General features: G+C 72.2%; 51 protein-coding genes, 1 tRNA gene and 1 pseudogene. 26 read left to right on the forward strand and 27 right to left on the reverse strand.

Annotated features, from left to right (window positions below; genetic code table 11):
* Both UW392_RS35985 and UW392_RS35990 read right to left on the reverse strand, forming a co-directional pair.
* Window positions 1–1640 (reverse strand): annotated as a pseudogene (locus UW392_RS35985) (hypothetical protein); the annotation flags it as partial.
* Between the two features lie 8 nt (window positions 1641–1648).
* The gene (locus UW392_RS35990) at window positions 1649–2713 is read right to left on the reverse strand and encodes an SMI1/KNR4 family protein (protein ID WP_320779413.1); all 1065 of its coding nucleotides are present in this window, start codon (window positions 2711–2713) and stop codon (window positions 1649–1651) included.
* Between the two features lie 318 nt (window positions 2714–3031).
* Here UW392_RS35990 and UW392_RS35995 point away from each other — a divergent pair, with 318 nt between their 5' ends.
* On the forward strand, window positions 3032–3562 hold the full coding sequence (locus UW392_RS35995) for a YwqJ-related putative deaminase (RefSeq protein ID WP_320779414.1): 531 nt from the start codon (window positions 3032–3034) through the stop codon (window positions 3560–3562).
* A gap of 113 nt (window positions 3563–3675) precedes the next feature.
* Window positions 3676–4170: an SUKH-3 domain-containing protein gene (locus UW392_RS36000; protein ID WP_320779415.1), complete on the forward strand. Its 495-nt coding sequence runs from the start codon at window positions 3676–3678 to the stop codon at window positions 4168–4170.
* An 18-nt stretch (window positions 4171–4188) separates the two neighbouring features.
* On the opposite strand, the gene UW392_RS36005 is transcribed toward UW392_RS36000, so the two are convergent.
* Window positions 4189–5496, reverse strand: a complete 1308-nt coding sequence (locus tag UW392_RS36005) for a sensor histidine kinase (protein WP_320779416.1) — start codon at window positions 5494–5496, stop codon at window positions 4189–4191.
* Window positions 5497–5663: 167 nt separating this feature from the next.
* Here UW392_RS36005 and UW392_RS36010 point away from each other — a divergent pair, with 167 nt between their 5' ends.
* From UW392_RS36010 to UW392_RS36040, 7 genes are all read left to right on the forward strand, one after another.
* Window positions 5664–6530, forward strand: coding sequence for a hypothetical protein (locus UW392_RS36010; RefSeq protein ID WP_320779417.1), 867 nt, complete (start codon window positions 5664–5666; stop codon window positions 6528–6530).
* 14 nt (window positions 6531–6544) lie between these two features.
* Window positions 6545–6621, forward strand: a tRNA-Gln gene (locus UW392_RS36015).
* Between the two features lie 132 nt (window positions 6622–6753).
* Entirely contained in the window at window positions 6754–8202 is a 1449-nt protein-coding gene (gene glmU / locus UW392_RS36020) for a bifunctional UDP-N-acetylglucosamine diphosphorylase/glucosamine-1-phosphate N-acetyltransferase GlmU (RefSeq protein WP_320779418.1), read from the forward strand.
* A 111-nt stretch (window positions 8203–8313) separates the two neighbouring features.
* Window positions 8314–9288, forward strand: a complete 975-nt coding sequence (locus UW392_RS36025; RefSeq protein ID WP_320779419.1) for a ribose-phosphate diphosphokinase — start codon at window positions 8314–8316, stop codon at window positions 9286–9288.
* A gap of 184 nt (window positions 9289–9472) precedes the next feature.
* A complete protein-coding gene (locus tag UW392_RS36030) occupies window positions 9473–10063 on the forward strand; it encodes a 50S ribosomal protein L25/general stress protein Ctc (protein ID WP_320779420.1) in 591 nt (196 codons plus the stop codon).
* 74 nt (window positions 10064–10137) lie between these two features.
* Window positions 10138–10749, forward strand: a complete 612-nt coding sequence (gene pth, locus UW392_RS36035; RefSeq protein ID WP_414496803.1) for an aminoacyl-tRNA hydrolase — start codon at window positions 10138–10140, stop codon at window positions 10747–10749.
* A 42-nt stretch (window positions 10750–10791) separates the two neighbouring features.
* Window positions 10792–11265, forward strand: a complete 474-nt coding sequence (locus tag UW392_RS36040; protein WP_414496805.1) for a hypothetical protein — start codon at window positions 10792–10794, stop codon at window positions 11263–11265.
* 64 nt (window positions 11266–11329) lie between these two features.
* Here the strand turns inward: UW392_RS36040 and ppc are convergent, their stop codons facing one another.
* A complete protein-coding gene (ppc, locus tag UW392_RS36045; protein WP_320779422.1) occupies window positions 11330–14071 on the reverse strand; it encodes a phosphoenolpyruvate carboxylase in 2742 nt (913 codons plus the stop codon).
* A 293-nt stretch (window positions 14072–14364) separates the two neighbouring features.
* On the opposite strand from ppc, the gene UW392_RS36050 reads away from it, so the two are divergent.
* Genes UW392_RS36050 through UW392_RS36060 form a run of 3 tightly spaced genes read left to right on the forward strand, consistent with a single transcriptional unit; the run spans window position 14365 to window position 17242 of the window.
* Entirely contained in the window at window positions 14365–15375 is a 1011-nt protein-coding gene (locus UW392_RS36050) for an acyl-CoA desaturase (protein WP_320779423.1), read from the forward strand.
* Entirely contained in the window at window positions 15372–16049 is a 678-nt protein-coding gene (locus UW392_RS36055) for a TetR/AcrR family transcriptional regulator (protein WP_320779424.1), read from the forward strand. Before UW392_RS36050 ends, UW392_RS36055 begins: the two co-directional genes overlap by 4 nt.
* A 17-nt stretch (window positions 16050–16066) precedes the next feature.
* Window positions 16067–17242 carry a CaiB/BaiF CoA-transferase family protein gene (locus UW392_RS36060; RefSeq protein ID WP_320779425.1) on the forward strand — a complete coding sequence of 392 codons (1176 nt, stop codon included), beginning with the start codon at window positions 16067–16069 and terminating at the stop codon, window positions 17240–17242.
* 121 nt (window positions 17243–17363) lie between these two features.
* On the opposite strand, the gene UW392_RS36065 is transcribed toward UW392_RS36060, so the two are convergent.
* Window positions 17364–17732, reverse strand: a complete 369-nt coding sequence (locus UW392_RS36065) for a VOC family protein (RefSeq protein ID WP_320779426.1) — start codon at window positions 17730–17732, stop codon at window positions 17364–17366.
* Window positions 17729–18550 (reverse strand): trans-aconitate 2-methyltransferase, encoded by an 822-nt coding sequence (locus tag UW392_RS36070; protein WP_320779427.1) that lies wholly within the window; start codon window positions 18548–18550, stop codon window positions 17729–17731. Before UW392_RS36070 ends, UW392_RS36065 begins: the two co-directional genes overlap by 4 nt.
* A gap of 135 nt (window positions 18551–18685) precedes the next feature.
* Here UW392_RS36070 and tamR point away from each other — a divergent pair, with 135 nt between their 5' ends.
* A complete protein-coding gene (gene tamR, locus UW392_RS36075) occupies window positions 18686–19183 on the forward strand; it encodes a MarR family transcriptional regulator TamR (RefSeq protein ID WP_030844890.1) in 498 nt (165 codons plus the stop codon).
* A gap of 12 nt (window positions 19184–19195) precedes the next feature.
* On the opposite strand, the gene UW392_RS36080 is transcribed toward tamR, so the two are convergent.
* Complete coding sequence (locus UW392_RS36080) at window positions 19196–19969, reverse strand: response regulator transcription factor (protein WP_320779428.1); 774 nt, start codon at window positions 19967–19969, stop codon at window positions 19196–19198.
* 309 nt (window positions 19970–20278) lie between these two features.
* On the opposite strand from UW392_RS36080, the gene UW392_RS36085 reads away from it, so the two are divergent.
* Window positions 20279–20734, forward strand: coding sequence for a GNAT family N-acetyltransferase (locus tag UW392_RS36085; RefSeq protein WP_320779429.1), 456 nt, complete (start codon window positions 20279–20281; stop codon window positions 20732–20734).
* A gap of 14 nt (window positions 20735–20748) precedes the next feature.
* Here UW392_RS36085 and galK read toward each other — a convergent pair whose 3' ends face one another.
* The 3 genes from galK to galT are packed head-to-tail and all read right to left on the reverse strand — an operon-like array spanning window position 20749 to window position 23955.
* Entirely contained in the window at window positions 20749–21906 is a 1158-nt protein-coding gene (gene galK / locus UW392_RS36090; RefSeq protein WP_320779430.1) for a galactokinase, read from the reverse strand.
* A gap of 28 nt (window positions 21907–21934) precedes the next feature.
* On the reverse strand, window positions 21935–22897 hold the full coding sequence (gene galE, locus UW392_RS36095; protein WP_320779431.1) for a UDP-glucose 4-epimerase GalE: 963 nt from the start codon (window positions 22895–22897) through the stop codon (window positions 21935–21937).
* Entirely contained in the window at window positions 22894–23955 is a 1062-nt protein-coding gene (galT, locus tag UW392_RS36100; protein WP_320779432.1) for a galactose-1-phosphate uridylyltransferase, read from the reverse strand. Before galT ends, galE begins: the two co-directional genes overlap by 4 nt.
* A gap of 183 nt (window positions 23956–24138) precedes the next feature.
* Between galT and UW392_RS36105 the strand changes: the two genes are divergently transcribed.
* Together UW392_RS36105 and UW392_RS36110 are read left to right on the forward strand one after the other, a co-directional pair.
* On the forward strand, window positions 24139–25818 hold the full coding sequence (locus UW392_RS36105; RefSeq protein WP_320779433.1) for a sodium:solute symporter family protein: 1680 nt from the start codon (window positions 24139–24141) through the stop codon (window positions 25816–25818).
* Window positions 25819–25839: 21 nt separating this feature from the next.
* Window positions 25840–26127 carry a hypothetical protein gene (locus UW392_RS36110; RefSeq protein WP_320779434.1) on the forward strand — a complete coding sequence of 96 codons (288 nt, stop codon included), beginning with the start codon at window positions 25840–25842 and terminating at the stop codon, window positions 26125–26127.
* Between the two features lie 218 nt (window positions 26128–26345).
* Here UW392_RS36110 and UW392_RS36115 read toward each other — a convergent pair whose 3' ends face one another.
* The 8 genes from UW392_RS36115 to rsmI form a co-directional block, all read right to left on the reverse strand.
* Window positions 26346–27020 (reverse strand): helix-turn-helix transcriptional regulator, encoded by a 675-nt coding sequence (locus UW392_RS36115; protein WP_320779462.1) that lies wholly within the window; start codon window positions 27018–27020, stop codon window positions 26346–26348.
* A 160-nt stretch (window positions 27021–27180) separates the two neighbouring features.
* Complete coding sequence (locus UW392_RS36120; RefSeq protein ID WP_320779435.1) at window positions 27181–28989, reverse strand: ABC-F family ATP-binding cassette domain-containing protein; 1809 nt, start codon at window positions 28987–28989, stop codon at window positions 27181–27183.
* Between the two features lie 108 nt (window positions 28990–29097).
* Window positions 29098–29991, reverse strand: coding sequence for a 4-(cytidine 5'-diphospho)-2-C-methyl-D-erythritol kinase (locus UW392_RS36125; RefSeq protein ID WP_320779436.1), 894 nt, complete (start codon window positions 29989–29991; stop codon window positions 29098–29100).
* Between the two features lie 97 nt (window positions 29992–30088).
* Complete coding sequence (gene rsmA, locus UW392_RS36130; protein WP_320779437.1) at window positions 30089–30952, reverse strand: 16S rRNA (adenine(1518)-N(6)/adenine(1519)-N(6))-dimethyltransferase RsmA; 864 nt, start codon at window positions 30950–30952, stop codon at window positions 30089–30091.
* Between the two features lie 79 nt (window positions 30953–31031).
* On the reverse strand, window positions 31032–32294 hold the full coding sequence (locus tag UW392_RS36135; protein WP_414496813.1) for a ubiquitin-like domain-containing protein: 1263 nt from the start codon (window positions 32292–32294) through the stop codon (window positions 31032–31034).
* A gap of 36 nt (window positions 32295–32330) precedes the next feature.
* Complete coding sequence (locus tag UW392_RS36140) at window positions 32331–33206, reverse strand: TatD family hydrolase (protein ID WP_320779439.1); 876 nt, start codon at window positions 33204–33206, stop codon at window positions 32331–32333.
* A gap of 34 nt (window positions 33207–33240) precedes the next feature.
* The gene (locus UW392_RS36145; RefSeq protein WP_320779440.1) at window positions 33241–33603 is read right to left on the reverse strand and encodes a hypothetical protein; all 363 of its coding nucleotides are present in this window, start codon (window positions 33601–33603) and stop codon (window positions 33241–33243) included.
* Between the two features lie 223 nt (window positions 33604–33826).
* Complete coding sequence (gene rsmI / locus UW392_RS36150; RefSeq protein WP_320779441.1) at window positions 33827–34684, reverse strand: 16S rRNA (cytidine(1402)-2'-O)-methyltransferase; 858 nt, start codon at window positions 34682–34684, stop codon at window positions 33827–33829.
* Window positions 34685–34745: 61 nt separating this feature from the next.
* On the opposite strand from rsmI, the gene UW392_RS36155 reads away from it, so the two are divergent.
* The gene (locus UW392_RS36155; protein WP_320779442.1) at window positions 34746–36497 is read left to right on the forward strand and encodes a dolichyl-phosphate-mannose--protein mannosyltransferase; all 1752 of its coding nucleotides are present in this window, start codon (window positions 34746–34748) and stop codon (window positions 36495–36497) included.
* A 19-nt stretch (window positions 36498–36516) separates the two neighbouring features.
* Here the strand turns inward: UW392_RS36155 and UW392_RS36160 are convergent, their stop codons facing one another.
* Window positions 36517–36756 (reverse strand): hypothetical protein, encoded by a 240-nt coding sequence (locus tag UW392_RS36160; RefSeq protein WP_320779443.1) that lies wholly within the window; start codon window positions 36754–36756, stop codon window positions 36517–36519.
* 120 nt (window positions 36757–36876) lie between these two features.
* Here UW392_RS36160 and UW392_RS36165 point away from each other — a divergent pair, with 120 nt between their 5' ends.
* Together UW392_RS36165 and UW392_RS36170 are read left to right on the forward strand one after the other, a co-directional pair.
* Window positions 36877–38490, forward strand: coding sequence for a penicillin-binding transpeptidase domain-containing protein (locus tag UW392_RS36165; RefSeq protein ID WP_320779444.1), 1614 nt, complete (start codon window positions 36877–36879; stop codon window positions 38488–38490).
* A gap of 88 nt (window positions 38491–38578) precedes the next feature.
* On the forward strand, window positions 38579–40252 hold the full coding sequence (locus tag UW392_RS36170) for a penicillin-binding transpeptidase domain-containing protein (RefSeq protein ID WP_320779445.1): 1674 nt from the start codon (window positions 38579–38581) through the stop codon (window positions 40250–40252).
* On the opposite strand, the gene UW392_RS36175 is transcribed toward UW392_RS36170, so the two are convergent.
* The gene (locus tag UW392_RS36175; protein ID WP_320779446.1) at window positions 40147–40593 is read right to left on the reverse strand and encodes an SsgA family sporulation/cell division regulator; all 447 of its coding nucleotides are present in this window, start codon (window positions 40591–40593) and stop codon (window positions 40147–40149) included. The genes UW392_RS36170 and UW392_RS36175 overlap by 106 nt on opposite strands.
* Before the next feature lie 184 nt (window positions 40594–40777).
* Here UW392_RS36175 and UW392_RS36180 point away from each other — a divergent pair, with 184 nt between their 5' ends.
* From UW392_RS36180 to UW392_RS36195, 4 genes are all read left to right on the forward strand, one after another.
* Window positions 40778–41842 (forward strand): energy-coupling factor ABC transporter permease, encoded by a 1065-nt coding sequence (locus UW392_RS36180; RefSeq protein WP_320779447.1) that lies wholly within the window; start codon window positions 40778–40780, stop codon window positions 41840–41842.
* Window position 41843: 1 nt separating this feature from the next.
* Window positions 41844–42605 (forward strand): cobalt ECF transporter T component CbiQ, encoded by a 762-nt coding sequence (gene cbiQ, locus UW392_RS36185; RefSeq protein WP_320779448.1) that lies wholly within the window; start codon window positions 41844–41846, stop codon window positions 42603–42605.
* The gene (locus tag UW392_RS36190) at window positions 42602–43366 is read left to right on the forward strand and encodes an ABC transporter ATP-binding protein (RefSeq protein WP_320779449.1); all 765 of its coding nucleotides are present in this window, start codon (window positions 42602–42604) and stop codon (window positions 43364–43366) included. Before cbiQ ends, UW392_RS36190 begins: the two co-directional genes overlap by 4 nt.
* A 106-nt stretch (window positions 43367–43472) precedes the next feature.
* Entirely contained in the window at window positions 43473–44648 is a 1176-nt protein-coding gene (locus tag UW392_RS36195; protein ID WP_320779463.1) for a serine hydrolase domain-containing protein, read from the forward strand.
* Between the two features lie 28 nt (window positions 44649–44676).
* Here the strand turns inward: UW392_RS36195 and UW392_RS36200 are convergent, their stop codons facing one another.
* From UW392_RS36200 to UW392_RS36210, 3 genes are all read right to left on the reverse strand, one after another.
* Window positions 44677–45183 carry a YbaK/EbsC family protein gene (locus UW392_RS36200; protein WP_320779450.1) on the reverse strand — a complete coding sequence of 169 codons (507 nt, stop codon included), beginning with the start codon at window positions 45181–45183 and terminating at the stop codon, window positions 44677–44679.
* A gap of 129 nt (window positions 45184–45312) precedes the next feature.
* Window positions 45313–47520 (reverse strand): MMPL family transporter, encoded by a 2208-nt coding sequence (locus UW392_RS36205; RefSeq protein WP_320779451.1) that lies wholly within the window; start codon window positions 47518–47520, stop codon window positions 45313–45315.
* A 106-nt stretch (window positions 47521–47626) separates the two neighbouring features.
* Window positions 47627–48226, reverse strand: coding sequence for a TetR/AcrR family transcriptional regulator (locus UW392_RS36210; RefSeq protein ID WP_320779452.1), 600 nt, complete (start codon window positions 48224–48226; stop codon window positions 47627–47629).
* 186 nt (window positions 48227–48412) lie between these two features.
* On the opposite strand from UW392_RS36210, the gene UW392_RS36215 reads away from it, so the two are divergent.
* A complete protein-coding gene (locus UW392_RS36215) occupies window positions 48413–51784 on the forward strand; it encodes a S41 family peptidase (RefSeq protein WP_320779453.1) in 3372 nt (1123 codons plus the stop codon).
* Between the two features lie 81 nt (window positions 51785–51865).
* Here UW392_RS36215 and UW392_RS36220 read toward each other — a convergent pair whose 3' ends face one another.
* The 3 genes from UW392_RS36220 to UW392_RS36230 all read right to left on the reverse strand — a co-directional run bounded on the left by UW392_RS36220 (window position 51866) and on the right by UW392_RS36230 (window position 54553).
* Window positions 51866–52048, reverse strand: coding sequence for a hypothetical protein (locus UW392_RS36220; protein WP_320779454.1), 183 nt, complete (start codon window positions 52046–52048; stop codon window positions 51866–51868).
* Window positions 52049–52145: 97 nt separating this feature from the next.
* Window positions 52146–53036 carry an SDR family oxidoreductase gene (locus UW392_RS36225; RefSeq protein ID WP_320779455.1) on the reverse strand — a complete coding sequence of 297 codons (891 nt, stop codon included), beginning with the start codon at window positions 53034–53036 and terminating at the stop codon, window positions 52146–52148.
* On the reverse strand, window positions 53033–54553 hold the full coding sequence (locus UW392_RS36230; protein ID WP_320779456.1) for an NAD(P)/FAD-dependent oxidoreductase: 1521 nt from the start codon (window positions 54551–54553) through the stop codon (window positions 53033–53035). Before UW392_RS36230 ends, UW392_RS36225 begins: the two co-directional genes overlap by 4 nt.
* 132 nt (window positions 54554–54685) lie before the next feature.
* Here UW392_RS36230 and UW392_RS36235 point away from each other — a divergent pair, with 132 nt between their 5' ends.
* Window positions 54686–55330 (forward strand): MerR family transcriptional regulator, encoded by a 645-nt coding sequence (locus tag UW392_RS36235; protein ID WP_320779457.1) that lies wholly within the window; start codon window positions 54686–54688, stop codon window positions 55328–55330.
* A 1-nt stretch (window position 55331) separates the two neighbouring features.
* On the opposite strand, the gene UW392_RS36240 is transcribed toward UW392_RS36235, so the two are convergent.
* A complete protein-coding gene (locus UW392_RS36240) occupies window positions 55332–56135 on the reverse strand; it encodes an exodeoxyribonuclease III (protein WP_320779458.1) in 804 nt (267 codons plus the stop codon).
* Window positions 56136–56203: 68 nt separating this feature from the next.
* Between UW392_RS36240 and UW392_RS36245 the strand changes: the two genes are divergently transcribed.
* Window positions 56204–56680, forward strand: a complete 477-nt coding sequence (locus UW392_RS36245; RefSeq protein ID WP_320779459.1) for a GNAT family N-acetyltransferase — start codon at window positions 56204–56206, stop codon at window positions 56678–56680.
* The last annotated feature ends 98 nt before the right edge of the window (window positions 56681–56778 follow it).

Raw genomic sequence — 56778 nt, forward strand, 5'->3', positions numbered from 1 at the left:
GCCGCCGGGGCACCCGGCGTACCGGGCGGCCCGGGAGGCGGCGGCGTGCCGCCCGGCCGGCCCGGGTCGGCGGCCAGCATCGTGGCGGCGTGGTGGATGCCGCCCGGGGGCGTTCCGGGAGGAGTACCGGGGGTGCCGGGGGCACCGGGCGGGTGGGGGACACCGGGGCCCTGCGGGGCGTTCGGGCCCTGGGGACCGTTCGGGCCCTGCGGACCGCTGGCGCCCTGTGGGGCGTTCGGGCCCTGCGGAGCGTTCGGGCCCTGCGGACCGCTGGCGCCCTGCGGACCGTTCGGGCCCTGCGGGGCGCCCGGCATCTGCGGAGCGCCTGGCATCTGCGGGATGCCCGGCGTCCCCGGAACCCCCGGCGCCCCCGGAACGCCCGGCATCTGAGGGGCCCCACCAGGGGCGTTCCCGGCACCGGGGCCGTTCGGGATGCCAGGTCCCTGTGGTGCGGCAGACGGCTGCGAGGCCCCGGGAGCCGGAGCCGGCGGAACACCGGGCGCCTGCGGCGCGCCGAACGGCGGCTGCGGCGCACCCGGCACGTCCGGTCCGCCGTGCGGCGAAGCCAACTGCGTCGGCATGTACGCACCCGGCCCACCCGGCGTCCCCGGCGCACCCGGCGCATGCGGAACCCCCGCGCCCCCGGCGCCCCGCGGCCCCATCGCCTTGCCCGTCGACGCGCCGGCGATGTCGTTCACACTCGGCGCCCCCGGCGGCACGGGCGGCGGCATCGGCGTACCCCCGTCGTGCCGCACACCGTCCCGCGCGCTCACGACCGGACCCGGCGCCGTCTCCGGCAGCCCGCGGCCCCGCGTCAGGCGAGCCGTCCCCGCCTCGTCGTCGATCGCCCCGGAGGGCGCGTCCTCGTCATCGTCGCTCAGCTGCGACGCGAACACCGTCTGCGGCAGCGGAACGGAGCGGTCGTCCCCACCGTCCGCGTTGGTGTCCGTACCGGCCCAGGGCGTCGCCCCCGGCGGTACGTCCGGTCCCCCGGCGGCCGGCCACGCCGTACCGCTCCCGGAGCCCGCACCCGAGGCCGAAGCGGCACCCACACCCGACGTCGGAGCCGCACCCGACGACGGAGCCGGCCCCGAAGACGCACCGGGCGCCGACGACGACGCCGACGACGAGGCCGGCGAAGGCACCGGCGGCGGCGACGGCGACGGCGACGCACCGCCACCCCCCGCACCCGCCCCCGCGGGGCCCGCGGCACCCGCCGGCCCGGCGGCCCCCTCCGCCCCGGCGGGCCCCCCGGCCCGCCCCTCCCGCATGCCCAGCTTGTCCGCCGCCTCCTGCAACCACTCCGGTGGGGTCAGCAGGAACGACGTCTGGTTGAGGTCCATCCGGGCCGCGGGCACCGGCCCAGCGGCCGCGTCGGACGGACGGCCGTACTCCTCCTCGTAGCGGCGGATCACCTCGCCCACCGGCAGCGAGGGCCACAGCGACGCCTCCCCGCTGTCCCGGGCGATCACCAGCCGCTGCCGGCCGCCGCCGGAGACCGGGCCGTCCGTCCGGTCCTCGGCCCAGACCACGAACCCGAGGCCGAACTCCCGTACCCGCACCTCGCGGTGCTGGTACGCCGGCACGTCACCGTTGACCCATTCCTCGGCGCGCTCCTGCGCCTGCGCGAACGTCACCATCGTTCAGCTCACTCCCCAGACGCGGACGCGGACGCGGACGACGCGGACCCGGACGACGCGGACGCGGCGGCGACCGGCACCGCACGCGCGAACCCGCCGTCCACCATCAGGTTCGCCACGGTCTCCAACTCGGGCGGCGACCCCGCGAGCCGCGCCAGGAACGCGTCGAAGTCCTCGCCGCACGGCAGCAGCAGCCGCTCCGCCCGCTCCGCCGGCGACCACCCCGGATCGGCGTCCCGCGCGTCGTCGTACGCGCAGAACCACACCGACCCGATCCGCTCGCCCTTCACCTTCACGGCCAGCAGACCGCCCTGGACGAACGCGACGCCCAGATAGTCCTTCGTCAGGTGGTCCCGCAGACACTTGTTGACGTAGACCAGGTCGTTGACGGCCGCCTCGTCGCGGACCGTGAAGAACGGCTGGTCCACCAGCAGCCCCAACTCCGCGTCCAGCGCCGTCCCCACCGGCGCACAGCCGCCCGCCGCCTTCAGGAACGACCGGTACGCGCCCGGCAGCCGGTACCCGAGGTCCTCCTCCGCCCCCAGCACCTGCTGCTCCGAGACCGCCACCCCCGACTTCGGCAGCCCGAAGTGCGCGGGGCGCGTCTCCTGCAACGGCCGCGTCCCCCGCTTGGCCTGGTCCACCGCAGCCGTCGCGACCCCGCCGTGGTGCCGCAGCAACGCCTTCACCTCGACCGGGACCAGTTCGAGCCGCCGCGAGCCGACCACGTGGTGCCACGTCCAGCCGTGCGGCGTCGCCACCGCCGGGACCGTGTCCCACAGTTCGTGCCCCGACGCCGACAACGCCGCGTTCGCCGACACGTAGTCCGTCAGCCGCAGTTCGTCCACCCCGAAACCGCCCGGGGGCTCCGCGACCTCCGCCGCCGCCCGCGCGTACGGCGCGAAGTCCGGATAGCCGCCGCCGTCCACCCGTACCCCTCCCGGGTGACGGGCCGCCCGCACCGGATCCGGGAAGTGCACGACCTGCCCGGCGTAGGCCGCGTTCGGCGGCACGGCCCGTCCCCCGGCCTGGCGGCCGGGAGGTACCCCCAGCCCGAGCCGACCTGTCGTCATGGCGGTTGCCCCCTGAGGCGTATGTCCGTTGTCCGTGCGGACGTTGTCTGCGACTGTCTGAATCCGTCACGGTCCGGACCGTCGGCCCTTCGGATCCGTCCGGATCACCGCATCACAAGCGGTGCCGACAGCCTATGCGGTACGACGAGACCGGTCACCGGCGCCGGTGGGCCACCGCTCCGCTTCCGTGACCAGCCGTCACCCGGCGATGACAGACCGCCCATACCCGGGCGTGTCACCACGCCCCAGCTTCCGCAGCGGCCCCGCCGTTTGGCAGTCTGTGACCTCCGGGGGGAGGCTCAGGAGGGGATGACGATCATGAGTGCGACACAGACGGGACACCGGACGGGCAGGTCCGACGACCCCCGTACCGGCGACCCGCGCATCGGCTGGAGCAGCGCCGAGACCTCCCACGCGCCCCTGCTCCTGCACCGCCGGGACGGCATACTCCCGACCGTCGCCGCCGCGCTCTCCGTCCGCGGCACCACCCTCACCGGCACCGCCGCCCGCGGCGACACGCCACCCGCCCTCCACCCGCTGGTGCAGGACTTCCTCGACACCCTCACCAGCGGCCAGCGCGACCGCTTCACGGGCCGCTGCGCCGAGACCATCCTCATCTCGCGGCACCTCACCACCGCCGACGCGGCCCGCAGCAAACGTGCCGCCCGCAGACCCATGACCAACGGCGAGGCCCGCAAGGCCCTCAAACACGCCAAGCTCACCGCCCGCCGCATCCGTGAGGACGGCGACCCCCTGCACGGCACGTTCGCCGCGCCGTGCCGCACCTGCACCGCCCTCAGCGCCCACTTCGGCGTCCGCGTCGTCGACTCCACGTCGACCACCGACTGACCCGACCGCACCACCACGGGACCTGGACACAGCATCCACACCCACGGCCCCCGACGCACCACCGATGCCTCACCGACGCACCACCGACGGAACCGGACGACGAACGAAGGCCGATGCACGCCGACCGCACCTCCACCACCCGCTTCCCCGTACCCGTCGACGCCGCCCTGCGCGAAGCCGGCTGGCAGCCCGGACGCTGGGACATCAGGCAGGCCGAGATCTGGGCCGACGCCCTGCGCGACCACGTCTCGCCGGCGGGCCACCGCCACACCGTCTTCCCCGCCGCCGTCGAGGCCTGGGCGGAATTCGGCGGACTGAGCCTCACCCCCGCCGGACCCGGCCGGCAGATCGCCCCCGCCGCCCTCCACCTCGACCCCCTGCACGGGCTCCACCTCGCCCGCACCCTCGGCGACCTCGGCCGCGCCCTCGACACCGACGTCTGCCCGCTCGGCACCGAGACCGACACCCAGGCGCTCCTCGCCATCGACACCCACGGCCGGGTCTACGCCCTCGACCACACCGGCGACTGGTACCTCGGCCCCGACCTCGACCACGCCCTCGGCGCACTCGTCCTCGGCACCGAGCCCACCCGCCTCAGCACGGTCTGACCGAGCGGACCCTCGGCCTCAGGACGCGGGAATCACCGCCGACACCCGGAAACCCCCCGCGTCCGTAGGCCCCGACACGAAGACCCCGCCGAGCGCCGACACCCGCTCCTTCATCCCCACCAGACCGTTGCCCCCCGACGGCAGCCCCGCCGCCGACGCCGACGCCGGCTCCGGCGGCGGATCGTTCTCCACCTGCATCGCGATCTCCGACACCCGATGCGCCAGCCGTACGTACGTCTTCGCCCCCGATGCGTGCTTGTGGGCGTTGGTCAACGCCTCCTGCACCACCCGGAACGCCGTCTGCTCCACCGCCGCCGCGTACGACCGCGCCTCACCCTGCACCGACAGGTCCACGACCATCCCCGCCGCCGCCGACTGCCCCACCAGCTCGTCCAGCTCCGCCAGCGAGGGCCCCTCCCCGTCGGCCTCGGCCGCCCTGGACGCCGCCGCCGCGGCCGCCGCGCCCACCGCCGCCAGCGGCACCCCGGCCCGCTCCCTCGACACCTCTCCCCCGCTGCGCAGCACCCCGAGCATCTCCCGCAGCTCGGTCAGCGCCTGCCGGCCCATGTCCCCCACCAGCGCGGCGTTCCGAACCGCCTTCTCCGGGTCCTTCCGCGCCACCGCCTGCAACGCCGCCGCGTGCACCACCATCAGACTCACCCGGTGCGCGACGACGTCGTGCATCTCCCGCGCGATCCGCGTCCGCTCCTCGTTGCGCGCCCACTCGGCCCGCTCCTCCGCCCGCTCCGCGAGCAGTTGCAGCTCCCGCTCCAGGTCGTCGGCGCGCTCCCGCAGACTCTCCATCAGCCGGCGCCGGGCGCCGACGTACAGCCCCAGCAGCACGGGCGGCGCGGTCAGGCCCAGCGAGGTCGTGACGGCCGCGAACGGTACGAACCAGTCCCCGATCCCCAGCTCGCCCCGCGCCATGTCCTGCCGCACCCGCACGAACGTCACGATCAACGTCCCCAGCAGCGACATCCCCGCCAGCGAACCGATGATCCGCCGCGGCAGCTCGCACGCCGCCAGCGTGTACAGACCGACGATCCCCATCAGGAAGCCCATCTGCGCCGGCGTGATGGCGATCGCCACCAGCACCACCGCGATCGGCCACTTCCGCCGCACCAGCAGCACGGCACCGGTCAGGAACCCGAACAGCACCCCCGCCGGCACCGGGATCCCGGCGTCCCACGCGAACGGCACGCCCTCCACGGCGCACTCGACCGCGGACACGGCCGCGAGGCTCACGTCGAGCACGGCACCGCGCCGCCGCTCCCACCACCAAGGCCCGCCGCGGGCCGTCACATGGTCTTCCCCCGTCGTGGTCATGCCTCCAGCCTACGGGCGCGGGCCCGCGCATTTCCGGGGAGTTTTGATGGATTCGGGTCCACCACGGAGGGTGACAGTACCGTAGCGATACGACGCGATATCCCTCGAACTGATGAAGCGATCACCGCGCACGCCGGAACCAGACATTCCCCCCGGACCCTGGCTTCATGACCACGCACCCAGCCGGCAAGTACACCGACTTCGAGGGGCTCCGGGAGAGGGCGGTGGCCCTGCGACGCGCAGGCCTCAGCCGACGCCAGATCCGCGACCGCCTGCACATCGACAACAACGACATCCTCAACCGCCTCCTGGAGGGCGAGCCGCCCCCGGAATGGACCAAGCGCCCGAACGCGAGGGACGACCTCCGCGACAGGGCCCGCGAACTCCGGCTCCAGGGCTGGACGTACGACCGGATCCAGGTGGAGCTGGGGTGCAGCAAGGGCTCGATCTCCTTGTGGGTACGGGACCTCCCCAAACCGGAACGCCGGGCGCGGAGCCGAGAGGAAGCCTCGGCGATCGCCAGCAGAGGCTGGGAGGCGAAACTGCGGCTGCGGGAGGAGGAGCGGCAGCGGACGAAGCAGTCGGCCGCCGAAGAGGTGGGGCGCCTGTCCGACCGTGACCTGTTCCTGGTCGGCGTGGGCCTCTACTGGGCCGAGGGAGCCAAGAGCAAGCCGCACGACCGACGCGAGCGCGTCACGTTCGTCAACAGCGACCCGAACATGATCACAGCGTTCCTGGCTTGGCTGAAGTTGCTGGACGTCGCTCCCGAAAGGCTGCGCTTCGCGGTACAGATCCACGAGACAGCGGACGCGGCGGCGGCCGAGCGCTTCTGGGCGGACCACGTCGGCATCGAGACACCCCAGCTCCTGAAGACGACCCTCAAGAAGCACAACCTCCGCACCAACCGGAAGAACACGGGCGCCGGCTACTACGGATGCCTCCGGGTCGATGTGCTCAACGGGGCTGAGCTGTACCGCCGTATCGAGGGCTGGTGGAGCGGAATCGTGGCCCACGCACAACAGCGTCTCCGGTAAGGTCTGAAGCGCGATCCCCCGTGGTGTAACCAGGCAGCACACCAAGTTTTGGTCTTGGCAGGTCAAGGTTCGAATCCTTGCGGGGGAGCCACAGCGCACACGACCCACGTCCGGGCCCTGACCGTCGATCGACAGCACCGTCAGGGCCCGCGCCCATGTCCCCCACAAATCCCCCCGGTATCCTGCGGTTGTCCACCCCCACCTCACAGCCGAAGGGCATCCCGTGAGCGCCAACCGCCCGGCAGCCGTCGTCGTTCTCGCAGCGGGTGAGGGCACCCGTATGAAGTCGGCCACCCCCAAGGTCCTGCACGACCTCTGTGGCCGCTCCCTGGTGGGTCATGTCCTCGCCGCCGCCGGTGAACTGGCCCCCGAGAACCTGGTCGTCGTCGTGGGGCACGCCCGCGAGCAGGTCACCGCGCACCTCGCCGACGTCGCCCCCACCGCGCGCACCGCCGTGCAGGAGCGGCAGAACGGCACCGGGCACGCCGTGCGGATGGGCCTGGAGACGCTGGGCGGCGGGGTCGACGGGACCGTCGTCGTCGTGTGCGGGGACACTCCCCTGCTCACCGCCGGCACGCTCACGGCCCTCGCCGCCGCCCACTCCGCCGACGGCAACGCCGTCACCGTGCTGACCGCCGAGGTACCCGACGCGACGGGTTACGGGCGCATCGTGCGGGACGCGGCCACCGGTGCCGTCACCGCGATCGTCGAGCACAAGGACGCCGACGACGCGCAGCGGGCGATCCGGGAGATCAACTCCGGGGTGTTCGCGTTCGACGGGCAGTTGCTGGCCGACGCGCTGGGGAAGGTGCGTACGGACAACAGTCAGGGTGAGGAGTACCTGACGGACGTCCTCGGGATCCTGCGTGAGGCCGGGCACCGGGTCGGTGCCTGTGTCGCCGGTGACCACCGGGAGATCGCCGGGATCAACAACCGCGTCCAGCTCGCCGAGGCGCGCCGCGTCCTCAACGACCGGTTGCTGACGGAGGCCATGCTGGCCGGGGTGACGATCGTCGACCCGGCCTCGACGTGGGTCGACGCGACCGTCACCTTCGAGCGGGACGTCCTCGTGCATCCCGGGACCCAGCTGCACGGGACGACGCACCTCTCGGAGGGGGCCGAGGTCGGGCCGAACTCGCGGCTGACCGACACCCGGGTCGGGGCCGGCGCCCGCGTCGACAACACGGTCAGCAGCGGTGCCGAGATCGGCGACGGGGCGACCGTGGGTCCGTTCGCCTACCTCCGGCCCGGTACGCGGCTCGGCGCGAAGGGCAAGATCGGTACCTACGTCGAGACGAAGAACGCCTCGATCGGCGAGGGCACGAAGGTGCCGCACCTGTCGTACGTCGGTGACGCCACGATCGGAGAGCACACGAACATCGGCGCGGCGAGCGTGTTCGTCAACTACGACGGGCAGGACAAACATCACACGACGGTCGGCTCACACTGCCGTACGGGTTCGGACAACATGTTTGTGGCTCCTGTCACGGTCGGGGACGGTGCCTACACGGCCGCCGGTTCGGTGATCACCAAGGATGTGCCGCCCGGTTCGCTGGCCGTGGCCCGGGGCCAGCAGCGGAATATCGAGGGCTGGGTGGCGCGTAAGCGTCCCGGGAGCGCGGCCGCGCGGGCGGCCGAGGAGGCGTCGCGGGAGCAGGGCGCCGGAGACTGACCGGAAACGGGTGCGTCGAAGACGTCGTACCGTGATAAGTGCACATCCGCACCCTTACCAGCTGGGACATCCGCTCCGCTCCGGCTGAGACACCTCTGAGGAGACAGTGCTGTGACCGGGATCAAGACGACCGGCGAGAAGAAGATGATGTTCTTCTCCGGCCGCGCACACCCCGAACTTGCCGAGGAGATCGCCCACCAGCTGGGTATCGGGGTCGTCCCGACGAAGGCATTCGACTTCGCCAACGGTGAGATCTATGTGCGGTATCAGGAGTCGGCGCGTGGTGCGGACTGTTTCCTGATCCAGAGCCACACGGCTCCGATCAACAAGTGGGTCATGGAGCAGTTGATCATGATCGACGCGCTGAAGCGCGCGTCGGCCCGCTCCATCACCGTCATCGTGCCCTTCTACGGTTACGCGCGGCAGGACAAGAAGCACCGGGGCCGTGAACCGATCTCGGCGCGTCTGATCGCGGACCTGATGAAGACGGCCGGCGCGGACCGCATCCTGGCGGTTGATCTGCACACCGATCAGATCCAGGGCTTCTTCGACGGTCCGGTGGACCACCTGTTCGCGCTGCCGCTCCTCGCGGACTACGTGGGCGCGAAGGTGGACCGGGACAAGCTGACGGTGGTGTCCCCGGACGCGGGCCGGGTGCGGGTCGCGGACCGCTGGTGCGACCGGCTGGGCGCGCCGCTGGCGATCGTGCACAAGCGTCGTGACAAGGACATCGCGAACCAGGTCACGGTGCACGAGGTCGTGGGTGATGTGGAGGGCCGTATCTGCGTCCTGGTCGACGACATGATCGACACGGGTGGCACGATCTGTGCGGCGGCGGACGCGCTGTTCGCGCACGGTGCGGAGGACGTCATCGTGACGGCGACGCACGGTGTGCTGTCGGGTCCGGCGGCGGACCGGCTGAAGAACTCGAAGGTGAGTGAGTTCGTGCTGACGAACACGCTGCCGACGCCGGGTGAGCTGGAGCTGGACAAGATCACGGTGCTGTCGATCGCGCCGACGATCGCGCGCGCGGTGCGTGAGGTGTTCGAGGACGGTTCGGTGACGAGCCTCTTCGACGAGCAGTAGAGGCACAGCTGTAGATCGTTTTGGGTGCGGCCTCCCTCGCCGAGTAGACTGCTGAAGTTGCTCGGCGAGGGAGGCCGTACTCGTGTGTTCACGGGTCGGCTGTCCGTTATCGACGCGCTCTTCGTAGCAGGCCGTTCGTGGCCGGGTGACCACGTCCGTATCTAGCTTTCTACGAGGAGTGATCATGTCCGAGGTGAAGATCGCCGCCGAGACGCGTTCCGAGTTCGGCAAGGGTGCCGCGCGTCGTATCCGTCGTGAGAACAAGGTCCCGGGTGTCCTGTACGGGCACGGTTCGGACCCGCTGCACCTCACGCTTCCGGGTCACGAGCTGCTGATGGCGCTGCGTACGCCGAACGTGCTGATCGCGCTGGACATCGACGGCAAGACCAATGAGCTGGCGATTCCGAAGTCCGTGCAGCGTGACCCGCTGAAGGGCTTCCTGGAACACGTCGACCTGCAGCTGGTGCAGCGGGGCGAGACGGTCAGCGTCGAGATCTTCGTGCACACCGAGGGTGAGCTGGCGCCGGGCGGCAACCTGCTGGAGCACGTGCTGAACGCGCTGCCGGTCGAGGCCGAGGCCACGCACATCCCGGAGTCGGTCACCGTCTCCGTGGAGGGCCTGGAGGCCGGTGCCTCCGTCCTGGCCAAGGACATCACGCTGCCGTCGGGCACGAAGCTGGCGGTCGACGGGGACACCGTCGTGCTGCAGGTCCTGGCCGCGCAGGCCGAGGAGGCTTCGGCCGAGGGTGAGGGCGACGAGGCCGCCGAGGCCTGATCCTCGCGGTTCGTTTTCGTTTCGTCAGCCGCCGCTCCCGTCCGGGGGCGGCGGCTGGCGCGTATCGAGGAGACGTGGACGTGACGACCGTGACGACGGGTTCCGACGGGCCCTGGCTGATCGCCGGTCTCGGCAATCCGGGGCCGGACTACGCCGGTAACCGGCACAACATCGGTTCCATGGTGGCCGATCTGCTGGCGGAGCGGATGGGCGGGCGCTTCAAGCGGCACGGCAAGGCTCAGGCGCAGGTCGTGGAGGGGCGGTTCGGGCCGCCGGGGCCCGCCGGGCGGCGGGTGGTGCTGGCCAAGCCGATGTCGTACATGAATCTGTCGGGTGGTCCGGTGACCGGGCTGCGGGACTTCTACAAGGTGCCGACGGCGCGGGTGGTGGCGGTCCACGACGAGCTGGACATCGACTACGGGACGCTGCGGCTGAAGCTGGGCGGCGGGGACAACGGCCACAACGGGCTGAAGTCGATGACGAAGGCGATGGGTCCCGAGTACCACCGGGTGCGGTGCGGGATCGGCCGGCCGCCGGGGCGGATGCAGGTCGCGGACTTCGTGCTGAAGGACTTCTCGTCGTCCGAGCGCAAGGAGCTGGACTGGTTCGTGGACCGGGCGGCGGACGCGGTGGAGGCGCTGGTGCTGGAGGGTCTGGAGCGGGCGCAGAGCACGTACAACTCCTGACTTGTCCCTCATGTGAGTTGACCGGGTGCGCAGGTATGGCCAATGATCCCGGCCATGTCTTCTGCGGTGGTGTCTTTCGGCCGGGTCGCGGCGATGGGCACGGTCACCGTGCTGATCCTGATCGCCGGGGTGTGGGCGTCGTGGGGTACGGCGCAGCACGTGATGCTGACGAAGGGCCGGGAGCGCGGCACGGTCGAGGTGACGCGGTGCGCGGACGGGGTGTGCAGCGGTCCGTACGCGCCGGTGTCGGCGGGGTCCGAGGCGCGTGACCGGGTGGAGCTGCTGGACTCGGTCGCCGTGGCGAAGGGCGAGACGTACGCGGTGGTGCTGAAGCCCGGGGACGGCGAGGCGGTGCGGTCCGGTCCCGGCGGGGTGCTGTACGCGTGGGTGCCGCTGGGCGGTGCGCTGCTGCTGGCGTCGGTGGTGGTGGCCGGGGGGCTGCGGCGGACGCGGGCGGCGTGGGTGCTGGCGGGGGCCGGGGTGGCGCTGCTGACGGCGGCGTTCGTGACGGTGTGAGACGTACGCGTACGACGATGCCCCCGTGCCGGGTCGCCGGCACGGGGGCGTTCGCGTTCGTGGGTCAGCCGGTGTTGCGCAGGCCCGCGGCGACACCGTTGACGGTGAGCAGCAGGGCGCGGGCGAGCAGCGGGTCGGGCTCGGTGCCGTTCGTGGCGGCGTCGCGCTGGCGCTTGAGCAGGGCGACCTGGAGGTAGGAGATCGGGTCGAGGTAGGCGTCGCGGATGGCGAAGGTCTGCTTGAGGACGGGCTGGGCGTCCAGCAGCTCCCCCTCGCCGGTGATCTTGAGGATTTCGGCGACGGTGAGGTCGTGTTCGGCGCGGATGGCGTCGAAGACGTGCTTCAGCTCGTCGGGGACGAGGGTGTCGACGTAGTGCTGGGCGATGCGCAGGTCGGTCTTGGCGAGGGTCATCTCGACGTTGGAGATGAAGTTCCGGAAGAAGTGCCACTGCTGGTGCATCTCGTCCAGGACGGTGTCGAGGCCGGCCTCGCGCAGCGCCTTGAGCCCGGAGCCGACGCCGAACCAGCCGGGGACGATCTGCCGGGACTGGGTCCAGCCGAAGACCCAGGGGATGGCGCGGAGTCCGTCGAGCGAGACGCCCGAGCCGGGGCGGCGGGAGGGCCGCGAGCCCAGGTGCAGGTCGGCGAGCTGGTCGACCGGGGTGGAGGCGAGGAAGTAGGTCGGCAGGTCGGGGTCCTCGACCAGCTTGCGGTACGCGGTGTGGGCGGCGTCGGAGACGACGTCCATGGCGGCGTCCCAGCGGGCGAGGGCCTCGTCGGACTGGCGGGGCGCGGTGTGCAGGGCGGACGCCTGGAGGGTGGCCGCGACGGTCAGCTCCAGGTTCTCCCGGGCGAGCGACGGCACGAGGTACTTGTCGGAGATGACCTCGCCCTGCTCGGTGACCTTGATCTCGCCCTCCAGGGTGCCCCAGGGCTGGGCGAGGATCGCGTCGTGGGAGGGGCCGCCGCCGCGGCCGACGGTGCCGCCGCGGCCGTGGAAGAGGCGGAGGCGGACGCCGTAGCGGTGGGCGACGTCGCGCAGGCGGCGCTGGGCGCGGTGGATCTCCCACTGGGAGGTGGTGATGCCGCCGAACTTGGAGGAGTCGGAGTAGCCGAGCATGACCTCCTGGACGTCGCCGCGCAGGGCGACGAGCCGCCGGTAGGAGGGGTCGGAGAGCAGGTCTTCGAGGATCGTGTCCGCGGCCTTCAGCTCGTCCGTGGTCTCCAGGAGCGGCACGATGCCGATCTTGGCCCAGCCGGCGTGGAGGTCGAGGAGGCCGGCCTCGCGGGCGAGGACGGCGGCGGCGAAGACGTCGTCGGCGCCCTGGCACATCGAGATGATGTAGGACTCGATGACCTCGGGGCCGAAGATCTCCAGGGCGCGGCGGACGGTCTGGAAGACGCCGAGGGTCTTCTCGCCGGCGGCGTCGACGGGCGCGGGCGTCGGGGCCAGCGGCCGGCGGCTGCGCAGTTCCTTGGCGAGGAGCTTGGTGCGGTACTCGCGGGGCATGTCGGCGTAGCGCCAGGACTCCTCGCCGAGCCGGTCGAAGAGCTGGCCGAGGGCGTGGTGGTGGGCGTCGGCGTGTTCGCGGACGTCCATGGTGGCGAGCTGGAGGCCGAAGGCGGCCAGGGTGCGGATGACGCGGGCGAGCCGGCCGTCGGCGAAGAGGCCGCCGCGGTGGGCGCGCAGGGAGGTCTGCAGCAGGCGGAGGTCGTCGAGGAGTTCGGCGGTGCCGAGGTAGTCGTGGCCGTCCTGGTGCGGGGTGTTCCTGGCCAGCCGGGTCTTGGTGTTCTCCAGCTTCTGCCGGATGGCGGTGGCCTTGAGCCGGTAGGGCTCCTCGGCGTTGAGCCGCTTGTAGCGGGGGCTGATCTCGGGGAGCCGGTCGAGGTCGGCCGTCAGGGAGTCCAGCAGTTCCTGGGTGGCGCCGGTGTAGCGGATGGAGTTGGAGAGGAAGCCGCGCAGCTCGTCGATCATCTCCAGGGCGTCGTTGATGCCGTGTTCGTGCTGGAGGATGAGGACGTCCCAGGTCACCTGGGGGGTGACGTTGGGGTTGCCGTCGCGGTCGCCGCCGATCCAGGTGCCGAAGGTGAGGGGGCGGGTGTCGTCGGGGAGCTTGACGCCGACCCGCTCCAGCTCGGCGGTGAGGTCCTCCAGGACGTCGCCGACGGCGCCCATGTGGAGTTCGTCGAGGTAGTAGATGGCGTTGCGGGCCTCGTCGGCGGGTTCGGGGCGGACGACGCGGAGTTCGTCGGTCTGCCACACGAGGTCGATGTTCTCGGCGAGGCGGGTGTCGATGCGGCGCCGGTCGGCCTCGATGACGGGGGTGTCGAGGAGGGCGGCGATGCGGCGGAGCTTGTTGAGGACGGAGCGGCGGGCGGCTTCGGTGGGGTGCGCGGTGAAGACGGGGCGCACGTTGAGGTTGCGGACCGTCTGCTCGACGTGCTCGGGGTCGGCGTCCTTGAGGCGGTCGGCGGTGCGGGCGATCAGGCCGCCCTCGTCGTTGCGGCGGGCGCGCAGCTCGCGGCCGCGGTGCACCTGTTCGGTGACGTTGGCGAGGTGGAAGTAGGTGGAGAAGGCGCGGACCAGCTTGGCGGCGGTCTGCAGTTCGGTGCCGCGCAGCAGTTCCGCGGCGGCCTCGCCATCCTCGCGCGTGAGGCGGCGTACCTTTTCGACTAGCTCCAGCAGCTCGGGCCCCTCCTGCCGCACGAGCGTCTCTCCGAGGAGGTCGCCGAGGCGGCGGATGTCGGCCCGTAGCTCGCTGCTGGTCTTCGCCGTGGGCACAGTCTGGTCGTCGGCACTGCTCACAGGTGCGGCTCCTTGCAGTGTTGAAGCTCGTCTGGGAGGGGACCCGGACGGCGTCTCGCGCGGCGGGTGCCGCTTACGGGGCCGGACGTCCGGGAAAGAGTCAGAGCGGACCGCGCTGTCCGACCGACTCCCAGGATAGGTGTCCACCGGGACGCGCAGGCTCACGGGCTCTTGCTGCGTGGCTACGCGCTGCCATACTTACGTTGCCGTAGGTTACGGAACCGTAGGAACGACCGCGCGGTATCCGCGGCCCGGCACCCCTCTTCCTACCCTCGACCCCACAGGGGACGCGCATGACCACGAGTTCCGATGTGATTCCCGAAACCCCGAAGGTCCCGGAGGACGCGTCCGCGCCCTCGGCGACGCTGGGCGGCGAGCAGAAGCGTTCGATCGAGCAGATCACCCTGCTGGCGTTCATCGCGGTCCCGTTCCTGGCGCTGGTGGCGGCGGTGCCGCTGGTGTGGGGGTGGGGCGTGAGCTGGCTGGATCTGGGCCTGCTCGTCTTCTTCTACTTCCTCGGGTGCCACGGCATCACCATCGGGTTCCACCGTCACTTCACCCACGGGTCCTTCAAGGCGAAGCGGCCGCTCAAGATCGCGCTGGCGATCGCGGGTTCGATGGCGGTCGAGGGACCGCTGGTGCGCTGGGTCGCCGATCACCGCAAACACCACAAGTTCTCCGACGCGGAGGGCGACCCGCATTCGCCGTGGCGGTACGGGGAGACGGTTCCGGCCCTGATGAGGGGCTTGTGGTGGGCGCACATCGGATGGATGTTCGACGAGGAGCAGACCTCGCAGGAGAAGTACGCACCGGATCTGATCAAGGACCCGGCGCTGCGTGCGGTCTCGCGCCAGTTCGTGCTGTGGACGGCGACCTCGCTGGCGCTGCCGGCGCTGATCGGCGGTCTGGTGACGATGTCCTGGTGGGGCGCGTTCACCGCGTTCTTCTGGGGGTCACTCGTACGGGTGGCGTTGCTGCACCACGTCACGTGGTCGATCAACTCGATCTGTCACGCGGTCGGCAAGCGGCCGTTCAAGTCCCGGGACCGTTCGGGCAACGTGTGGTGGCTGGCGGTGCTGTCCTGCGGCGAGTCCTGGCACAACCTGCACCACGCCGACCCGACGTCGGCGCGGCACGGTGTGGAGCGCGGCCAGATCGATTCCTCGGCGCGTTTCATCCGGATCTTCGAGCGATTCGGCTGGGCCTATGACGTGCGGTGGCCGTCACGCTCACGTATCGATTCCCGCCGTGCCACGGACGAGAAAGGCTCCCGCCGCCGGAAGGAGACGGTCGAGGCGGCATGATTGACGCCGTGGCGACCGACTCCAGCAGCACCCCAGGCAACGAGAAACCGCGCCGCGCGCGCCGCACCCGGATGACCGGTGCCGAGCGCCGCCAACAGCTGCTGGAGATCGGTCGCACCCTCTTCGCGGCGAAGGGTTTCGAGGGGACGTCGGTGGAGGAGATCGCGGCCAAGGCAGGCGTCTCGAAACCGGTGGTGTACGAGCACTTCGGCGGTAAAGAGGGGCTCTACGCGGTGGTCGTGGACCGTGAGATGCGGCGGCTCCTCGACATGGTGACGTCGTCCCTGACGGCGGGGCATCCCCGGGAGCTGTGCGAGCAGGCGGCCTTCGCGCTCCTCGACTACATCGAGGAGTACACGGACGGTTTCCGCATCCTGGTGCGGGACTCGCCCATCCCGCAGTCGACGGGGTCCTTCGCGTCGCTGATCTCGGACATCGCGACGCAGGTGGAGGACATCCTGGGCCGCGAGTTCAAGAACCGGGGGTTCGACTCCAAGCTGGCGCCGCTGTACGCGCAGGCGCTGGTGGGGATGGTCGCGCTGACCGGGCAGTGGTGGCTGGACGTGCGGCGGCCGAAGAAGGCGGAGGTCGCCGCGCATCTGGTGAATCTCGCGTGGCACGGTCTTGACGGGCTTGAGCAGAAGCCCCGGCTCATAGGGCATCGGAAGAGTTGATCTTTTAAAGGGGGGGCATGCGTCCGCTGCTCGGTGTCACCGTCGTCTCGCTCGAACAGGCGATAGCCGGGCCCTACGCCAGCCGTCAGCTCGCCGATCTCGGGGCGCGGGTCATCAAGGTGGAGCGGCCCGGGGCGGGGGACTTCGCCCGGTCCTACGACAGCCGGGTGCGGGGCCTGAGTTCACACTTCGTGTGGGCCAACCGCAACAAGGAGTCCCTGACCCTGGACATCAAGGACCCGCGCGGCAGGGACGTGCTGCTGCGGCTGATCGCGGGCGCGGACGTCTTCCTCCAGAACCTCGCACCGGGTGCCGCCGCGCGGGCCGGGCTCGGCGCCGAGGAGCTGCGGGCACGCCACCCGAGGCTGATCGTGTGCGACATCTCCGGGTACGGCGCGCCGGGCCCGTACGAGGGCCGCAAGGCGTACGACCTGCTGGTGCAGTCGGAGGCGGGGCTGCTGTCCGTGACCGGCACGCCGGAGGCCGTGGCCAAGGCGGGGATCGCGGTGTCGGACATCGCCGCCGGGATGTACGCCTACAGCTCGGTCCTCGGCGCGCTGCTGGAGCGCGGCCGGACCGGTGCGGGCACGCACCTGGACGTGTCGATGCTGGAGGCGACGGTGGAGTGGATGGGGTTCCCGCTGTACTACGCGCACGACGGTGCCGGGCCGCCGCCGCGGGCCGGGGCGGCGCACGCGACGATCTTTCCCTACGGTCCGTTCGCGGCGGGCGACGGCAAGGTGGTGCTGATGGCGGTCCAGAACGAGCGGGAGTGGCGGGCGTTCTGCGCGACGTTCCTCGGCCGTCCGGAGCTGGCCTGGCACCCGCGGTTCGCGACCAACGCGGACCGCGACGCCCACCGGGAGGAGCTGGGCGGGCTGATCGCGGCGCGGTTCGCGGAGCTGACCGGTGACGCGGCGGTGGAGCTGCTCAGCGCGGTGCCGGTCGCGGGCGCGCGGGTGAACACCCTGGCCGAGGTGTGGGAGCATCCGCAGCTCGCGGCGCGCGGGCGCTGGCACGAGGTGGCCACCCCGGCCGGTCCGGTACGTGCGCCGGCGCCGCCCGGTCCGACCGGCGGGGCGCCGCGGATGGACCCGGTGCCCGCGCTGGGCGAGCACACCCGGGCGATCCTCGGTGAGCTGGGGCTGTCCGGGGACGAGGTCGAGACGCTGATCGCGGACGGGGTCGCCTGACCGCGTCCGCCGTGGGGTCCGGCCGCCTGAGCGCGTCCGCCGTGGAGTCCGGTCCTCTCAGTCGGACGCCGTGGGGTCCGGTCGTCTAAGTCGGACGCGGTGGGCTGGAGGAACTCGCCTCTCAGTCGGACGCCGTGAGCTGGAGGAACTCCAGGCGGTTGCCGACGGGGTCCTCCGTGTGGAAGCGGCGGTGGCCGGGCCGGCCGGTGTCCCAGATGACGGGTGCGCCGCAGGCGGTCAGGCGGGCGGCGCAGGTCTGGACGTCCGTCACGCGGAGCCCGGGGTGGGCCTTGCGGGCAGGGCGGAACCCCGCCTCGACGCCGAGGTGGAGTTCGACGGTCCCGGACCGGAACCAGCAGCCGCCGCGCGCGGCGAGGGCGGGCGGTCTGTGGATCTCGGTCATGCCGAGGACGCCGGCGTAGAAGGCGCGCAGCCGTTCCTCGGCGCCGGGCGGTGCGGCGAGCTGGACGTGGTCGAGGGCGATGATCACGCCGGTCCGTCCTTCCGGGCGACCGCGAAGACCCGGCGGAACGGGAACGGGGTGCCGTGCGGGCCCCGCGGGTACGCGGCGCGCAGCACGGTGCGGTACTCCTCGACGAACGCGTCCCGGGCCTCCGGGTCGTCGTCGAGGGCGGCGAGCACGGGCCGCAGTCCGGTGCCGCGCACCCAGTCCAGGACCGGGTCGGCGCCGGTCAGCAGATGGACGTAGGTCGTCTCCCAGACGTCGGCGGCGCAGCCGAGGCCGGCGAGGCGGGCGAGGTAGTCGCCGGGGGTGTGGACGGCCTCGGCGTGGCGCAGGGTGCCGGCGAGGCGGCCGCGCCAGCGGGGGGAGGCGGCCAGTTCGCGCATGAGGCGGTGGCTGGGGGCGTCGAAGTTGCCGGGGACCTGGAAGGCGAGGGTGCCGCCGGGGGCGAGGGCGTCGGTCCAGCGGGCGAAGAGGCCGGTGTGGCCGGGCACCCACTGGAGGGTGGCGTTGCTGATGATCAGGTCGTGCGGGGCGTCGGGTTCCCAGGTGCGGACGTCGGCGGGGGCGAAGTCGAGCCGGCCGCCGGCCGGGGTGGGTCCGGCGTGGTCGAGGGCTCGCTGAAGCATCTCGGGCGAGCTGTCGTAGCCGGTGACGTGGGCCGTGGGCCAGCGGGCGGTGAGCAGCGCGGTGACGTTGCCGGGGCCGCAGCCGAGGTCGGCGACGCGCGGCGGGTCGCCGGGGAGGCCGGGGACGCGGGCGAGGAGGTCGGCGAAGGGGCGGGCGCGGTGGCCGGCGTGGCGCAGGTACTGGGCGGGGTCCCAGGCGGGGGCGGTCGCGGGCATCGGTCCTCCGGTGGGAAGGTGACGCGTGGACGGGTACCCAGCCTCACCCCCATTCTTCTTGACGTCAAGATAGTTGACATCGAGATGATGAACATCAAGAGACTTCACGTCGACACAACCCTTACACTGATCGTCATGGAGGACGAGGTCGATCGACTGGTCGCAGCGTGGCGCCGGGAGCGCCCGGACCTCGACGTGGAACCGCTGGAGGTACTCAGCCGGGTGAGCAGGCTGGCCCGGCACCTGGACCGCGCGCGCCGGCTCGCCTTCTCCGAGCACCAGCTGGAGCCCTGGGAGTTCGACGTGCTCACCGCGCTGCGCCGCGCGGGCACCCCGTACCAGCTCTCCCCCGGTCAGCTGCTCACCCAGACCCTGGTCACGTCCGGCACGATGACCAACCGCATCGACCGCCTGGCCAAGAAGGGCCTGGTGGAGCGGTTGCCCGACCCCAGCGACCGGCGCGGCGTGCTGGTCCGGCTCACGGACGAGGGCCGGGACCGCGCCGACCAGGCCCTGGCCGGACTGCTGGACCAGGAGCGGGCCATCCTCGCGGAGCTGTCCCGGGCGCAGCGCGGTGAACTGGCGGGACTGCTGCGCCAGCTCACCGCCCCGTTCGACAACATCCCCGGCTGAACGGCCGGCGCTCTAGGCGCTGTTCGTCTCCTCCGTCCCCATCCGTCCGCCCGGCCCGAGATCGACCGGGCCGACCCCCGCCCGGCGGGCGAGGGCGACGGCGGCGAGGGTGGAGTGCACGCCGAGCTTGCCCAGGACGTTCTGCATGTGGGTGCGGACGGTGTGCGGGGAGAGGAACAGCCGCTCGGCGACGGCCTTGCGGCCCAGCCCGGCAACCATGCACCGCAGCACCTCCCGCTCGCGCGGCGTCAGCGACTCCACGAGGCGCTCGCTCTCGGTGCGGTGCTTGCGGGCCGCGGTCAGCTCCCGCAGCACCCCGGTGAGCAGGGCGGGCGGCAGGTGCGTCTCGTCGCGCAGCACACCCCGTATGACGGTGAGCAGCCGCGACAGCGAGCAGTCCTTCGCCACCCAGCCGGACGCCCCGGCCTGGAGGGCGAGCGCCGCGCGCTGCGGGTCGTCCTTCTCGGCGAGGACGACGGTCCGTACGCCGGGCTGCGCCGACCGTACGCCCGTGACCAGTGAGATCCCGTCGACGAGCCGCTCCTCGTTGCCGTCGCGTACGGACACGGCGGGCCGCGCCCCGGGCATGGAGCTGCCGAGGTCGGCGTCGACGAGGAGCACGTCGAACCGCCGCCCCTCGGACGCCGCCCGTTCCAGGCAGCGCAGCGCGGCCGGGCCGCTGCCCGCCGCGGAGACGTCGACGTCGGGCTCGGCCGCCAGAGCCGCGGCGAGCGACTCGGCGAAGATGCGGTGGTCGTCGACGACCAGGACTCGGATGCGAACCACGTGACCCCCTTCCCCGCGCTCCTTGAGGAGCAGGGGATACAAATGTCAAAGGACGACATCAGCGCGGGTACGACGCCCGAAAGCCGTATCCGCCTGTGCCTGATGACGCTGCGTCCGACGCCATGGCCCGGAACCGGCCGTCACCGCCGCGCGACCGCCGCCGCGCAGAGATGACTGCCCCGCCCCGGGCGTCGTACCCGACTGTCTCGCCCCCTGATCGGCACCGGCCCCCACCGGTGCTGTTCATCAGGGTACGGGCGAGGGCCGGGAGCGGAAGGTTATTTGCAGAACTGGCGGTCCGGCACGTTTATGGTGTGCCGCATGTTCCGTCTTGAGACAGAAGTCGACAAGGCCCGGCGCGGCATCCTGCACAGTCGTCTGCGGGAGACGAACACGGCGGCCTCGCCCGTTCTGCGCTCACTGCGCGGAACCGCTCACGATCGCGAAGACCCGCTGCACGTCTGGGTCATGGACGAGCGCGGCGAGCTGGCCGGCGGCCTCGTCGGGCACACCTGGGCGGCGTGGCTGCACGTCACGTACCTGTGGGTGGACGGCCGCCACCGGGGCCGGGGTCTCGGCTCGCGCCTGCTGACCGAGGCGGAGGACATCGCGGCCCGCGCCCGGGGCTGCCGGGCGGGCCGGGTGGAGACGTGGGACTTCCAGGCGCCGGGGTTCTACCGGCGCCACGGGTACGAGGTGGTGTGCGTGATCCCCGACTATCCGCCGGGGATCACGGAGTACACCTTGATCAAACAATTGTCCTGAAGACGACCGCCCCGTCAGCGCAGCCGCCGCGCCCCCGCCGAGGGAACCGCCTCGAAGGTGCGCGGGGCGGTGAACCCGGCCGCGGCGAACGCGGCCTCCACCGCCTTGGTCACCGGCTCCACGTCCTCGGCCTCGACCAGGACGATCGCCGAGCCGCCGAAGCCGCCGCCGGTCATCCGGGCGCCGAGCGCGTCGTTGTCCGAGGCGGTCTCGACGACGAGGTCCAGCTCGGGGCAGGAGACCTTGAAGTCGTCGCGGAGCGAGGCGTGCCCCGCGTAGAGCACCGGCCCGATCGCCCGGGGGTCGCCCTCCTCCAGCAGCGTCACGACCCGCTCGACCCGTTCGTCCTCGGTGACGACGTGCCGGACCAGGCGCCGGATCTCCTCGTCGTCGATCCGCGCCAGGGACGCGTCGAGATCCTCGTAGGCGATGTCCCGCAGGGCGTCCACGCCGAGCAGGGCGGCGCCCCGCTCGCAGCCGGCGCGGCGCTTGCCGTACTCGCCCTCGCTGTGCGAGTGCTTGACCTGGGTGTCGACGACGAGGAGCCGCAGCCCCTCGGCCGCCAGGTCGAAGGGGATCTGCCGCTGGGCGAGGTCCCGGGTGTCGAGGAAGAGGGCGTGCCCCTCCTCGCAGCAGGCCGACGCGGTCTGGTCCATGATGCCGACGGGGGCACCCACGTAGACGTTCTCCGCGCGCTGGCACAGGCGCGCCAGCTGCCAGCCGCGCAGCCCGAGCCCGAACAGGTCGTTCAGGGCGAGGGCGACGACGACCTCCAGGGCCGCCGACGAGGACAGGCCGGCGCCCGCCGGGACCGTCGACGCCAGGTGGATGTCGGCGCCGGTGATCTCGTGCCCGGCCTCGCGCAGCGCCCACACGACACCCGACGGGTACGCCGTCCAGCCGCGGTCGCTCTCGGGCGTCAGGTCGGCCACCCGCAGCTCCGTGACGCCGGCGTCGACGTCGTCGGAGTGCAGCCGCAGCAGCCCGTCGGTGCGGGGCGACACGGCGGCGACCGCCTTGTGCGGCAGCGCGAACGGCATGACGAAGCCGTCGTTGTAGTCGGTGTGCTCGCCGATCAGGTTGACCCGGCCGGGCGCCGCCCACACTCCCTCCGGCTCGCTCCCGTACAGCTGTGTGAAGCGCTCCGCGACCGCGGACGTGTCGGTGCTCATCCCTGACCCTGCCCTTTCCCGTTCATGCTCAGTTGGCGCGCTGCTGCGCGAACTCCCAGGCGTCCGCGACGATTCCGGCGAGGTCGGCCCGGGAGGGGTTCCAGCCCAGCTTCTCGCGCGCCGCGTCGGCGGAGGCGACCAGCACCGCCGGGTCGCCGCCCCGCCGCGGGGCCACGACCTCGGGGATCGGATGCCCGGTGACCTGGCGCACCGTCTCGATGACCTGCCGCACCGAGAACCCGTTGCCGTTGCCGAGGTTGCAGATCAGGTGCTCGCCGGGGGTGGCGGCACCGACGGCCAGCAGATGCGCCTCGGCGAGGTCGGCGACGTGGATGTAGTCGCGTACGCAGGTGCCGTCCTCGGTCGGGTAGTCGTCACCGAAGACGGAGATGGCGTCCCGCCGCCCCTGGGCGACCTGGAGCACCAGCGGGATCAGATGCGACTCGGGATCGTGCCGCTCCCCGTACGCGCCGTACGCCCCCGCCACGTTGAAGTACCGCAGCGAGACGGCCCCCAGCCCGTGGGCGGCGGCCTCTCCGCTGATCATGTGGTCGACGGCGAGCTTGGAGGCGCCGTAGGGGTTGGTGGGGGCGGTCGGCGCCGACTCGACGATCGGCACCTGGGTGGGCTCCCCGTAGGTGGCGGCGGTCGACGAGAAGACGAGCTTCCGCACCCCCGCCTCCCGCATGGCGCCGAGGAGCGCCATGGTGCCCCCGACGTTGTTCTCCCAGTACTTCTCGGGCTTCACCACGGACTCGCCGACCTGCGAGAAGGCGGCGAAGTGCAGCACACCGTCGAAAGAGGAGTCCAGCCACTTCCCGGCGTCGCGGATGTCGCCCTCCACGAACGAGGCCCCGGCGGGCACGCCCTCCCTGAAGCCCGTGGAAAGGTTGTCGAGGACGACGACCTGGTGCCCGGCCTCGATCAGATGCTGTGCGACGACGGAGCCGACATATCCCGCCCCACCCGTGACCAGGTACTTCCCACTCATGAACTGGCTACCTCTCGGAGTCGCTCGGCCGCGCGCTCCGGCGGCACGTCGTTGATGAAGACGTTCATGCCGGACTCGGAGCCCGCGAGGAACTTCAGCTTGCCGGACGTACGGCGAATGGTGAAAAGCTCCAGGTGCAGCGCGAAGTCGTCGCGGCTGACGCCCTCGAACTCCTCCAGCTGCCCGAACGGCGCCTGGTGCCAGGCGGCGATGTAGGGCGTAGGAGGCTCACCCTCCCCGAAAATCCGGTCGAACCGCCGCAACAATTCCAGATACACCTTGGGAAACTCTGTGCGCGCGCCCTCGTCGAGCCCCAGCAGATCAGGCACCCGCCGCTTCGGATACAGGTGCACCTCGTAGGGCCAGTGGGCGGCGTAGGGCACAAAAGCAACCCAATGCTCCCCCTCAAGGACGACCCGCTCGCCGGTCAGCTCCTTCTCCACCACCGCGTCGAAGAGGTTCTCCCCGCCGGTGGCCTCCTTGTGGGCCGCGAGGGAGCGGAGCATCAGGGCGGTGCGGGGGGTGGTGAAGGGGTAGGCGTAGATCTGCCCGTGCGGGTGACCCAGCGTCACGCCGATCTCGGCGCCGCGGTTCTCGAAGCAGAAGACCTGTTCCACGGAAGGCAGATGAGACAGCTCCGACGTCCGGTCCGTCCACGCCTCCAGGACCAGCCGCGCCTGCTCCTCGCTCAGGTCGGCGAAGGCGGCGTTGTGGTCGGAGGTGAAGCAGACGACCTCGCACCGCCCGGAGTCACCGGCCAACGAGGGGAAACGGTTCTCGAAGACGACCACGTCGTACGACGAGTCCGGGATCTCGCTCAGCCGCTCGCCCTGCGTCGGGCACAGGGGGCACTGGTCGGCGGGCGGGTGGTAGGTACGCCCCTGCCGGTGCGAGGCGACGGCGACGGAGTCCCCGAGCAGCGGGTCCCGGCGGATCTCGCTCGACGTCACGGTCCGCTCCAGCGGACGCCGGTCCACCGCGTCGCGCACGACGTCGTCGCGCAGGTCGTAGTAGATCAGCTCGCGACCGTCGGCCAGCCGGGTCGAGGTCTTCTTCACTGCAGGACTCCCTCTGCGTACGCCCGCACCCAATCACCCAACACAATCAAACATAACACGTCACAACCCGACACCACCGTCGATCATCACAATCAATCAAAGAACCCCACCGCGAGTGTTCAGTTTCTGAACACGGAGGCATAGATTCCGCTCGGATCAGTTCACGCAACGAAGCGAGTACGCATGCAAACCCCCACATACCTGGCGGCGGAGCTCCGGCTCCCCACCAACTGGCTCGACTACGCGATCCTGGCGATCTACTTCGCGGTCGTCCTCGGCATCGGCCTCGCCGCCCGCCGCTCCGTCAGGACCAGCCTCGACTTCTTCCTCTCCGGTCGCTCACTCCCCGCATGGGTCACCGGTCTCGCCTTCGTCGCCGCCAACCTCGGCGCCACCGAGATCCTGGGCATGGCCGCCAACAGCGCCCAGTACGGCGTCTACACCACCCACTGGTACTGGATCGGCGCCATCCCGGCGATGGTCTTCCTGGGCCTGGTGATGATGCCGTTCTACTACGGCAGCAAGGTCCGCTCGGTCCCGGAGTTCCTCCTCCTCCGCTTCGACCGATCGGCCCACCTCCTCAGCTCGATCCTGTTCGCGGTCGCGGCGATCCTGATCGCCGGCGTGAACCTCTACGCCCTGGCGATCGTCGTGGAGGCCCTCCTCGGCTGGCCCCTCTGGGTCTCGATCGTCGTCGCCGGCGCGTTCGTCCTCGCCTACATCACCCTCGGCGGCCTCTCCTCCGCGATCTACAACGAGGTCCTCCAGTTCTTCGTGATCCTGGCGGCGCTCATCCCGATCACGATCCTGGGCCTGAAGAAGGTCGGCGGCTGGGACGGCCTCTCCGACAACCTCTCCGCCCAGCACGGCGGCGACTTCATGACGTCCTGGGGCGGCACCGGCATCGGCAGCGACAACCCGCTGGGCGCGAACTGGCTGACGATCGTCCTCGGCCTGGGCTTCGTCCTGGGCTTCGGCTACTGGACGACGAACTTCGCGGAGGTGCAGCGCGCGCTCTCGGCGAAGAACCTCTCCGCCGCCAAGCGCACCCCCCTCATCGCCGCGTTCCCGAAGATCTTCATCGTCTTCCTCGTCATGATCCCCGGCCTGGTCGCCGCCGCCCTGGTCCCCAAGATCGGCACCCCCGGCTCCGACCTCCAGTACAACGACGCGATCCCGTACCTGATGGAGCAGTTCCTGCCCAACGGCGTCCTCGGCATCGCGGTCACGGGCCTGCTGGCGGCGTTCATGGCCGGCATGGCGGCCAACGTCTCCTCGTTCAACACGGTCTTCACCACAGACATTTGGGCAAAATACGTGAAGAAGGGTGAACCGGACGAGTACTACCTGAAGTTCGGCCGCCTGATCACGGTCATCGGCGTACTGGCCTCGATCGGCACGGCCTTCCTGGCCCAGTCCTTCTCCAACATCATGGCGTACCTCCAGACGCTGTTCTCCTTCTTCAACGTCCCGATGTTCGTGGTCTTCATCATCGGCATGTTCTGGAAGCGGGCGTCGGTCAAGTCCGGCTTCTGGGGCCTGCTCGCGGGCACGGTCGCCGCGATGGTCAACTACTTCTGGATCTACAAGCAGGGCGTCATCGACATCCCCTCCGACCAGGGAGCGAACTTCGTCTCGGCGATCGTCGGCTTCGTGGCGGGCGCGTTCGTGATGGTCGCGGTCTCCCTCTTCACGGCCCCCAAGCCGGCGGCCGAACTCGCGGGCCTGGTCTACGGCACCCGCTCGCCCGGCATGACCGAGGAGCCCGCCGAGGGCGACGACGCGTGGTACCGGAAGCCGGCGCTGCTCGGCTGGGGCGCGGTCGTGCTGGCCGCCGCCTGCTACATCCCGTTCTCGTTCTGACCACGGAGGATCTGAGAGACCATGTCTGAATCTGAGAAGGGCGTGCACGAGGAGGTCTCCGAGCTGGAGACCAAGTCGACGACGGCGGCCCGGCTGTTCGACATCCGGCGCATCATCGGCGGCCTGTTCACCCTCTACGGCGTGATCGTCACGATCGCGGGGCTGACGGCGTCCGACGCGGACATCGACAAGGCGCAGGGCGTGAACATCAACCTGTGGACCGGTCTGGGGATGCTGGTGCTGGGCCTGTTCTTCCTGGCCTGGCTGAAACTGCGGCCGACGGCCCCACCGGTCACCGACGAGGAGTAGCTCGCGCTGCCGTACGTGTCAGTCGCGTACGGCGGAAGGGGACGGGGTGGGGGTGTCCGCCCGCAGCGGACGGCGCGCCCGGACACCGGGAAACCTCTGTGAGAAACAGCCGCGCGCCGTTCCGAGGACGGACACCCCCGCCCCGGCCCCGACCCAGGACCCCACCGACGGCGCTACGCGCACCCCACCCCACCCGCGCATGCGCCGCAGGCACCCGCTCAGCCCCCCGCGGCCCCCGCCCGGTCCAGCAGCCCCGTCCGGGCGGCCAGCGCCGCCGCCTCCAGCCGCGACCCCACTCCCAGCTTCATCAGCACCCGCTGCACATGGGTCCGCGCCGTCGAGGGCGCGATCCCCATCCCCGCCGCGATCAGCCGCGTGTCCTCCCCGTCCGCGACCCGCACCAGCACCTCAAGCTCCCGGGGCGTCAGCATCTGCAACAGCCGCTGACCCTCGTCGTCCGGCTGCGCCGCCGGGTTCAGCAACTCGGCGAACGCCCCCTGGAGCAACGTGGGCGCCACCGCCGCCTCCCCCGCCCGAGCCTTCATGATCGCCCGCTCGACACCCTCTATCCGCTCGTCGTGCCGGACGTACCCCGACGCCCCCGACGCGAACGCCGCCGCGATCCCGCGCGGACTCGGCACCGGCCCCAGCACCACCACCGCCACCTGCGGCCGGTCCCGCTTGATCCGCACCACCGGGTCGAAGATCCCCGGCTCGGCCGGCGTGGCCGTACCCATCAGGCACACCTCCGGCGCCCGGCTGATCACCAGTTCCGCCGCCCCCGCGGCGGGAGCGGCCGCGGCGAGCACCCGGTGCCCCCGCAGCTTCAGCGCCGAAGCCAGCGCCTCGGCGAGCAATCGGTGGTCGTCGACCACCATCAGCCGCACTCCCACTGCCAACCCCCCAGTCCCCACCCGTGGTCCCCCGACCAGTCCCCCGACCTGCCCCCGGAAGCTACACGCTTGTTCGAGGTTGCGCTGCCCCTACCGGTGAGAACTGCCCCGGATCACCGAAATTCCTCGCATTACGACCGGGTCGGACCACCGACCCGCCTCACGCGCCCTCGGCCAACTCCAGCCAGCGCATCTCCAGTTCGTCCCGCTGCCCGGACAACTCCCGCAGCTCGGCGTCGAGTTCGGCCACCTTGGCGAAGTCCGTGGCGTTCTCGGCGATCCGCGCGTGCAGCTTCGCCTCCCGCTCGGAGACCTTGTCCAACTGCCGCTCGATCTTCTGGAGTTCCTTCTTCGCGACACGCTGGTCGGCGGCGCTCTTCTCCGTGCCGGCACCCGCGGGAGCCACCACGGGAGACACCGAGGCCGCCGCCTCCTCCATCCGCGCCCGCCGCTCCAGGTACTCGTCGATGCCCCGCGGCAGCATCCGCATCGCCCCGTCCCCGAGCAGCGCGAACACCCGGTCGGTGGTCCGCTCGACGAAGAACCGGTCGTGGGAGATGACGACCATCGACCCGGGCCACCCGTCGAGGACGTCCTCCAGCTGCGTCAGCGTCTCGATGTCGAGGTCGTTGGTCGGCTCGTCCAGGAAGAGCACGTTCGGCTCGTCCATCAGCAGCCGCAGCAACTGCAGCCGCCGCCGCTCACCGCCGGACAGGTCCCCGACCGGCGTCCACTGCTTCTCCTTGCCGAAGCCGAACGTCTCGCAGAGCTGCCCGGCGGTCATCTCCCGGCCCTTGCCGAGATCGACCCGCTCCCGCACCTGCTGCACGGCCTCCAGCACCCGCATCGACGGGTCCAGCTCGGCGACCTCCTGCGACAGGTACGCGAGCTTCACCGTCCTGCCGACCTTGACCTGTCCCCCGGCCGGCTGCACCTCCCCGTCGCTGCGGGCGGCCTCCGCGAGCGCCCGCAGCAGCGAGGTCTTGCCCGCGCCGTTCACACCCACGAGACCGATCCGGTCACCGGGCCCGAGCTGCCAGGTCAGGTGCTTCAGCAGCACCTTGGGCCCGGCCTGCACGGTCACGTCCTCCAGGTCGAAGACGGTCTTGCCCAGCCGCGAGGACGCGAACTTCATCAGCTCGCTGCTGTCCCGCGGCGGCGGCACGTCCTTGATCAGCTCGTTGGCCGCCTCGACCCGGAACCGCGGCTTGGAGGTCCGGGCGGGCGCCCCGCGCCGCAGCCAGGCCAGCTCCTTGCGGACGAGGTTCTGCCGCTTGGTCTCCTCGGTCGCGGCGATCCGCTCCCGCTCGGCCCGCGCGAAGACGTAGTCCGAGTAGCCGCCCTCGTACTCGTAGACGTCACCGCGCTGCACGTCCCACATGCGGGTGCAGACCTGGTCGAGGAACCACCGGTCGTGGGTGACGCACACGAGCGCCGAGCGGCGCTCGCGCAGGTGCCGGGCGAGCCAGGAGATGCCCTCGACGTCGAGGTGGTTGGTGGGCTCGTCGAGGACGAGCAGGTCCTGCTCCTCGATGAGGAGCTTGGCCAGCGCGATCCGCCGCCGCTCACCGCCCGACAGCGGCCCGATGACGGTGTCGAGTCCCTGCGGGAAGCCCGGCATGTCCAGCCCGCCGAACAGCCCGGTCAGTACGTCCCTGATCTTCGCGTTGCCCGCCCACTCGTGGTCGGCGAGGTCACCGATGACCTCGTGCCGGACAGTGGCGGCGGGGTCGAGGGAGTCGTGCTGGGTGAGCACGCCGAGCCGCAGCCCGCCGGAGTGGGTGACCCGCCCGGTGTCGGCCTCCTCCAGCTTGGCGAGCATCCGGATCAGCGTGGTCTTGCCGTCGCCGTTGCGGCCGACGACGCCGATGCGGTCCCCTTCGGACACGCCGAGGGAGACGCCGTCCAGGAGGGCACGGGTGCCGAACACCTTGCTGACGTTCTCGACATTGACCAGGTTGACGGCCATTACTCTCCTGCCCCGGGGGATCGATCAGCCTTCAAGCGTAGGCCCTCCGGGACCCGGCACGCCCCCGCGCCCTCGCACCACCGTCACCCGGCGGCCGCCTCCGCCCCCTCACACCACCGTCGCCCCGGCCGCCGGTGCCTCCGCGACCCGGACCGAAGCGCAGGTGCCGGAGGCCCGCAGCACCCCGGCGATGACCGCCGCCTCGTCCGCGTCCCCGGCGAGGAACGCCGTCGTCGGGCCCGAGCCGGAGACGAGGGCGGCCAGCGCGCCCGCCGCCCGGCCGGCCGCGAGGGTGTCGGCCAGCTCGGGGTGGAGGGAGAGCGCGGCGGGCTGGAGATCGTTGGAGACGGCGACGGCGAGCGCGCCGGCGTCCCCGGCGGCCAGCGCGTCGAGGAGGTCCTGCGAGGCGACCGGGTCGGGAACGTCCGCGCCCTCCGCCAGCCGGTCGAACTCACGGAAGACCGCCGGCGTCGACAGCCCCCGCCCGGCCATCGCGAACACCCAGTGGAAGGTGGCGCCGACCGCCAGCCCGGTCAGCTTCTCGCCGCGCCCGGTGCCGAGCGCCGCCCCGCCGACCAGGCTGAACGGCACGTCGCTGCCCAGCTCGGCGCAGATCGCGAGCAGCTCGTCGCGGGAGGCGCCCGTGCCCCACAGCGCGTCGCAGGCGAGCAGCGCGCCCGCGCCGTCGGCGCTGCCGCCCGCCATGCCGCCGGCGACCGGGATGTCCTTGTCGATGTGGATGTGGACGTCGGGTTCCCGGCCGTACCGCTCGGCGAGGGCGAGGGCGGCGCGGGCGGCGAGGTTGGTGCGGTCCAGCGGCACCTGGTCGGCGCCGGGCCCGTCGCAGGTGACGCGGAGCGCGTCGGCGGGGGTCACGGTGATCTCGTCGTACAGCCCCACGGCGAGGAAGACGTTGGCCAGGTCGTGGAAGCCGTCGGGGCGGGCCGGGCCCACCCCGAGCTGGACGTTGACCTTGGCGGGGACACGGACCGTCACACTCACGTACTCGTACCTTCCGTCGCTGCTACTGGGCGGTGGTCACTTGCGCTGGGTGTTCACTACTCGTGCTCGTGCTCACTGAGCGTGCTCGTGTCGACGATCACTGCTTGTGCTCGGCGATGCGGGCGAACTCGTCCACGGTCAGGGACTCCCCGCGGGCCTGCGGCGACACACCCGCCGCGACCAGCGCGGCCTCCGCGGCGGACGCGGACCCGGCCCAGCCGGCGAGCGCGGCGCGCAGCGTCTTGCGGCGCTGGGCGAAGGCCGCGTCGACGACGGCGAAGACCTCCGCCCTGGACGCGGACGTCTTCAGCGGCTCGGCGCGGCGCACCAGCGACACCAGTCCGCTGTCGACGTTCGGCGCGGGCCAGAAGACGTTGCGGCCGATGGAGCCGGCCCGCTTGACCTCGGCGTACCAGGCGGCCTTGACCGAGGGGACGCCGTAGACCCGGGAGCCCGGTCCGGCGGCGAGCCGGTCGGCGACCTCCGCCTGGACCATGACCAGGGTGCGCTCGATGCTCGGGAAGGCGGCGAGCATGTGGAGGAGGACGGGGACGGCCACGTTGTACGGCAGGTTGGCGACGAGGGCCGTCGGGTCGGGCCCCGGCAGTTCGGTGACGGCCATCGCGTCGGAGTGCACGAGCGCGAACCGGTCGGCCCGCTCGGGCATCCGCGCGGCGACCGTGGCGGGCAGGGCCGCGGCGAGTACGTCGTCGATCTCGACGGCGGTGACCCGGTCGGCGGTCTCCAGCAGGGCCAGGGTGAGCGAGCCGAGACCCGGGCCCACCTCGACCACCACGTCCTCGGGGCGGACCTCGGCGGTGCGCACGATGCGGCGGACGGTGTTGGCGTCGATGACGAAGTTCTGGCCGCGCTGCTTGGTGGGGCGTACGCCGAGGGCGGCCGCCAGTTCACGGATGTCGGCGGGGCCCAGGAGGGCGTCGGGCGGGGTGGGGCTGCTCACCCCGCAAGGGTAGCCGGGGCAGACGCCGCCCCTCGCCCCCACCGCCCCTCGCCCCCCACCGGACTCGCCCCACCGCCCCTCACCCCCGCAGCCGCGTTCCGCAGTGCGGCCAGGCTCCGGTGCCGCTGCGGACGTAGAGCTTCTTGGCCCGGTAGGTCTGTTCGGCGGCGGGGGCGTCCTGGGGCCGGCCCTGGCCGCCGAGCGCCTGCCAGGTGCCGGTGTCGAACTGGTAGAGCCCGCCGTACGTCCCCGAGGCGTCCACCGCGTCCGGGCGGCCGCCGGACTCGCAGGCGGCCAGCGACGGCCAGTCGAGGTGCCCGGTGCCCGCGACGGAGGCGGGGCGCGGCAGGACGCCGATCCGCACGATCTGCTCGCGCGGCTCGCGCACCACCTCGGTGGCGGTCCGGCGGGGCCGTTCGGCGACCCCGTTGACGGTGCGCAGGGCGTAGGAGGTGCGGCGCAGTCCCGGGCGGCCCGGCTGCTGGACGGTGACGGTGCCCCGGTACAGCGAGGCGTCCTCGACGCGGCGCTCGCCGTAGGGGATCGGTTCCTCGCGGATCTCCGTGGCGCCCTTGATCCGCAGCACGGTGACGGTCTGGCCGTCGCGCGGGAAGCTGCCGGGCGCGACGGAGGTGGTGTCGGGGCCGTGCAGGGTGACGCCGGCCTCGGCGACGGCCTCGCGGACCGTCGCCGCGTTGGTGCGGACGGTGCGGGCCCGGCCGTCCGCCATGACCGTCACGACCCGCTCGGTGCGTACGTCCAGCGTGATCCCCTCGCGGCCGATGCGCCGCGCGGGCGGTGCGGAGAGGTGGGCGCCCTCGGCCCGTACGCCGAGCCGGCGCAGCGCGCCCTCCACGGTCTCGGCGGTGGTCCAGATCCGGCGCTGCTGTCCGTCGAGGGTGAGCAGGACGGGGCGGCCGTAGCGGACGGCGATCTCGTCGCCGTCGGTGAGCGGGGCGTCGGGGTCGGCGGTGACGACGTCGTGCGGGCCGGCCTCGACGCCCTGCTCGGTGAGGAGTTCGGCGACGTCGTCGGCGAAGGTGTGCAGGGTGCGGGGGGTGCCGTCGACGGTCAGCTCGACGGCCTTGTCCTCGGCGACGAAGGCGGTGGTGCCGCCGGCGAGGAACGCCACGACCAGCGCGCGGGGCAGCAGGCGGCGTACGCGGCCGTCCCGCCGTTCGGCGCCGCGGGCCCGACGGCGACGCGCGGCGCGGCTGTCCGTCTCGTACCGCTCCTGCTGCTCCTGCTGCTCGGTGCTCACGCCGACACGCTCCTGGGGCCCCGGGGGCCGGTGGGGTCCGGCTCGGGCCCAGAACCTAGCGGAGCGGTCGTCACTCTCCAAAGCGACGCGACTACGGAAGGTGCGCGTCCTGTGCGTTCAGTAGTCGAAGGCGCGTGCGGTGTTGGCGGCGAGGGCCGTCGCGAGGGTGTCCTCGTCGAGGCCGCGTACGGCGGCCATGGCGCGGACGGTGACCGGGATCAGGTAGGGCGCGCCCGGCCGCCCGCGGTAGGGCATCGGTGTCAGGAACGGCGCGTCGGTCTCGACCAGGACCAGTTCCAGCGGGGCGACGGCGAGGGCGTCGCGCAGGTTCTGGGCGTTCTTGAAGGTGACGTTGCCGGCGAAGGACATGAAGTACCCGGCCTCGGCGCAGATCTCCGCCATCGCCGCGTCGCCGGAGTAGCAGTGGAAGACGGTGCGCTCGGGGGCGCCCTCCTCCTTCAGGACGCGCAGCACGTCGGCGTGGGCGTCGCGGTCGTGGATGACCAGTGTCTTGCCGTGCCGCTTGGCGATCTCGATGTGCGCGCGGAAGGACCGCTCCTGCGCCTCCCTGCCGTCGTCGCCGGTGCGGAAGTAGTCGAGTCCGGTCTCGCCGACGCCCTTGACCTGGGGCAGCGCGGCGAGCCTGTCGATCTCGGCGAGCGCCTCGTCCAGTGCCGTGTCCCCGCCCGGCTCCCGCGACCGGCCTGCCCCGGTGTCGCCGTGCACGATGCGGGGGGCCTCGTTGGGGTGGAGGGCGACGGCGGCGTGGACGCTGTCGTACGCCGCCGCCGTCTCGGCCGCCCAGCGCGAGCCCGGGAGGTCGCAGCCGACCTGCACGACCGTGGTCACGCCCACGGACGCGGCCTTGGCGAGGCCCTCCTCGACCGTGCCGGACTGCATGTCGAGGTGGGTGTGCGAGTCGGCGACCGGCACGCGCAGGGGCTCGGGCGGCGGGGGTGCCGCGTTCTTGTCGGCCGGGGCGTTCGAAGGCATGCCCCGATCCTACAAACGCGCGGCTGGGCGCGGCCTAGCTCGCCTTGCGGTACAGGTGCAGGGCGTGCAGCAGGTCGGAGACGTGCCAGTGCCGCTGGGCGTCGCCGGCCGTCGGCGCCTCGGCCGGGGTGGCGTGCGGCACGGCGTGCGGGCGGTGTGCCGCCTCGCGGGCGGAGGCGACCCGGCCGGGCCGCATGATGCGGACGGTGTGCCCGTCGCAGTTGTGGCAGGTGGGCCGGGAGAGCGGCGAGGGCACGACGCGGCCCTCGGCGACGTACGTCACGAACGGCCGGCCCTCGGCGTCCGTGTGGTGCTCTATCTCGTAGGACTGCTCCCAGCCGCTGCCGCAGCGCATGCAGGCGAAGGAATACGACTCGTGACCTGTGGTTTCGCTCATGCCGACTCCTGAGGTCCGCCGGAGGTGGGCCGATGGGGTTGCCCTTCGATCCTCTTCACCCAGTGGATGCCCCTGCTGACATGAATGCACCAGAGCTGTCAAGTATTGAGCGTGTTTTGGGAGTTCCTTGCCGAAGCGTCCCGCGGGGGCCGGTTCGGGCTTTGCCCGGCCGACCGTCCGTTTGCCCGTCCATGGGGCGCGGGCGCGCGCGGGACGCCGCAGGTCACGCCCCGGCGTTCTTCGCCGCGACCACGGCGTCGAACACCTCCCGCTTGGGGACGCCCGCCTCGACGGCGACCGCGGCGATCGCCTCCTTGCGCCGCTCCCCGGCCTCCTCGCACACCCGCACCCGCCGGACCAGTTCCTCGGGGCCGATCTCCTCGGTCCCCTTCTCCGGGGCGCCCTCGACGACGACGGTGATCTCGCCGCGCACCCCCTCGGCGGCCCACGCGGCCAGCTCGGCCAGCGGACCGCGCCGGACCTCCTCGTACGTCTTGGTCAGCTCCCGGCAGACGGCGGCGCGCCGGTCCTCGCCGAAGACCTCGGCCATGGCGGCGAGGGTGTCGTCGAGGCGGTGCGGGGCCTCGAAGTAGACGAGGGTGCGGCGCTCGGCCGCCACCTCCCGCAGCCGGGAGAGCCGCTCCCCGCCCTTGCGGGGCAGGAACCCCTCGAAGCAGAACCGGTCGACGGGCAGCCCGGACAGGGCCAGCGCGGTGAGCACGGCGGACGGCCCGGGGACGGCGGTGACCTTGACGTCCCGCTCGACCGCCGCGGCGACCAGCCGGTACCCGGGGTCGGAGACGGAGGGCATGCCCGCGTCGGTCACCAGCAGCACCCGGGCGCCGCCGAGCAGCTCCTCGACCAGTTCGGGCGTACGGGCGGTCTCGTTGCCCTCGAAGTACGACACGACGCGCCCCTTGGGGGTGACGCCGAGCGCCTGGGTGAGCCGGCGCAGCCGCCGGGTGTCCTCCGCGGCGACGACGTCGGCGACGCTCAGCTCCTCGGCGAGCCGGGGCGGGGCGTCGGCGATGTCACCGATGGGGGTGCCTGCGAGGACCAGGATTCCGGTTGCGACTGTCACGTTTCCATCCTCGCAGGGGGAAGCACGGGACTCGCACAGACCGGTTCCCTACGATGGCGCGGTGACCAGTACAGCGTCGTCCACTGACTCCACGGACACCCGGCAGGACCAGGCGCCGCACGAGCAGCGGCCCGCGTGGCAGCAGCGGCTGCGGCGCTTCGGATACACGGCGTCGCCCCGGGGTGACGTCCGCGACCGGCTGGTGCCGCCGTACACCCGGCCGGGACCGCGGCTGTGGGCCTTCCTCGGGCTGCCCGCGCCGGTCGCCGAGCGGCTGGTGCGCTTCTCGGGCTGGGGCGGTCCGCTGCTGGTCACACTGTTGGCGGGGGTGCTGCGGTTCTGGAACCTGGGCAGCCCGAAGGCGGTCATATTCGACGAGACGTACTACGCCAAGGACGCGTGGGCGCTCATCAACCGCGGCTTCGAGGTCAACTGGGACAAGAACGCCAACGACCTGGTGCTGAACTCGGGCGGCGACGTCACCGTCCCGACGGACGCGTCGTACGTGGTCCATCCGCCGGTCGGCAAGTTCGTGATCGGGGTCGGCGAGTGGCTGTTCGGGTTCGACCCGTTCGGCTGGCGCTTCATGACGGCGCTGCTGGGCACCGCCTGTGTCCTGCTCCTGTGCCGTATCGGCCGCCGCCTGTTCCGCTCGACGTTCCTCGGGTGTCTGGCGGGCGCGCTGCTGGCGGTGGACGGCCTGGCGTTCGTGATGAGCCGCACGGCGCTCCTCGACAGTGTGCTGGTCTTCTTCGTGCTGGCGGCGTTCGGCTGTCTGCTGGTCGACCGGGACCGGGCGCGGGCGAAACTCGCCGCGGCGCTGCCGGTGGACGCCGACGGCCTGGTCCGCCCCGACGCGCACATCGCGGAGACGACCCGGATCGGGTGGCGGCCGTGGCGGTGGGCGGCGGGTCTGATGCTGGGCCTGGCCATCGGCACCAAGTGGAACGGCCTGTACATCCTGGTGGCGTTCTGTGTGATGGCGGTGTTGTGGGACGTCGGCGCGCGGCGGGTCGCCGGTGCGGTGCGCCCCCGGGTGGCCGTCATCAAGTACGACCTGGGCTGGGCGTTCCTCGCCACCGTCCCGGTCGCGCTCGTCACCTACCTGGTCTCCTGGACCGGCTGGATCCTCTCCCCGTCGGACGGCTCCGGCGGCTACTACCGCAACTGGGCGGCGACCGACGGCAAGGACAGCGCCTGGTCGTGGCTGTTCCCGGACTGGGTGCGCAGCCTGTGGCACTACGAGACGCAGGTCTACGAGTTCCACACGCACCTGACGTCGCCGCACACGTACCAGTCCAACCCGTGGAGCTGGATCGTCCTCGGCCGTCCCGTCTCGTACTTCTACGAGTCGCCCGCGCCCGGCACGGACGGCTGTCCGGCGGACGCGGGCGAGAAGTGCGCCCGCGAGGTGCTGGCGCTGGGCACGCCGGTGCTGTGGTGGCTCGGCTGCTTCGCGGTCCTCTACGTCCTGTGGCGCTGGGTCTTCCGCCGCGACTGGCGCGCGGGCGCGATCGCCTGCGGCATCGCCGCCGGCTACCTCCCCTGGTTCGTCTACCAGGAGCGCACGATCTTCCTCTTCTACGCCGTCGTCTTCGTGCCGTTCCTGTGCCTGGCGGTGGCGATGATGCTGGGGGCGATCGTCGGCCGGGCGGGCGCGACGGACGCCCGGCGGGTGGCGGGAGCGGTGGCCGCGGGCGTCCTGGTCCTGCTGATCGTCTGGAACTTCATCTACTTCTGGCCGCTGTACACGGGAACGGCGATCCCGATGGACGACTGGCGGGCGCGGATGTGGCTGGACACGTGGGTGTAGCCGGGGGCCCGGCCGTCCGTCACGCGTGTGCGGCGAACGTCTCACGCAGGGCGGCGAGGTCGGTCCGCCGCTCTTCCTCGTCCGCGTACCGGCCCTCCTCCTGCCGGGCGGCCGCGACGGTCTCCGGGGTGAGATCCCGGCCGGGTCCACGCCCTCGCGCCGGCAGTGCTCCGCCAGGCCGTCGGAGACGCGGAACCAGCGCCTGTGACACGGCCGTCGCCGGAACCGTCGCCTTCGCCCGGTACGTCGTCGTAGTCACGGAGGCACCAGTCTCCGTTCGGCCACCAAACGGAAACATCCGTACCGCAAGCCGTTCCCCGGCACGTAGAGTGCCAAGAGGTGACCAGTTTGTGAACGCGTTCAAGAGGGGGAACCGCCCGTGCGCAAGGGGGTGAAGACCGCTGTCATAGGCGGAGTGTTCGCCGTGATGGTGGGGGGTGCCGGGTACGGCGCCTACAACGTGGTCTCCGCGCTGGGCGGCGGCACGGACGAGGTGCGGACGGGGCCGCCCAACTCCGACGAGGTGGAGAGGACGACCAGCGACTTCTTCGCCGCCTGGGAGGGCGGGAAGGCCTCCGACGTGGCGTCGTTCACGAACGACGACTCCTCCGCGTACGACCTGTTCCAGTCGTACTTCCAGGACGCCCACGTCGGCGACGTCACGATCACCCCGGGCGCGGCGGCCGGGCGCACGGTGCCGTTCACCGTCAAGGCGAAGGTGACGTACGAGGGCAAGAGCGAACCGTTCACGTACAAGAGCAAGGTGACGGTCGTGCGCGGGGAGACCACCGGGCGGGCGCTGGTCGACTGGCAGCCGGCCGTGGTCCATCCCGAGCTGAAGGCGGACGACACGCTGTTCACCGGCGAGTCGGCGAGCCCGCCGATCGAGGCCGTCGACCGGGACGGCAAGGTGCTCACCGAGGAGAAGTACCCCTCGCTGGGTCCGGTCCTGGACACGCTGCGGGACAAGTACGGCGCCCAGGCGGGCGGTGAGCCGGGCGTCGAGCTGGTGATCCGGCACGCGTCGGAGGAGGCCGCCGACACGCCGCTGCTGGCGATCACCGAGGGCGAACCCGGCAAGCTGCGCACGACGCTGAGCGCCGGTGCGCAGGCGGCGGCCGAGAAGGCCGTGGAAAAGTTCGACGAGTCGTCGGTGGTGGCCGTCAAGCCCAGCTCCGGTGAGGTGCTCGCGGTCGCCAACCACCGTGCGGACGGGTTCAACGCCGCCTTCCAGGGGCGGGTCGCCCCCGGCTCCACCATGAAGATCATCACCGCGGCGATGCTCATCGACAACGGCGTGACCTCGATGAACGGTCCGGCGCCCTGCCCCGACAAGGCGATCTGGCAGGGGCAGGTCTTCAAGAACCTCACCGGTATGGAGGCCAACGAGGGCGCCACGCTCGCCAACAGCTTCCTGCGGTCCTGCAACACCGCCTTCATCAAGCTCGTCGACGAGAAGCCGCTCACGGACGCCTCGCTGATGGAGGAGGCGCAGAAGAAGTTCGGCCTCGGGCAGGACAACTGGAAGACCGGCATCGTCTCCTTCGACGGCAGCGTGCCCGCCTCGTCCGGCCCGGACCGCGCGGCGGGCGCCATCGGCCAGGGCCAGGTCCAGATGAACCCGCTCAACATGGCCTCGGTGACGGCCACCGCCATCACCGGCACCTTCCGCCAGCCCTACCTCGTCGACCCGGAGCTGGACGGCCGGGAGACCGCCACCGCCGAGGGCCTGTCGTCCGAGACGTCGTCCCAGCTCAAGCAGATGATGCGGCTCACCGCCCAGCAGGGCACCGCGCAGGAGGCCATGGCGGGTCTCGGCGGGGACGTCGGCGCCAAGACCGGGTCGGCCGAGGTGGACGGGCAGCAGGTGTCCAACAGCTGGTTCACGGGCTTCCGCGACGACGTCGCGGCCGCGGCCATGACGGAGGAGGGCGGCCACGGCGGCGACGCGGCCGGACCGATCGTGGCGGCCGTCCTGCGGGCGGCCGGCTGAACCCCGCCCCGGCACGGCGGGACTCCAGACCAAGTGGTGCTGTCGGCGGACCGCCGGCACCGAGGGAAAACGGGAAGCAGCGCGACCAGTGGGCAACAGAAGGCTCGTCACCGAGCGACGCAACTCAAGGCCCGCCGTCCTCGGCGGGGTGATCGCCGCCGTCGTCGCCGGTGCGGCCGGGGTCGGCGCCTACGCGCTGCTCGGCGGCGGCGCGGAGGCCACGGACGACGCGCGGACCACCGCGGCGGAGGAGAAGGTGCCGACCGGGCCGCTGACGGCCGTCGAGGTGACCTCGGCCGCCACGCGGTTCCTCACCGCCTGGCAGTCGGGCCGGACCGCCGAGGCGGCCGCCGCCACCGACGCCGAGGCGGCCGCGAAGACCCTGCTCACCGCCTGGGCCGAGGACGCGCACATCGAGAACGTCACCCTCACCGCGGGCACGCGTACGGGCGACAAGGTCCCGTTCTCCGTCAAGGGGACGGTGACGTACAAGAAGGTCAGCGAGCCGCTGTCGTACGACAGCGCGCTGACCGTCGTCCGCGGGAAGACCGACGGCGAACCGGTGGTCGCCTTCACGCCCGCCGTCGTCCACCCCGATCTGCAGGACGGCGACCGGCTGGTCACCGGGGAGGCCGGCACCCCGCCGGTGAAGGCCGTCGACCGGGACGGCGGCGAGGTCACCGTGGCGGAGTACCCGTCGCTGTCCACGGTCCTCGACGGGCTGCGCGAGAAGTTCGGCGAGAAGGCCGGCGGCACCGCGGGCGTCGAACTGCGGGTGGTGCGCGGCAAGGAGTCGAAGGCCGCGAAGCTCTCCGACAAGACGCTCCTCGAACTGAGCGAGTCCACGCCGGGCACGGTGAAGACCACCCTCGACCCGGAGCTGCAGGCCCTCGCCGAGGAGGAGGTGGCGAAGGAGTCGAAGGCGTCCGTGGTGCTGACCCGTGCCTCCACCGGCGAGATCCTCGCCCTCGCCAACAGCGGCCACGGCTTCAACACCGCCTTCCAGGGCTCCCTCGCCCCCGGCTCCACGATGAAGGTCATCACCTCCTCGCTGCTGATCGAGAAGGGCCTTGCCTCGGCGGACAAGGCGCACCCCTGCCCGAAGTACTCCAGCTACGGCGGCTGGAAGTTCCAGAACGACGACAAGTTCTCGATCAAGGGCGGCACGTTCAAGGCGAGTTTCGCCCGGTCCTGCAACACCGCCTTCATCACGCAGGCCAAGAAGCTGTCGGACGACGCCCTGACCGAGCAGGCGCAGCAGGTGTTCGGGCTCGGGATGAACAACTGGGCGGTCGGCGTGCCGACCTTCGACGGCTCCGTGCCGGTGCAGAGCGACGCCCAGAAGGCCGCGTCCCTCATCGGACAGGGCGGGGTGCGGATGAACCCGCTGAACATGGCGTCGGTCGCGGCGACCGTGCGGTCCGGCAGCTTCCACCAGCCGTATCTGGTCGCCGCCTCGGTGGACGGCCGTGAACTCGCCACCGCCTCCCGGACGATGTCCGCCGGCACGCTCTCCCAGCTGCGGGAGCTGATGGCGTACACGGCGGACTACGGCACGGCGGCGGAGGCGATGGCCGGGGTCCCCGGGGACACCGGCGCGAAGACCGGGTCGGCGGAGGTCGACGGGCAGAAGAAGCCGAACGGCTGGTTCACGGCCTACCGGGACGACCTCGCCGCGGCGGGCGTCGTCCAGGCCGGCGGACACGGCGGCGAGACGGCGGGCCCGCTCGTGGCCGCGCTGCTGAAGGCGGCCGGCGCGTAGGTCAGCCCGAGGAACCGCAGCAGTACCCGCGTCTCGACCTGGACCACGGAGCAGCCGCGCGCGGTGTGGAACTCCACCACCGTCTGCACCCGGCCGCACGGCCACACCCGTACCGTCCCGGTCCCGGTCGGGCCGCGCAGTCCCCGCTCCAGGAGGGTGCGGGCGCACCGCCACTCCTCGCGTCCGGCGAGGGCGATCCGCACCGTGCCGGGGTCGTCGTCGGGGTCGTAGCGGAACACCGCCGGAAGGGTCCGGCCGCCGTCGCCGCCGCCATCGGTGGCTTCCGTGGCGTCGGCGTCGGTGAGGACGTGGACTCGTGCGTACTGCTCGACTACGGGCATCGAGGGCCCCTCACGGTGCGTCGCCTGGCGGAGAACATGTGCGTCCGCCCCCTCTCCAATGTCGCACATTTCCCAGCTCGCGCCCGTTCGGGGCGGTTTCTCCCGGGCCGGAGAGCCGGAAGGCCAGGAACAGCCTTTACCTCGCTCTTGCACATCATGTGCAGCTGCTCCCTATCATCGGTACGTGCATGTACCTGACGGATTCATCAACGCCCCGGTCTCCGCGGTCACCGGGCTCGTCGCCGCCGGCGCGGTGGCGGTCAGCCTGCGCGGCGCGCGCAGGGAACTGGACGAGCGGACCGCGCCGCTGGCGGGGCTGGTCGCGGCGTTCATCTTCGCGGTGCAGATGCTGAACTTCCCCGTCGCGGCGGGGACCAGCGGCCACCTCCTCGGCGGGGCGCTCGCGGCGATACTCGTGGGCCCCTGCACCGGGGTCCTCTGCGTCTCCGTCGTCCTGCTGATGCAGGGCATCCTCTTCGCGGACGGCGGCCTCACCGCGCTCGGCGTGAACATCACCGACATGGCGATCGTCACCACGGTCGTCGCCTACGCGGTCTTCCGCTCCCTGGTGAAGGTCCTGCCGCGCACCCGCCGCTCGGTGACCGTCTCCTCGTTCGTCGCCGCGCTGCTCTCGGTACCGGCCGCCGCCGTCGCCTTCACCCTCATCTACTGGATCGGCGGCACCACCGACGTCTCGATCGGCAAGGTCGCCACCGCCATGGTCGGCGTCCATGTGCTGATCGGCGTCGGCGAGGCCGCGATCACCGCGCTGACCGTCGGCGCCGTCATCGCCGTACGCCCGGACCTGGTGTACGGGGCGCGGGGTCTCACGCAGCGGCTGAAGCTGCGGGTCGGCGGCGAACTCGTCGACGCCCCGGCCGCCGCCGAGCCGGTCCCCGCCGCCGAGCCGGTCCCCGCCGCCGCCCGCTCCCACCGCAAGCTGTGGATCACCGGCCTGGTCACCTCCCTCGTCCTCGCCGGGTTCGTGAGCTTCTACGCCTCCGCGAACCCCGACGGCCTGGAGAAGGTCGCCGCCGACAAGGGCATCGACGCCGAGGCCGAGGAGCACGCGGCGGCCGACTCGCCGCTCGCGGACTACGGCGTCAAGGACGTCACCGACGCCCGGCTCTCCGGCGGCCTCGCGGGCGTGATCGGCGTCGGCGTCACCGTCGTCGCGGGCAGCGCGGTCTTCTGGGCGGTGCGCAGGCGCCGTACGGCGGACACCGCTCCCACCGATGTGAGCGTGTGACGTGGGGTCGGGCCACGCGCACCGGCTCCACCGGCCCGGCGACTCCCCCGTGCACGCCCTGCCCCCGCACACCAAGCTCGCCGCGACGTTCGCCTTCGTCGTCGTGGTCGTCTCCACGCCGCGTGAGGCGATGTGGGCGTTCGGGCTGTACGCCGTACTGCTCGCGGCGGTGGCGTACGCGGCCCGCGTCCCGCCGCTCTTCCTGCTCAAGCGGCTGCTGATCGAGGTGCCGTTCGTGGCGTTCGCGGTGCTGATGCCGTTCGTGGCGGAGGGCGAGCGGGTGGACGTCCTCGGCCTGTCCCTGAGCGTGAACGGCCTGTGGGGCGCCTGGAACGTCCTCGCCAAGGGCACCCTCGGCGTCGCCGCCTCCGTCCTGCTGGCGTCCACCACCGAACTGCGGGCGCTGCTGCTGGGCCTCCAGCGCCTGAAGCTGCCGCCGCTCCTCGTCCAGATCGCCTCCTTCATGATCCGCTACGGCGACGTCATCACCGACGAGATGCGGCGGATGCGGATCGCCCGGGAGTCGCGGGGGTTCGAGGCGGGCGGGGTGAAGCACTGGGGCGTCCTCGCGAAGTCCGCCGGGGCGCTCTTCATCCGCTCCTACGAACGCGGCGAGCGCGTCCACCTCGCCATGGTCAGCCGCGGGTACGCCGGTTCCATGCCGGTCATCGACGAGGTGAGCGCGGACCGGGCGCAGTGGTCGTACGCGCTGGCCCTCCCCGGTGCGGCCCTCGTCGTCTGTCTGCTGGGATGGACCCTATGACGACCGCTCCGACCGCACCCGCCTCCCTGGAGGTCTCCGGCCTCGCCTTCGCCTACCCCGACGGCCACCAGGCCCTGTTCGGCGTGGACTTCTCCGTGGCACGCGGCGAACGGGTCGCGCTGCTCGGCCCGAACGGCGCCGGCAAGACGACCCTCGTCCTGCACCTCAACGGCATCCTCACCGGCGGCGCGGGCACGGTGACGGTCGCCGGGCTGCCCGTGGACAAGCGGCACATGGCCGAGATCCGGCGCCGGGTCGGCATCGTCTTCCAGGACCCCGACGACCAGCTGTTCATGCCGACGGTGCGGGAGGACGTGGCGTTCGGGCCGGCGGCGGCCGGGCTGCGCGGCGCCGAGCTGGAGGAGCGGGTCGGCACCGCGCTGGCCCAGGTCGGCATGGCGGGGTTCGAGGACCGGCCGCCGCACCACCTCTCCTTCGGCCAGCGGCGGCGGGTGGCGGTGGCGACCGTCCTCGCGATGCGGCCGGAGATCCTCGTCCTGGACGAGCCCTCCTCCAACCTGGACCCGGCCTCCCGCCGCGAACTCGCCGACATCCTGCTCGCCCTGGACGTCACGGTGCTGATGGTCACCCACGACCTGCCCTACGCCCTCCAGCTCTGCCCCCGCTCCCTGATCCTCAGCGACGGCGTGATCGCGGCGGACGGCCCGACCGCCGGTCTGCTCTCCGACGACGCGCTGATGCGGGAGCACCGCCTGGAGCTGCCGTTCGGCTTCGACCCGCGCTCGGTCACGACGTCCTGACGGCGGACGTCCTGACGGCGGCGTGACGACGGCCACATGAGGAATCGCCCGGGACGGATGTGCGTTGCACGCACTGTCGGCGGGTGAACTGAGGGGGACGACGGACGTGGACGTGCACGGCACTGTGACCGAGGGGTTCGAGGCGGTCGGGGACGCGTTCGCGAGGAACTTCGGCGACCTCGGCGAGCGGGGTGCGGCCGTCGCCGTGTACCGGGACGGCCGCAGGGTCGTCGACCTGTGGGCCGGCACCCGCGACGTGGACGGCACCGAGCCGTGGGAGCGCGGGACCGCGCAGGTGGTCCGCTCGGCCACCAAGGGCGTCACCGCCGCCGTACCGCTGCTGCTGCACCAGCGCGGGGAGCTGGACCTGGACGCGCCGGTGAGCGCGTACTGGCCGGAGTTCAAGCGCCACGGCAAGGAGCGGATCACGGTCCGGCAGGTTTTGAACCACCGGGCCGGGCTGCCGCTCCTCGACCGGCCGCTGACCCCGGACGAGGCTCTCGACCCGGCGCGCGGCATCGAGGCGGTCGCCGCGCAGGCCCCCGTCTGGGAGCCCGGCACCGACCACGGCTACCACGCGCTGACGTACGGCTGGCTGGTCGACGGCCTGGTCCGCCGGGTCACCGGGCGGGGCACCGGCGAGTGGATCGCCGACGAGATCGCCCGGCCGCTCGGCCTCGACCTGTGGATCGGGCTCCCGGCGGACGAGGAGCGGGCCGGGCGCGCGGGCCGCGTCGGACGTCTCGACGACGCCCCCGAGCCGCTCTCCGGCGGCCTGCGGATGCGCCCCAAGCGCTCCGTCACCGCCGCCTACGACGACCCCGCCTCCCTCACCCGCCGTGCCTTCGGCTCGGTCTCCCCCGCGGGCGACCAGAACGACCCGGCGTACCGGGCGGCGCCGATGCCCGCCGCGAACGGCATCGCGACCGCCGACGGGCTGGCCCGTTTCTACGCGGCGCTGATCGGCGAGGTCGACGGGGTGCGGCTGTTCGACCCGGCGACGGTGGCGGCGGCCCGTGCCGAGGAGTCGGCGGGCCCCGACCGCGTCCTCGTCGTCGCCACCCGCTTCGGCCTCGGCTACATGCTGCACGGCGGCGCGTCCCCGCTGCTGTCCCCCGGCTCCTTCGGCCACCCCGGCCGCGGCGGCTCCCTCGGCTTCGCCGACCCGGAGACGGGCATCGCCCTCGGCTACGTCACCAACGGCTTCCGCCGCACGGTGACGGCCGATCCGCGGGCGCAGGCACTGGTACGGGCGGTACGGGTGTCGCTCGACGCGGGCTGAGCACCGCCGCGGTACGGCCGGGCCCGGCTCAGGACGGCTGCTGCTCGCGGACGTCCACCACGGTGGCGCCGGCGTGCGCGACCAGGTCCTGCGGCGCCATGGGGAAGACGGCGTACGGGGTGCCGGCGGCGGCCCAGACGACGTCGTGGGCGAGGAGCGAGCGGTCGGCGAGGACACGGGTGCGGGTGCGGTGTCCGAAGGGCGGGACGCCGCCGATGGCGTACCCGGTGGTCTCGCGCACGACGTCGGCCTTGGCGCGGGTGACCTTCTCGGCGCCGAGTTCGGCGCGGACGCGGTCCACGTCGACGCGGGAGGCGCCGTCCATCAGGACCAGGACCGGTACGCCGTCCGCCGCGAAGATCAGCGACTTGCAGATCTGGCTCAGCTCGCAGCCGACCGCGGCGGCGGCCTCGGCGGCGGTGCGGGTGGCCTCCGGGAAGCTCCGGACGCGGGCCGTGAGGCCGTCGAGTCCGAGGGCGACGAGGGCGGCGGCGAAGCGGGGATGGGCGGCGGAGGTTCCTTCGGTCGTCGTCATGGCGGCACGGTAGCCGCCGGCGCGCGGGCCGGGCGACCGAGTTGTCGGGGGGCGGGAACGAGGAAGCCGGTGAGGGCAGCCCCGTCCCCACGGAACCCTCACCGGCTGGTCTCTCTCAGGACCGGCGCGTCAGGCGCGCGCCAGTTCCTGTTCCTCGTCCTCGCGGTCGGTGAGCGCCTTCAGGCCCTCGCCCTCCACGTCCACGTTGGGCAGGGCGCGGTCCAGCCACTTCGGCAGCCACCAGGCCCGCTTGCCCAGCAGTGCGAGGACCGCGGGGACCAGCGCCATGCGGACGACGAACGCGTCGAAGAAGACGGCGATCGCGAGGCCGAAGCCGATCATCTTGACCATCGACTCGCTGGACCCGATGAAGCCCGCGAAGACCGCCATCATGATGACCGCGGCGGCGGTGACGACCCGTGCGCCGTGCTTGAAGCCGGTCACGATGGCCTCCTCCGGCTTCTCGCCGTGGACGTACGCCTCCCGCATGCGGGTGACCAGGAAGACCTCGTAGTCCATGGCCAGTCCGAAGACCACGCCGACCATGAAGATCGGCATCATCGACATGACCGGGCCGGTCTGCTCGACGCCCAGCAGGCCGGCCAGCCAGCCCCACTGGAAGACCGCGACGACGGCGCCGAGGGCCGCCAGCACGCTCAGCAGGAAGCCGAGGGCCGCCTTCAGCGGGACCAGGACCGACCGGAAGACGACGATCAGCAGCAGGAACGCCAGGCCGACGACGAGCACCAGGTACGGCAGCAGCGCGTCGTTCAGCTTCTCGCTGACGTCGATGTTCATCGCGGTGGAGCCGGTGACGTAGATCTCCGCGCCGGTGTCGGACTTGATGGAGCCGCCCGCGTCGCGGATGGAGTGCACCAGGTCCTCGGTGGTGACGGAGGACGGCTTGGAGTCGGGGATCACCGTGATCGTGGCCGTGTCGCCGGCCTTGTTGGGCGTCGCGGGCGCCACCATCGCGACGTCGTCGAGACCCTTGATCTCGTCGGTCACCTTGGTGAAGGCGGCGTCGGGGTCGTCGCTGTTCTTGGCGTCGGTGACGACCACCAGCGGGCCGTTGAAGCCGGCGCCGAAGCCCTCCGAGAGGAGGTCGTAGGCGCGGCGCTGGGTCGTCGAGGTCGGCTGGGAGCCGTCGTCGCCCAGGCCCAGCTCCAGGGAGGTGGCCGGGATCGCGGCGGCGCCGAGGCCGACGACACCGAGCAGCAGCACGGCGACCGGACGGCGGACGACGAAGCGCGCCCAGCGGGTGCCCATGTTGTCCTTGGCCGGCTTCTTCTCGGCGCGGCCGCCGCCCAGCAGCTTGCTCTTGGCGCCGGCCGGCCTGACCCGGCGGCCCGCGTAGCCGAGCAGCGCGGGGACCATGGTGAGGGCGATGAGGACGGCGATGGCGACGGTGGCCGCCGCCGCGATGCCCATCTTGGTCAGCATCGGGATGTTGACGACCGCGAGGCCGACCAGGGCGATGACGACGGTGAGGCCGGCGAAGACCACGGCGGAGCCGGCGGTGCCGACGGCGCGTCCGGCCGCCTCCTCGCGTTCGCGTCCCTCGGCGAGTTCCGCGCGGTAGCGGGAGACGATGAACAGGGCGTAGTCGATACCGACCGCGAGGCCGATCATCATCGCCAGGATGGAGGTGGTGGAGCCCAGTTCCAGGGCGCTGGCCAGCGCGGTGATGGACGAGACGCCGATGCCGACGCCGATGAGCGCGGTGAGCAGCGGCAGTCCGGCCGCGACCAGCGAGCCGAAGGTGATGACGAGAACGACGGCGGCGACGGCGATGCCGATGACCTCGGTGGCGCCGGTCTCGGGCACGGCGCTGAGCGCGTCACCGCCGATCTCGACGGTCAGCCCGGCGTCGCGCGCCTCCTGGGCCGCGTCCTCCAGGGCGGTCTTGCTGGACTCCTCCAGCTCCATGCCGGAGACGTCGTAGGTCACCGACGAGTAGGCGATGGTGCCGTCCTCGCTGACCGTCTTCGCCTCGTAGGGGTCGGCCGCGGCGGCGACCTCGGAGCCGTCGGCCAGCTCCTCGACGGTCTTCTTGACGGTCGCCTTGTTGTCGGCGTCCGTCATCTTCTCGCCGTCGGGCGCCTTGAAGACGACGCGCGCGGTGGCGCCGTCGGCGCTCTGACCGGGGAAGCGCTGGTCCAGCAGGTCGAAGGCCTTCTGGGCCTCCGTACCGGGGATGGAGAAGGAGCTGTTGCCTGCGGGCGGCGCGGTGGCGGCGCCGATACCGGCGACGGCCAGCAGCGCCACCCATATCAGGGCGACGAAGTGCCGTCGCCGGAAGGCGAGACGGCCGAGCTTGTAGAGGAACGTTGCCACGGGGGCGTACTCCCGGTCATGTCGTGGGGTGTTTCGGGGCAGGGGTGATCAGCCCGGCGACGTGAGCGGTGACGTCAGGTGGGGGCTTGCCGTGGGGAGGGTGGTGTCAGGAGGTGGAGACGCCGAGTGCGGGGAGGATCACGGCGTCGATGTAGGAGGTGAGGAAGGTCCGCGTGGGTGGTTTCTCGTCCAGCAGGACGGTCGTGGCGAAACCGCCGACCATCATGTGGACGAGGAAGTCCAGGGCCGGACAGTCCGCTCTGATCTCACCGCGGTCGACGGCGCGTTGCAGCACGCGCCGGAACTCGGCCATCTCCGGTTCGATCAGCTGGTCCCGGAGCGCCTGGCGGAGATCCGGGTTCTTGTGGAGGGCCATGGCGACACCCCGCATCAGCGCGGAGTTCCGTTCCATGGTGCAGTCGTCCTCGCGGGCGAGCAGACAGTGCAGGTCGCCGCGGAGCGACCCGGTGTCGACATCGGCGACCTGGCCCGGCTTGGTGCTCCGGATGGCCTTGACGACCAGCTCGGCCTTGCCGCCCCACTGGCGGTAGAGGGTGGCCTTGCTGGACCGGGTGCGGGTGGCCACGGCGTCCATGGTGAGGGCGTCGTAGCCGACTTCCCGGAGCAGGTCGAGCACGGCCTCGTACAGCTCGGCCTCGCGCTCGGGAGTGATCCGGCTGCGGCGCACCGTTGCGGCCTCGGCCATCTCCCTCTCACCTCTCCAGTTCAGGTCGACACGGTCTGCGTATGTGTCGAAGATAACCCATCCCTCTAACGAAACGAAACGGTTTCGTACGTGGCCTCGGTCACGGTTGTGAGGATCCCGTAAGCCCCGCCTGTGCGCGGCCGCGCGCCGCTGTCCGAGTTGCTGCCGTGAGTACCCCGGAAAAGCATGGACAAGGTGAGCTATCTGCGCTTCCCGCACCTCCACGCCGGTCTGCTGAGCTTCGTGGCCGAGGACGACCTCTGGCTCGCGCCGCTGGACGGCACGGGCCGCGCCCGGCGGCTCACCGTCGACCGCACCAAGGCCGCGCACCCGCGCTTCTCGCCCGACGGCCGCCACCTCGCGTACACGAGCTGGCGCAGTCTCCTGCCGGAGGTGCACCTGGTGCCGGTGGCGGGCGGGCCGGCCCGGCAGCTCACCCACTGGGGTTCGCTCGACACCCGGGTCTGCGGCTGGACGCCGCCCGAGGAGGACGGCAGCGCGGCGGTCCTCGCGGTCACCTCCCAGGGCGAGCCGTTCTCCCATCTGACCTGGGCGTACAAGATCTCCCCCGACGGCGACCCGGGCCGCAAGCTGCCCTGGGGTCCGGTCTCCGACCTCCAGGCCGCCGAGATCGCCGGCGAGCGCAGGACGCTGCTGCTCACCGGCACGGCGCCGCACGAACCGTCCGCCTGGAAGCGGTACCGGGGCGGCGCCACCGGCCGGCTCTGGCTGCACGGGCAACGGCTCCTCGACGGCCTCGACGGGCACCTGCACTCGCCGATGTTCGTCGGCGGCCGGATCGCGTTCCTCTCCGACCACGAGGGCGTCGGCAACCTGTACTCCTGCGCGTACGACGGCTCCGGCCTGCGCCGCCACACCGACCACGACGCGTTCTACGCCCGGCACGCCGCGAGCGACGGCACCCGCGTGGTCTACCAGTGCGCGGGCGACCTGTGGCTGGTCGACGGCCTGGCGCCGGACTCCGTGCCGCGCCGGCTCGACGTGCGCACCGACGGTCCGCGGGCCGGGCGGCGCACGTACCAGGTGCCCGCCGCGCAGCACGTCGGCGGGGTCTCCGTGGACGAGACGGGACGGGCCAGCGCGGTCGTCGTCCGCGCCGGCCTGTACTGGCTCACCCACCGGGACGGGCCCGCCCGCACCCTCGCCGACACCCCGGGGGTACGGGTGCGGCTGCCGGAGATGCTCGGCGCCGGCGGCCGGGTCGCGTACGTCACCGACGCCGCCGGCGAGGACACCGTGGAGATCGCCCACCTGCCCCGGGCCACCGGGGGCCGCGCGCCGCACCGGCTGCCGTACGGAGACCTCGGCCGGGTGCTGGAGATGGTCTCCGACCCGGCCGGCGAACGCCTGGCCGTCGCCGCCCACGACGGCCGCCTCCTCCTCCTGGACGTACCGGCCGAGGGGGCGGCCGGGGAGGCCGGGGAGACGGGCGCGGACGCCGGGGAGACGGCCGGGGAGGCCGGGGAGACGGGCGCGGACGCCCGGGAGGCAGGCGCGGACGCCCGGGAGGCGGGCGCGGACGCCGGTGTCACCGAGTTGGCGCGGTCCGTCAACGGGCCCGTGCGGGATCTCGCCTTCTCCCCCGACGGCTGCTGGCTGACCTGGTCGCACCCCGGCATCGGCCGCACCCTTCGGCAGATCAGGATGGCCCGCATCGGCGGCCGGAACGGCCCGCTCGTCGTGGACGTCACCGACGGCCGGTTCGAGGACGAGAACCCCGTCTTCACCCGGGACGGCCGCTACCTCGCCTTCCTCTCCTGGCGCGGCTTCGACCCGGTCTACGACGTGCACACCGGCGACCTGTCCTTCCCGCTGGGCTGCCGCCCGTACCTCGTCCCCCTCTCCTCGGCCACCCCCTCGCCGTTCGCGCTCAGCCCCGAGGGCCGGCCCGCCGCGGGCGGCGAGGACCCGGCCGAGGACGGCCCCGGCGAGGGCGGCGCGGTGACCGTCGAGATCGAGGGCCTGGCCAGCCGGGTGACCCCGTTCCCGGTCACCGCGTCCAAGTACTCCGCGCTGCACCCGGTCGCCGACGGCGGACTGGTCTGGCTGCGCTGGCCGATCTCGGGCGCGCTCGGCGAGACGTTCGCCAACCCCAGCGACCCCAGCGAACGCCCCACCCTGGAGCACTTCAGCCTCAGCCGGGCCAGGAAGTCCGAACTCGTCGACCACCTCGACTGGTTCGCGGTCAGCGGCGACGGCACCCGGCTCGTCGTCCTCGACGAGGGCGACCTGCGCGCCGTCCCCGCGACCGAGGCCGCCGACGGCGACTCCACCGTGTGGATCGACGCCCGCCGCATCCTGCACCAGGTCGACCCGGGCGCCGAGTGGCGGCAGGCGTACGAGGAGGCGGGCCGGCTGATCCGCGCGTTCTTCTGGGAGCCGGGGATGTGCGGCGTCGACTGGGACGCGGTGCTGGCGCAGTACCGGCCGCTGGTCGAACGGGTGGCCTCGCCCGACGAGTTCGCCGATCTGCTGCGGGAGGTGATGGGCGAGCTGGGCACGTCGCACGCCTACGTCTCCGCCGCCCGCCGCAACGAGGGCCCGCCCCACTACCAGCGCCTCCAGGGCCTGCTGGGCGCCGACTTCGTCTGCCGGGACGGCCGGTGCGTCGTCCGGCGCATCCTGCCGGGCGACTCCTCCGACTCCAAGGCGCGCTCCCCGCTGGCCGGCACCGGCATCCGCGACGGGGCCGCGCTGACCCACGTGGACGGCCGGCCGGTGGACCCGGTGGCCGGCCCGTACCCGCTGCTGGCGGGGGCCGGGGCGACGACGGTGGAGCTGACCTTCGAACCGGCCGGGGGCGGCCCGCCGCGCCGGGTCGCCGTCGTCCCGCTGATCGACGACCGGCCGCTGCGCTACCAGGACTGGGTGGCGCGCCGCCGCGAGAGGGTACGGGAACTGAGCGGCGGCCGCTGCGGCTATCTCCACATCCCGGACATGGGCGGCTCGGGCTGGGCGCAGTTCAACCGGGACCTGCGCATGGAGGTGTCGCGGCCCGCGCTCATCGTGGACGTGCGCGGCAACGCGGGCGGCCACATCAGCGAACTGGTCGTGGAGACGCTGACCCGCACCATCCTGGGCTGGGACCTGACGCGGAACGCCCAGCCGGTGTCGTACGCGTCCAACGCGCCGCGCGGTCCGGTCGTCGCGCTCGCGGACGAGGCGACGTCCTCCGACGGCGACATGATCACGGCGGCGTTCAGACTGCTGGGGCTCGGCCCGGTGGTCGGGCAGCGGACCTGGGGCGGGGTGGTCGGCATGACCGGCCGGCACCGCCTCGGTGACGGCACGGTGATCACGGTGCCGATGAACGCGGCGTGGTTCGACGAGTACGGCTGGTCGGTGGAGAACCGGGGCGTGGACCCGGACGTACCGGCCCTGCGCACGCCGCTGGACTGGGCCGAGGGCCGCTGTCCCGTGCTGGACGAGGCGGTACGGCTGGCCCTGGAGCGGCTGGAGACGGAGCCGCCCGCGACACCGCCGGGGTACGACGACGTACCCGACCGCTCCCGCCCACCGCTGCCGCCGCGCGGCTGACCGGCACGACGAAGGGGCGCCCCTCCCGAGGAAGTCCACGGAGAAGGGGCGCCCCTGCGCACCGCTCAGCGGCGCGGCGCGTCAGACCTCGCGGTCGCGGCGGGCACGCTCGCCCGGCTCCTGCCGCGCGGGCTGCCGGTCCATCTCGTCGCCGTCGCGGCGACGGGCCCGGTCCTGCACGCGCTCACGGGCCTGGTCGGCCTTCTCGCGGCCCTGCTGCTGCATCCGCTCGGACTTCTCCTGGAACTGGTCCTTGATACCCATGTGGGGTCAACTCCTGGGTGAGATCGGGCCCGGCGACGACTGTGTGGCCGGGCTCGATCAGCGTCACACGGGCGGTGACCGTCCGCATGTCGATCAGTCACGGACCGTGGTGGACCGTCGTGCGGTGCTGTTCGTCGGCGGCGCCACCCGCTCCGACCAGGCCCGTTCCGATCCCGGTGAGCCGTCCGGCGAACCGGCGCATCTCCCGCTGGCCGACCGTGCCGATGAGGCCGGGCAGGTAGCCGCGCACGCCCTGCATGCCGCGCAGCCACCACTGTCCGTAGACGTGGCTCGACCGCCGTTCGATGCCTTCCACGAGCCGGTCGACGGCCGGGCCGAGCGGGTACGTCTTGTTCGACGGCCAGGGCAGCCGCTGCCGCAACTCCCGCATGACGTCGTCCTGGTCGGCGCCGCGCACCATGTCGGTGTCGGTCCAGGAGAGGTAGCCGACGCCGACCTTCACGCCCCGGTGGCCGACCTCGGCGCGCAGGCTGTGCGCGTACGCCTCGACGCCCGACTTGGAGGCGCAGTACGCGGACATCATCGGCGCGGGGGTGAGCGCGGCGAGGGAGGCGACCTGGAGGAGGTAGCCGCGGGTCTCGAAGAGCGCCGGGAGGAAGGCCCGTGCCGTCACCGCCGAGCCGATCAGATTGACCTCGATCACCCGCCGCCACGACTCGGGGTCGGAGTCGGCGAACGGACCGCCGGTGGCGACACCGGCGTTGGCGACGACGATGTCCACCCGCCCGAACCGTTCCCTCACCTCGTCCGCGACCCGGGTCATCGCCTCGTGGTCGGTGACGTCGGCGTGCCAGATCCCGCTGTCGCCGTGGAGCCGGGAGGAGACCTGCTTCAGCCCGTCCGGTTCCAGGCCGACCAGCGCCACCCGCACGCCCCGGGCGGAGAGTTTGCGGGCCAGCAGCTCCCCGACGCCGCGCGCGGCTCCGGTCACGACGGCGACCCGTCCTTCCAGACTGCCCCTGCTCATGCGCCCACCTCCACGTTCTCCTCGACCACGACGGGCGACCTCCGCCCGCCGGTACGCAGCACCTCGTACTCGCTCAGGTCCACCCGGCGCGTGGCCCGCCGGAACTCGGCGGTCGTGCCGGGCCAGACGGTGGTGTTGCGGCCGGCGGCGTCCAGGTACCAGCTGGTGCAGCCGCCGGTGTTCCACACGGTGCGCTTCATCCGCTCCTGCACGCGCCGGTTCCAGGCGCCGACGGCGGCGGGCCGGGCGTCGAGGGCGGCCCGCCCCCCGAGGACGTGCAACTGCCGCAGATAGTCGGCCAGGTAGTTCAGCTGCGACTCGATCATCAGGATCATGGACGAGTTGCCGAGGCCGGTGTTGGGGCCGATGACGGTCATGAAGTTCGGGAAGCCGGCCGCCGTGGCGCCGCGCAGCGCCTCCATGCCGCCCTTCCAGCTCTCGGCGAGGGTCCGCCCGTCCGCGCCGACGACCCGCTCCGCGATCGGCATGTCGGTGACGTGGAACCCGGTGCCGAAGACGATGACGTCGGCCTCGGTCTCGGTGCCGTCGGCGGCGACGAGGGTGGAGCCGCGCACCTCGCTCAGTCCGCTCGCGACGACGTCCACGTTGGGCCGGGTGAGCGCCGGATAGTACGTGTTGGACAGCAGGATGCGCTTGCAGCCGATGCGGTAGTCCGGGGTGAGCTTGGCGCGCAGGGCCGGGTCCTTCACAGCGCGCGCCATGTTTCGCTTGGCGATCTGCTCGACGAAGCCCAGCTCTTCGGGGTGTTTGGTGAACGCCTGGACCTGGAGTTCGCGGATGCCCCAGAGCAGGCCGCGCCGGAGCTTGGTGGTGGCGGGCAATGTGCGGTGCAGGAGGCGCTCGGCGCCGCTGATGGCGCGGTCGGCGCGCGGCATCACCCAGGCCGGGGTGCGCTGGAACAGCGTCAGCCGGCCGACCCGGGGCTGGACGGCCGGGACGATCTGGATGGCGGAGGCGCCGGTGCCGATCATGGCGACGCGCTCGCCGGTGAGGTCGTGGTCGTGGTCCCAGCGGGCCGAGTGGAAGACCTTGCCGGGGAACGTGTCGAGCCCCGGTATGTCCGGGACCTTGGGGTCGGAGAGCGGTCCGGTGGCGGAGACGACGACGTCGGCGGTGAGGTCGCCGCTCGCGGTCTCGATCCGCCACCGCAGCTCGTCGGCCTCCCAGGTCATCCGCTTCACCTCGGAGTCGAACCGGAGGTGCGGGCGGAGCCCGAAGGTGTCGGCGACGTGCTCCAGGTAGGCGCGGATGTGGGGCTGCCCGGAGAAGGTGCGGGGCCAGTCTGCGTGCGGCGCGAAGGAGAACGAGTACAGGTGGGACGGCACGTCGCACGCGCACCCGGGGTAACTGTTGTCCCGCCACGTCCCGCCGACGCTCCCGGCCCGTTCCAGGATCACGAAGTCCGTGATCCCCTCCCGGCGCAGCCGCACGGCGGCACCCAGCCCGCCGAACCCGGATCCGACCACCGCGACCCGTACATGCTTGTGCTCGGCCATCCCGACGCCTCCAGCATCGCCGTCGACTCTGCCAGTGAACACTGGCGCAATGGGGAGACTAAAGGAGTCGGCTACCGATGGGTAGGGGTCGGGAGAAAGAAAGTTACCGCCGGTACGTCCTATGGTCGGGGCGTGACCGAGAAGCGCGAATACCGCATGGAGGAACTTGCCCGGCTGGCCGGCGTCACGGTGCGCACCCTGCGCTTCTACCGCGAGCGCAAGCTGATCCCGCCGCCCCGCCGCGAGGGCCGCATCGCCTGGTACGACGACCACCACCTGGCCCGCCTGCGCACGATCGCGGCGCTGCTGGAGCGCGGCCACACCCTGAACGGCATCGCGGAACTGGCCGACGCCTTCGACCACGGCCGCGACGTCGGCGACCTGCTCGGCCTCGGCGAACCCACCGAGGAGACCCCGGTCCGCCTCACCCCCGAGGAACTCGCCGACCGCTTCCAGGGCCAGGACACCCCGGAGAACCTCGCCGCCGCGATGGACCTCGGCTACCTGGGCACCGACGGCGACGAGATCGTGCACATCAGCCGCCGCCTGCTGGACGCCTCCACGGCCCTGGTCCGCGAGGGCGTCCCGCTCGCCGAGGTCCTCGACGCGGGCCGCCGCGTCCGCGCCCACACCGAGGCCCTGGCCGACCTCTTCGCCGACCTGGTCCTGCGCCACGCGACCGAACACGACCTGCCCCGCCTGCGCCCGCTGGCCCGCAGCGTGGTGGAGTCGGAACTGTCACTGGCGCTGGACCGGCGGCTGCGCGGGAGGAAGTGAACTACCGGTCGTAGACCACGGTCACCGGCGCGTGGTCGGACCAGCGCTCGGCATGGGCGGCGGCCCGCTCCACGTAGCCCTTGACCGCGGAGGCCGCCAGTCCGGGAGTGGAAACGTGGTAGTCGATGCGCCATCCTGCGTCATTGTCGAAAGCCCGCCCCCGGTACGACCACCACGAGTACGGCCCCTCGACGTCCGGGTGCAGTGCCCGCACCACGTCCACGTACCCGCCCTCGCCCGGGTCGAGGACCCGCCCGAGCCACTCCCGCTCCTCGGGCAGGAAGCCGGAGTTCTTCCGGTTGGCCCGCCAGTTCTTGAGGTCGGCCTCCTGATGGGCGATGTTCCAGTCGCCGCAGACGACGACCTCGCGCCCGTCGGCGGCGGCCCGCTCGCGCAGCTCCTTGAGGTAGGCGAGGAACTCCCCCATGAACCGGATCTTCTCGTCCTGCCGCTCGGTGCCGACCTCGCCGGACGGCAGGTAGAGGGAGGCGACCGTCACACCGGGCAGGTCGGCCTCGACGTACCGCCCGCTGCCGTCGAACTCGGACGAGCCGAACCCGATCCGGACGCGGTCGGGCTCGCGCCGCGTGTAGAGGGAGACACCGGCCCGCCCCTTGGCGGCGGCGGGCGCGTGCGTGACGTACCACCCCTCGGGCTCCCGGACCGTCTCCGGCAGTTGCCCGGGTTCGGCGCGCACCTCCTGGAGGCACAGCACGTCGGCGGGGGTGGCGGCGAGCCACTCCACGAAGCCCTTCTTGGCGGCGGCCCTCAGGCCGTTCACATTGACGGAGGTCACGGTGAGCATCAGGGCACGATACCGGCACACTGGACGTCGTCCCGTCACAGGTCCCGCATTGACATACGGTAGGAAAAATGGACATACGCCCGGTCCCCTTCGACCACCCCGACGCCCGGAAGCTGAACGACGAGGTCCAGGCCGAGTACGCCGCCCGCTACGGCGACGGTGGTGACGAGACGTACCTGGAGGCGTCGCACTTCGCGCCGCCGAACGGCCTGTACCTGATCGCGTACGACGAGGGCGGCGTGCCCGTGGCGACGGGTGGCTGGCGGGCCCAGGAGTCCAACGAGGAGAACTACCGGGACGGCGACGCCGAGCTGAAGCGGATGTTCGTGATCGAGCAGATGCGCGGCCGGGGCATCGCCCGCCGGATGCTGGCCGCGCTGGAGGAGGACGCCCGAGCTGCGGGGCGGGTCCGGATGGTGCTGGAGACCGGTACCGAGCAGCCGGAGGCCGTCGCGTTGTATCTCTCCAGCGGGTACGAGCCGTGCGAGAAGTTCGGCTACTACCGGTTCCACGAGAGCAGCCTCTGCTACGCGAAAGCGCTCTAGGCGTACCGGCCGCGCGGCCGCACCGCGCGGCCGGTCCTGACGGCACATCGCGGGTCGGCCGCCCCTGACATACAGAAATCCCGCCCGATCTTCCATCG

Source organism: Streptomyces sp. CRN 30 (assembly GCF_034105845.1).

Bases quoted from the DNA above. Each gene is read 5' to 3' on its own strand.
- UW392_RS35990 (WP_320779413.1), bottom strand. From the start codon at position 2,713: ATGACGACAGGTCGGCTCGGGCTGGGGGTACCTCCCGGCCGCCAGGCC.
- UW392_RS35995 (WP_320779414.1), top strand. From the start codon at position 3,032: ATGAGTGCGACACAGACGGGACACCGGACGGGCAGGTCCGACGACCCC.
- UW392_RS36000 (WP_320779415.1), top strand. From the start codon at position 3,676: ATGCACGCCGACCGCACCTCCACCACCCGCTTCCCCGTACCCGTCGAC.
- UW392_RS36005 (WP_320779416.1), bottom strand. From the start codon at position 5,496: ATGACCACGACGGGGGAAGACCATGTGACGGCCCGCGGCGGGCCTTGG.
- UW392_RS36010 (WP_320779417.1), top strand. From the start codon at position 5,664: ATGACCACGCACCCAGCCGGCAAGTACACCGACTTCGAGGGGCTCCGG.
- UW392_RS36030 (WP_320779420.1), top strand. From the start codon at position 9,473: ATGTCCGAGGTGAAGATCGCCGCCGAGACGCGTTCCGAGTTCGGCAAG.
- UW392_RS36040 (WP_414496805.1), top strand. From the start codon at position 10,792: ATGATCCCGGCCATGTCTTCTGCGGTGGTGTCTTTCGGCCGGGTCGCG.
- UW392_RS36050 (WP_320779423.1), top strand. From the start codon at position 14,365: ATGACCACGAGTTCCGATGTGATTCCCGAAACCCCGAAGGTCCCGGAG.
- UW392_RS36055 (WP_320779424.1), top strand. From the start codon at position 15,372: ATGATTGACGCCGTGGCGACCGACTCCAGCAGCACCCCAGGCAACGAG.
- UW392_RS36060 (WP_320779425.1), top strand. From the start codon at position 16,067: ATGCGTCCGCTGCTCGGTGTCACCGTCGTCTCGCTCGAACAGGCGATA.
- UW392_RS36070 (WP_320779427.1), bottom strand. From the start codon at position 18,550: ATGCCCGCGACCGCCCCCGCCTGGGACCCCGCCCAGTACCTGCGCCAC.
- tamR (WP_030844890.1), top strand. From the start codon at position 18,686: ATGGAGGACGAGGTCGATCGACTGGTCGCAGCGTGGCGCCGGGAGCGC.
- UW392_RS36085 (WP_320779429.1), top strand. From the start codon at position 20,279: ATGGTGTGCCGCATGTTCCGTCTTGAGACAGAAGTCGACAAGGCCCGG.
- galK (WP_320779430.1), bottom strand. From the start codon at position 21,906: ATGAGCACCGACACGTCCGCGGTCGCGGAGCGCTTCACACAGCTGTAC.
- galE (WP_320779431.1), bottom strand. From the start codon at position 22,897: ATGAGTGGGAAGTACCTGGTCACGGGTGGGGCGGGATATGTCGGCTCC.
- UW392_RS36105 (WP_320779433.1), top strand. From the start codon at position 24,139: ATGCAAACCCCCACATACCTGGCGGCGGAGCTCCGGCTCCCCACCAAC.
- UW392_RS36110 (WP_320779434.1), top strand. From the start codon at position 25,840: ATGTCTGAATCTGAGAAGGGCGTGCACGAGGAGGTCTCCGAGCTGGAG.
- UW392_RS36120 (WP_320779435.1), bottom strand. From the start codon at position 28,989: ATGGCCGTCAACCTGGTCAATGTCGAGAACGTCAGCAAGGTGTTCGGC.
- UW392_RS36140 (WP_320779439.1), bottom strand. From the start codon at position 33,206: ATGCCTTCGAACGCCCCGGCCGACAAGAACGCGGCACCCCCGCCGCCC.
- UW392_RS36145 (WP_320779440.1), bottom strand. From the start codon at position 33,603: ATGAGCGAAACCACAGGTCACGAGTCGTATTCCTTCGCCTGCATGCGC.
- UW392_RS36175 (WP_320779446.1), bottom strand. From the start codon at position 40,593: ATGCCCGTAGTCGAGCAGTACGCACGAGTCCACGTCCTCACCGACGCC.
- UW392_RS36190 (WP_320779449.1), top strand. From the start codon at position 42,602: ATGACGACCGCTCCGACCGCACCCGCCTCCCTGGAGGTCTCCGGCCTC.
- UW392_RS36200 (WP_320779450.1), bottom strand. From the start codon at position 45,183: ATGACGACGACCGAAGGAACCTCCGCCGCCCATCCCCGCTTCGCCGCC.
- UW392_RS36210 (WP_320779452.1), bottom strand. From the start codon at position 48,226: ATGGCCGAGGCCGCAACGGTGCGCCGCAGCCGGATCACTCCCGAGCGC.
- UW392_RS36215 (WP_320779453.1), top strand. From the start codon at position 48,413: ATGGACAAGGTGAGCTATCTGCGCTTCCCGCACCTCCACGCCGGTCTG.
- UW392_RS36220 (WP_320779454.1), bottom strand. From the start codon at position 52,048: ATGGGTATCAAGGACCAGTTCCAGGAGAAGTCCGAGCGGATGCAGCAG.
- UW392_RS36225 (WP_320779455.1), bottom strand. From the start codon at position 53,036: ATGAGCAGGGGCAGTCTGGAAGGACGGGTCGCCGTCGTGACCGGAGCC.
- UW392_RS36230 (WP_320779456.1), bottom strand. From the start codon at position 54,553: ATGGCCGAGCACAAGCATGTACGGGTCGCGGTGGTCGGATCCGGGTTC.
- UW392_RS36240 (WP_320779458.1), bottom strand. From the start codon at position 56,135: ATGCTCACCGTGACCTCCGTCAATGTGAACGGCCTGAGGGCCGCCGCC.
- UW392_RS36245 (WP_320779459.1), top strand. From the start codon at position 56,204: ATGGACATACGCCCGGTCCCCTTCGACCACCCCGACGCCCGGAAGCTG.